The sequence below is a fragment of the Candidatus Paceibacterota bacterium genome (assembly GCA_035546035.1).
Taxonomy (GTDB): domain Bacteria; phylum Patescibacteriota; class Minisyncoccia; order Phycocordibacterales; family UBA6065; genus UBA6065.
Genome location: DASZXC010000003.1, coordinates 1 through 56168 on the forward strand (window position 1 = coordinate 1; position 56168 = coordinate 56168).

57 protein-coding genes, 1 tRNA gene and 1 rRNA gene (1 of these 59 running past the window's edge) are annotated in these 56168 nt (G+C 55.6%); 27 read left to right on the top strand and 32 right to left on the bottom strand.

Annotated elements, in window-relative coordinates:
- The 4 genes from VHE10_00470 to pyk form a co-directional block, all read left to right on the top strand.
- Window positions 1-131, top strand: a 16S ribosomal RNA gene (locus VHE10_00470); the annotation flags it as partial.
- Window positions 132-673: 542 nt separating this feature from the next.
- Window positions 674-928: a hypothetical protein gene (locus tag VHE10_00475; GenBank protein ID HVU06262.1), complete on the top strand. Its 255-nt coding sequence runs from the start codon at window positions 674-676 to the stop codon at window positions 926-928.
- Window positions 929-1094: 166 nt separating this feature from the next.
- A tRNA-Ile gene (locus VHE10_00480) sits at window positions 1095-1167 on the top strand.
- Window positions 1168-1230: 63 nt separating this feature from the next.
- Window positions 1231-2643 (top strand): pyruvate kinase, encoded by a 1413-nt coding sequence (pyk, locus tag VHE10_00485; protein ID HVU06263.1) that lies wholly within the window; start codon window positions 1231-1233, stop codon window positions 2641-2643.
- Window positions 2644-2713: 70 nt separating this feature from the next.
- Here pyk and VHE10_00490 read toward each other — a convergent pair whose 3' ends face one another.
- Window positions 2714-3613 (bottom strand): PLP-dependent lyase/thiolase, encoded by a 900-nt coding sequence (locus VHE10_00490; protein HVU06264.1) that lies wholly within the window; start codon window positions 3611-3613, stop codon window positions 2714-2716.
- A 75-nt stretch (window positions 3614-3688) separates the two neighbouring features.
- Between VHE10_00490 and VHE10_00495 the strand changes: the two genes are divergently transcribed.
- Window positions 3689-3853 carry a hypothetical protein gene (locus VHE10_00495; protein ID HVU06265.1) on the top strand — a complete coding sequence of 55 codons (165 nt, stop codon included), beginning with the start codon at window positions 3689-3691 and terminating at the stop codon, window positions 3851-3853.
- A gap of 68 nt (window positions 3854-3921) precedes the next feature.
- On the opposite strand, the gene VHE10_00500 is transcribed toward VHE10_00495, so the two are convergent.
- The 6 genes from VHE10_00500 to VHE10_00525 are packed head-to-tail and all read right to left on the bottom strand — an operon-like array spanning window position 3922 to window position 9645.
- The gene (locus tag VHE10_00500; GenBank protein ID HVU06266.1) at window positions 3922-5388 is read right to left on the bottom strand and encodes a Mur ligase family protein; all 1467 of its coding nucleotides are present in this window, start codon (window positions 5386-5388) and stop codon (window positions 3922-3924) included.
- Window positions 5366-5788, bottom strand: coding sequence for a 23S rRNA (pseudouridine(1915)-N(3))-methyltransferase RlmH (locus VHE10_00505; protein HVU06267.1), 423 nt, complete (start codon window positions 5786-5788; stop codon window positions 5366-5368). The genes VHE10_00500 and VHE10_00505 overlap by 23 nt, the downstream gene beginning before the upstream one ends.
- Window position 5789: 1 nt before the next feature.
- Window positions 5790-6446, bottom strand: a complete 657-nt coding sequence (locus VHE10_00510; protein HVU06268.1) for a hypothetical protein — start codon at window positions 6444-6446, stop codon at window positions 5790-5792.
- Between the two features lie 28 nt (window positions 6447-6474).
- Window positions 6475-7608, bottom strand: coding sequence for a hypothetical protein (locus VHE10_00515; protein ID HVU06269.1), 1134 nt, complete (start codon window positions 7606-7608; stop codon window positions 6475-6477).
- Between the two features lie 40 nt (window positions 7609-7648).
- Window positions 7649-8464 carry a hypothetical protein gene (locus VHE10_00520; GenBank protein ID HVU06270.1) on the bottom strand — a complete coding sequence of 272 codons (816 nt, stop codon included), beginning with the start codon at window positions 8462-8464 and terminating at the stop codon, window positions 7649-7651.
- Window positions 8446-9645, bottom strand: a complete 1200-nt coding sequence (locus tag VHE10_00525) for a hypothetical protein (protein HVU06271.1) — start codon at window positions 9643-9645, stop codon at window positions 8446-8448. Before VHE10_00525 ends, VHE10_00520 begins: the two co-directional genes overlap by 19 nt.
- Before the next feature lie 28 nt (window positions 9646-9673).
- Here VHE10_00525 and rsmI point away from each other — a divergent pair, with 28 nt between their 5' ends.
- The 4 genes from rsmI to VHE10_00545 all read left to right on the top strand — a co-directional run bounded on the left by rsmI (window position 9674) and on the right by VHE10_00545 (window position 12149).
- The gene (gene rsmI / locus VHE10_00530; protein ID HVU06272.1) at window positions 9674-10339 is read left to right on the top strand and encodes a 16S rRNA (cytidine(1402)-2'-O)-methyltransferase; all 666 of its coding nucleotides are present in this window, start codon (window positions 9674-9676) and stop codon (window positions 10337-10339) included.
- Window positions 10340-10390: 51 nt separating this feature from the next.
- The gene (locus VHE10_00535) at window positions 10391-10534 is read left to right on the top strand and encodes a hypothetical protein (protein ID HVU06273.1); all 144 of its coding nucleotides are present in this window, start codon (window positions 10391-10393) and stop codon (window positions 10532-10534) included.
- Between the two features lie 15 nt (window positions 10535-10549).
- Window positions 10550-11791 (top strand): putative glycoside hydrolase, encoded by a 1242-nt coding sequence (locus tag VHE10_00540; protein ID HVU06274.1) that lies wholly within the window; start codon window positions 10550-10552, stop codon window positions 11789-11791.
- 73 nt (window positions 11792-11864) lie between these two features.
- A complete protein-coding gene (locus VHE10_00545) occupies window positions 11865-12149 on the top strand; it encodes a hypothetical protein (protein ID HVU06275.1) in 285 nt (94 codons plus the stop codon).
- 164 nt (window positions 12150-12313) lie between these two features.
- Here VHE10_00545 and VHE10_00550 read toward each other — a convergent pair whose 3' ends face one another.
- Window positions 12314-12625, bottom strand: a complete 312-nt coding sequence (locus VHE10_00550) for a hypothetical protein (protein HVU06276.1) — start codon at window positions 12623-12625, stop codon at window positions 12314-12316.
- A gap of 1 nt (window position 12626) precedes the next feature.
- Here VHE10_00550 and VHE10_00555 point away from each other — a divergent pair, with 1 nt between their 5' ends.
- From VHE10_00555 to VHE10_00585, 7 genes are all read left to right on the top strand, one after another.
- Complete coding sequence (locus VHE10_00555; protein HVU06277.1) at window positions 12627-14471, top strand: type IV secretion system DNA-binding domain-containing protein; 1845 nt, start codon at window positions 12627-12629, stop codon at window positions 14469-14471.
- 63 nt (window positions 14472-14534) lie between these two features.
- Window positions 14535-15698, top strand: coding sequence for a glycosyltransferase family 4 protein (locus VHE10_00560; GenBank protein HVU06278.1), 1164 nt, complete (start codon window positions 14535-14537; stop codon window positions 15696-15698).
- A 7-nt stretch (window positions 15699-15705) separates the two neighbouring features.
- On the top strand, window positions 15706-16818 hold the full coding sequence (locus VHE10_00565) for a glycosyltransferase family 4 protein (protein ID HVU06279.1): 1113 nt from the start codon (window positions 15706-15708) through the stop codon (window positions 16816-16818).
- Between the two features lie 6 nt (window positions 16819-16824).
- Window positions 16825-17931 carry a glycosyltransferase gene (locus tag VHE10_00570; GenBank protein HVU06280.1) on the top strand — a complete coding sequence of 369 codons (1107 nt, stop codon included), beginning with the start codon at window positions 16825-16827 and terminating at the stop codon, window positions 17929-17931.
- A gap of 17 nt (window positions 17932-17948) precedes the next feature.
- Window positions 17949-18392 carry a GtrA family protein gene (locus tag VHE10_00575; protein ID HVU06281.1) on the top strand — a complete coding sequence of 148 codons (444 nt, stop codon included), beginning with the start codon at window positions 17949-17951 and terminating at the stop codon, window positions 18390-18392.
- Window positions 18389-19441, top strand: a complete 1053-nt coding sequence (locus tag VHE10_00580) for a glycosyltransferase family 4 protein (protein HVU06282.1) — start codon at window positions 18389-18391, stop codon at window positions 19439-19441. The genes VHE10_00575 and VHE10_00580 overlap by 4 nt, the downstream gene beginning before the upstream one ends.
- 4 nt (window positions 19442-19445) lie before the next feature.
- Window positions 19446-20099, top strand: a complete 654-nt coding sequence (locus tag VHE10_00585; protein HVU06283.1) for a methionine biosynthesis protein MetW — start codon at window positions 19446-19448, stop codon at window positions 20097-20099.
- 3 nt (window positions 20100-20102) lie between these two features.
- On the opposite strand, the gene VHE10_00590 is transcribed toward VHE10_00585, so the two are convergent.
- Genes VHE10_00590 through VHE10_00600 form a run of 3 tightly spaced genes read right to left on the bottom strand, consistent with a single transcriptional unit; the run spans window position 20103 to window position 22773 of the window.
- The gene (locus VHE10_00590; protein HVU06284.1) at window positions 20103-20807 is read right to left on the bottom strand and encodes an FkbM family methyltransferase; all 705 of its coding nucleotides are present in this window, start codon (window positions 20805-20807) and stop codon (window positions 20103-20105) included.
- Window positions 20798-21730, bottom strand: coding sequence for a putative nucleotide-diphospho-sugar transferase (locus tag VHE10_00595; GenBank protein HVU06285.1), 933 nt, complete (start codon window positions 21728-21730; stop codon window positions 20798-20800). Before VHE10_00595 ends, VHE10_00590 begins: the two co-directional genes overlap by 10 nt.
- Window positions 21727-22773, bottom strand: coding sequence for a glycosyltransferase (locus tag VHE10_00600; GenBank protein ID HVU06286.1), 1047 nt, complete (start codon window positions 22771-22773; stop codon window positions 21727-21729). Before VHE10_00600 ends, VHE10_00595 begins: the two co-directional genes overlap by 4 nt.
- Window positions 22774-22836: 63 nt before the next feature.
- Here VHE10_00600 and VHE10_00605 point away from each other — a divergent pair, with 63 nt between their 5' ends.
- The 4 genes from VHE10_00605 to VHE10_00620 are packed head-to-tail and all read left to right on the top strand — an operon-like array spanning window position 22837 to window position 27570.
- Window positions 22837-23457 carry a methyltransferase domain-containing protein gene (locus VHE10_00605; GenBank protein HVU06287.1) on the top strand — a complete coding sequence of 207 codons (621 nt, stop codon included), beginning with the start codon at window positions 22837-22839 and terminating at the stop codon, window positions 23455-23457.
- Between the two features lies 1 nt (window position 23458).
- The gene (locus VHE10_00610) at window positions 23459-24601 is read left to right on the top strand and encodes a glycosyltransferase family 4 protein (GenBank protein HVU06288.1); all 1143 of its coding nucleotides are present in this window, start codon (window positions 23459-23461) and stop codon (window positions 24599-24601) included.
- Window positions 24594-25997 carry a glycosyltransferase family 39 protein gene (locus tag VHE10_00615; GenBank protein ID HVU06289.1) on the top strand — a complete coding sequence of 468 codons (1404 nt, stop codon included), beginning with the start codon at window positions 24594-24596 and terminating at the stop codon, window positions 25995-25997. Before VHE10_00610 ends, VHE10_00615 begins: the two co-directional genes overlap by 8 nt.
- 7 nt (window positions 25998-26004) lie before the next feature.
- Window positions 26005-27570, top strand: coding sequence for a glycosyltransferase (locus VHE10_00620; GenBank protein ID HVU06290.1), 1566 nt, complete (start codon window positions 26005-26007; stop codon window positions 27568-27570).
- Between the two features lie 31 nt (window positions 27571-27601).
- On the opposite strand, the gene VHE10_00625 is transcribed toward VHE10_00620, so the two are convergent.
- From VHE10_00625 to VHE10_00710, 18 genes are read right to left on the bottom strand one after another with little or no spacing between them, the layout of a single operon-like run.
- Window positions 27602-28390, bottom strand: coding sequence for a class I SAM-dependent methyltransferase (locus VHE10_00625; GenBank protein HVU06291.1), 789 nt, complete (start codon window positions 28388-28390; stop codon window positions 27602-27604).
- A gap of 37 nt (window positions 28391-28427) precedes the next feature.
- Complete coding sequence (locus tag VHE10_00630) at window positions 28428-29351, bottom strand: hypothetical protein (GenBank protein ID HVU06292.1); 924 nt, start codon at window positions 29349-29351, stop codon at window positions 28428-28430.
- Window positions 29351-30115, bottom strand: a complete 765-nt coding sequence (locus VHE10_00635) for a DUF268 domain-containing protein (protein HVU06293.1) — start codon at window positions 30113-30115, stop codon at window positions 29351-29353. The genes VHE10_00630 and VHE10_00635 overlap by 1 nt, the downstream gene beginning before the upstream one ends.
- A 6-nt stretch (window positions 30116-30121) precedes the next feature.
- Window positions 30122-31093: a hypothetical protein gene (locus tag VHE10_00640; GenBank protein ID HVU06294.1), complete on the bottom strand. Its 972-nt coding sequence runs from the start codon at window positions 31091-31093 to the stop codon at window positions 30122-30124.
- On the bottom strand, window positions 31090-32115 hold the full coding sequence (locus VHE10_00645) for an NAD-dependent epimerase/dehydratase family protein (protein HVU06295.1): 1026 nt from the start codon (window positions 32113-32115) through the stop codon (window positions 31090-31092). Before VHE10_00645 ends, VHE10_00640 begins: the two co-directional genes overlap by 4 nt.
- On the bottom strand, window positions 32116-32997 hold the full coding sequence (locus VHE10_00650; GenBank protein HVU06296.1) for a hypothetical protein: 882 nt from the start codon (window positions 32995-32997) through the stop codon (window positions 32116-32118).
- Between the two features lie 2 nt (window positions 32998-32999).
- Complete coding sequence (locus VHE10_00655) at window positions 33000-33758, bottom strand: transketolase (GenBank protein HVU06297.1); 759 nt, start codon at window positions 33756-33758, stop codon at window positions 33000-33002.
- A 9-nt stretch (window positions 33759-33767) separates the two neighbouring features.
- Window positions 33768-34613: a glycosyltransferase family 2 protein gene (locus VHE10_00660; GenBank protein HVU06298.1), complete on the bottom strand. Its 846-nt coding sequence runs from the start codon at window positions 34611-34613 to the stop codon at window positions 33768-33770.
- A gap of 9 nt (window positions 34614-34622) precedes the next feature.
- The gene (locus tag VHE10_00665; GenBank protein ID HVU06299.1) at window positions 34623-35765 is read right to left on the bottom strand and encodes a hypothetical protein; all 1143 of its coding nucleotides are present in this window, start codon (window positions 35763-35765) and stop codon (window positions 34623-34625) included.
- A gap of 22 nt (window positions 35766-35787) precedes the next feature.
- Window positions 35788-37542, bottom strand: coding sequence for an asparagine synthase (glutamine-hydrolyzing) (gene asnB, locus VHE10_00670; GenBank protein HVU06300.1), 1755 nt, complete (start codon window positions 37540-37542; stop codon window positions 35788-35790).
- A 4-nt stretch (window positions 37543-37546) separates the two neighbouring features.
- Window positions 37547-38452, bottom strand: coding sequence for an alpha-1,2-fucosyltransferase (locus VHE10_00675; protein HVU06301.1), 906 nt, complete (start codon window positions 38450-38452; stop codon window positions 37547-37549).
- Entirely contained in the window at window positions 38449-39348 is a 900-nt protein-coding gene (locus VHE10_00680; protein HVU06302.1) for an FkbM family methyltransferase, read from the bottom strand. The genes VHE10_00675 and VHE10_00680 overlap by 4 nt, the downstream gene beginning before the upstream one ends.
- A complete protein-coding gene (locus tag VHE10_00685) occupies window positions 39349-39990 on the bottom strand; it encodes a hypothetical protein (GenBank protein ID HVU06303.1) in 642 nt (213 codons plus the stop codon).
- Between the two features lies 1 nt (window position 39991).
- Window positions 39992-40939, bottom strand: coding sequence for a glycosyltransferase (locus VHE10_00690; protein HVU06304.1), 948 nt, complete (start codon window positions 40937-40939; stop codon window positions 39992-39994).
- Complete coding sequence (locus tag VHE10_00695; protein ID HVU06305.1) at window positions 40936-42192, bottom strand: ABC transporter ATP-binding protein; 1257 nt, start codon at window positions 42190-42192, stop codon at window positions 40936-40938. The genes VHE10_00690 and VHE10_00695 overlap by 4 nt, the downstream gene beginning before the upstream one ends.
- A gap of 12 nt (window positions 42193-42204) precedes the next feature.
- The gene (locus tag VHE10_00700; GenBank protein ID HVU06306.1) at window positions 42205-43029 is read right to left on the bottom strand and encodes an ABC transporter permease; all 825 of its coding nucleotides are present in this window, start codon (window positions 43027-43029) and stop codon (window positions 42205-42207) included.
- Between the two features lie 3 nt (window positions 43030-43032).
- Window positions 43033-43953, bottom strand: coding sequence for an SDR family oxidoreductase (locus tag VHE10_00705; protein HVU06307.1), 921 nt, complete (start codon window positions 43951-43953; stop codon window positions 43033-43035).
- A gap of 10 nt (window positions 43954-43963) precedes the next feature.
- A complete protein-coding gene (locus VHE10_00710; protein ID HVU06308.1) occupies window positions 43964-44212 on the bottom strand; it encodes a helix-turn-helix domain-containing protein in 249 nt (82 codons plus the stop codon).
- Between the two features lie 83 nt (window positions 44213-44295).
- On the opposite strand from VHE10_00710, the gene VHE10_00715 reads away from it, so the two are divergent.
- Genes VHE10_00715 through VHE10_00730 form a run of 4 tightly spaced genes read left to right on the top strand, consistent with a single transcriptional unit; the run spans window position 44296 to window position 50738 of the window.
- Window positions 44296-46473 carry an O-antigen ligase family protein gene (locus VHE10_00715; protein ID HVU06309.1) on the top strand — a complete coding sequence of 726 codons (2178 nt, stop codon included), beginning with the start codon at window positions 44296-44298 and terminating at the stop codon, window positions 46471-46473.
- 27 nt (window positions 46474-46500) lie between these two features.
- A complete protein-coding gene (gene murB / locus VHE10_00720; GenBank protein HVU06310.1) occupies window positions 46501-47562 on the top strand; it encodes a UDP-N-acetylmuramate dehydrogenase in 1062 nt (353 codons plus the stop codon).
- A gap of 49 nt (window positions 47563-47611) precedes the next feature.
- Window positions 47612-50152, top strand: a complete 2541-nt coding sequence (gene secA, locus VHE10_00725; GenBank protein ID HVU06311.1) for a preprotein translocase subunit SecA — start codon at window positions 47612-47614, stop codon at window positions 50150-50152.
- A 19-nt stretch (window positions 50153-50171) separates the two neighbouring features.
- Complete coding sequence (locus tag VHE10_00730) at window positions 50172-50738, top strand: DedA family protein (protein HVU06312.1); 567 nt, start codon at window positions 50172-50174, stop codon at window positions 50736-50738.
- Here VHE10_00730 and gpmI read toward each other — a convergent pair.
- A complete protein-coding gene (gene gpmI / locus VHE10_00735; protein ID HVU06313.1) occupies window positions 50735-52282 on the bottom strand; it encodes a 2,3-bisphosphoglycerate-independent phosphoglycerate mutase in 1548 nt (515 codons plus the stop codon). The two genes, VHE10_00730 and gpmI, sit on opposite strands and share 4 nt — an antisense overlap.
- 143 nt (window positions 52283-52425) lie before the next feature.
- Here gpmI and VHE10_00740 point away from each other — a divergent pair, with 143 nt between their 5' ends.
- The gene (locus VHE10_00740; protein HVU06314.1) at window positions 52426-52917 is read left to right on the top strand and encodes a hypothetical protein; all 492 of its coding nucleotides are present in this window, start codon (window positions 52426-52428) and stop codon (window positions 52915-52917) included.
- A gap of 70 nt (window positions 52918-52987) precedes the next feature.
- Here VHE10_00740 and eno read toward each other — a convergent pair whose 3' ends face one another.
- The gene (eno, locus tag VHE10_00745; GenBank protein HVU06315.1) at window positions 52988-54286 is read right to left on the bottom strand and encodes a phosphopyruvate hydratase; all 1299 of its coding nucleotides are present in this window, start codon (window positions 54284-54286) and stop codon (window positions 52988-52990) included.
- 54 nt (window positions 54287-54340) lie between these two features.
- Between eno and VHE10_00750 the strand changes: the two genes are divergently transcribed.
- Window positions 54341-54670, top strand: a complete 330-nt coding sequence (locus VHE10_00750; protein ID HVU06316.1) for a phage holin family protein — start codon at window positions 54341-54343, stop codon at window positions 54668-54670.
- Window positions 54671-54686: 16 nt separating this feature from the next.
- A complete protein-coding gene (gene obgE / locus VHE10_00755) occupies window positions 54687-55658 on the top strand; it encodes a GTPase ObgE (protein ID HVU06317.1) in 972 nt (323 codons plus the stop codon).
- A gap of 65 nt (window positions 55659-55723) precedes the next feature.
- Here the strand turns inward: obgE and VHE10_00760 are convergent, their stop codons facing one another.
- Window positions 55724-56168: the 3' portion of an acyltransferase gene (locus VHE10_00760; protein ID HVU06318.1), read on the bottom strand. It continues 158 nt past the right edge of the window; 445 of the gene's 603 nt are visible here — the last part of the coding sequence; the start codon falls outside the window, past its right edge; its stop codon occupies window positions 55724-55726.

Sequence of the window (56168 nt, forward strand, 5' to 3'; positions counted from 1 at the left end):
CCGCCCGTCAACTCAAGGGAGTTGGGAGTGCCCGAAGTCCGCGCTTGTCGCGGCCTAAGGCAAGCTCAATGACAGGGAGTAAGTCGTAACAAGGCACGGGTAGCGGAAGCTGCTCGTGGATTATTTCAAGTGAAAAACTGCATCGTATCTTCGGATACGGGCTTAAAGCGTCGATCGTTCCTCGGAACGGATTTGCGGGAATCTAAAACCCGATGGAAATAGGGGAAGAACCTATAACCAGAACGGGACAAAATAGAACGCAGTATTTGATACGAAAGACCGCCTCCAGATGATGAATCCGGAGGCGGTTTTTCTATGTCCGGAAAGGCCGCCGGAGAGGTATTGACAAATCTGTACCATTTGATATAATTATGAAGAATCAGCAAGGGTGGGCGATTCCAGCTTACTCATCGAAATCTTAAAGGGAAAGTCAATCCCATGACGATGATAGAAGAGACCCGCTATGCCGTCCTCGTCGCACGACGAGTCTGCTGGCGGTTCAAGCTTCGGAGCATCCGCAAGGAGCTCCTCTCGATCAGGTCTAAGCCGGTCCTCTCGGCAGGGGATCGGATTCGTATCGGCGACCTTGGAGACAAGGCCGTCGAAGTCCGGAAACAATCGAGGGCCTCCCGGCCCGAATTTGCCTCGCTTCGCAGGCTCTTTCAGGACACATATGAAGACAAGAGTCAGAACCATCGCCGATCTCGGGGTTGGTCCCCAGGAATCGGTATTCGAGAGGGCGGCGAGATTCGTCTCCCTCCGTCTCACGGCAAAGCATAAGCTCTGCCTGGCTATGGTCGGAGCCTGTATCGGATCGTACGTCACCCTCGGTCTCGTGAGATGCGCTGCCGTAGCGCTCTCCGACGACCCGGGCATCGTTTACATCCCGGCTCTCGACTGGTGGTGGATCCTGCTTTTCGCACGATAAGCCGGTTCCGCCCCAAGGTTTCAAAAGGCGCTCTCCAGATCAGAGGGCGCCTTTTTATCGCTCTTTCGTTGCGATTCGGCCCTCTTTTTGCTATATTTCTGGGGCGTTACAAGGTCCTGGCGAACTCGTATCAACGCCATTCCGGGCCGCCTGTAGCATTGAAAATGCGCGTATAGCTCAGTTGGTAGAGCACATCACTGATACTGATGGGGTCCTAGGTTCAAATCCTAGTACGCGCACAGCGAAAGGAACCGACATGGTCGGTTTTTCCTTTCCGAAATTAGACTTAAATCCACACAACCTTGAACAAGAAGACCAAGATCGTCTGCACTATCGGACCGGCTACCGAATCCCAGCCGCAGCTCGAAAAGCTCCTCCGGGCGGGCATGAACGTCATGCGCCTCAACTTCTCGCACGGCGACTTCAGCGAGCATGGCAACCGCGTGAAGAATCTCAAGAAGGCGATAGAGGAGACCGGCATCCCTGCGGCGATCCTTCAGGACCTCGGCGGCCCGAAGATCCGTATCGGCACGTTCAAGACCGAGTCGGTCATGCTCAAGGAAGGCGCCAAGTTCACGCTCACGACCGACAAGGTCGAAGGCGACGAGGCGCGCGTATCGGTGAACTATCCTAATTTCGCGAAAGAGGTCAAGAAGGGTCATATCGTCTTCCTCCATGACGGCAGGAAGAAGCTCGAAGTCCTCGAGGTGAAGGGCAATAGCGTCGTCTGCAAGATCCTCGTCGGCGGCGAGATCAAGGGCAAGCGCGGCGTGAATCTCCCCGATTCCGACCTCACCATCTCGTCCCTCACTCCGAAGGACCTCGCCGACCTCGAATTCGGCATCAAGAACAAGGTCGATTTCATGGCGCTCTCGTTCGTGCGCCGCGCGTCCGATATCACCGAACTCCGCGACATCCTCAAGGCCAAGAAATCCAAGGCCAAGATCATAGCCAAGATCGAGACTCCGCAGGCCCTCGCGTGCATAGACGAGATCATCGCGCTCGCTGACGGTATCATGGTCGCCCGCGGAGACCTTGCCATCGAGATCCCCGCAGAGAAAGTCCCTGCGGCCCAGAAGATGCTCATCAGGAAGTGCAACGAGGCGGGCAAGCCGGTCATCACCGCGACCCAGATGCTCGAATCGATGATCAAGGCGCCGGTCCCTACGCGCGCAGAGGTCTCCGACGTCGCGAACGCCATTATAGACGGTACCGACGCTATCATGCTCTCCGAAGAGACGACGCTCGGCGACTATCCCGTACAGGCCGTCGAAGTCATGAATAAGGTCGCTCTCCAGGCGGAGGCGGGCATGGTCAAGAAGCAGCTCCTGGAGACCGTTCCCGGCGTCCTCTACGCTTCCGGCGAGTCGATCACGGCTTCGGCGGTGAAGCTCGCCGACAGGGTCGGCGCGAAGTTCCTGGTCTCGTTCACCGAGAGCGGCAAGAGCGCCCGATCCATGTCGCGCCATAAGCCCGACCAGCATATCGTCGTATTCACGCCGAACGAGCTCACGTTCCGCCAGTCCATATTGTCGTGGGCGACGATGCCGGTCCTCGTGAAGCGCACGACCGATTTCAACGAGGTCGCCAAGATGGTTCGCGACCATTTCCTGAAGTCCAAGCTCGCCAAGAAGGGAGACAAGGTCGTCATCGCGTCCGCTCTGCCGTTCGGCGCGGGCACCGAGACGAACATGCTCCTCATAGAGACTTTGTAGTCTGCGATTTACAGGCAAATAAAAAGACTCCGTAACGTCCCGCCAGGCCCTGGGACGTTACGGAGTCTTTTTATTTGCCTGTGACGATACAAACTACAGAACCTCTAAAATGAGCGCCTTTGTTTATGGCACGGATGAGTCCCGCGAGGCCGAGCGCGCCGTTGGCGGTCGCGGCGATGCCCTCTTTTTTCAAAAGCGCTATGGCACGCGCGATATCGGCATTCGATACGATCCAGCCTGTGCCACCAGTTCCTTTAATCGCTTCGACGACCGCTCCTTTGCGGTTAACGGCCTTGTCTACGATCGCGTCGGCGAGAGATATCTCGGGCTCGCTTTCCTCGGCAGAGAATTCGCGGGCGAGAGGGGAGTTGCCGGATGTCTGGACGATATGGACCTGCGGCACCGGCCCGGCGCCGTCCTTATCGTCTTTTTGCCAGCGCTCGATGAAATGCTTTGCCAATGCTTCCGCCGTCGTGCCTGACGACGTTCCTATGAATACGGCCGACAGACCGGGCGTCGCATCCATTTCCATGGCGAGCTCGGTATATCCAACGAGGGCGGCGTCGTCGGTAGACTGGCGAAGGCTTTCCTTGCCCCCGCCCTGGATCAGGCGGAACAGGGCCTGGAGCGGGCGAGGGGTCTCTTCTATGGTGATAGCGGGATCTTTGATCTCGTCCATGAGGGCCTTTCGCTTGGCTGGATTCATCTTTTCCCCGACGAGGATCGAAAGCGTCAGGCCGTCGCCGTTTACATTGCGCTCCTGGATGTGGCGCACCGCGGCGAGCGCGGCATTGCCCGACGACGATATGGCGAAATCTTTTTTGCCTTCGGCGATCTTCAGGTCTATCATCACTGGTATCGAGCGGCCCTTGTGCGAGCCGTACGGATGGAGGTCTTCGCGCTTGAAATAGAGCCTGTCGAGGCCCAGTTCTTTGGCTATCTCCGGAGCTTCTGTCTGTGGAGTCTTCACGTTCCTATACTAGCCTTTTTGCAGTACTATATAAAGCGTTTCGCGATTTAACCCGGCTTAAACAAAACAATCCGTATGAAATGCGTCTGCCCTGAATGCAAGAACGATATCGATATGTCGCGGTATCCGCAGGTAGCCCAAAAGCACGTGATCGAGTGCGACAGATGCGGAATAGTGCTCGAGGTCACGAATATTATGAACGGCGTCGTAGAGACCGAGATAGTAGACGAAGGCAAGTAATAAGCACTAAAAACACCCCATAATGTCCCGCCAGGCCCTGGGACGTCTTAGGGTTTTTTTAGTGCTTATTATTTTCCTGCAAGGGCCTTTACCGTTTCCTCTATCATTCCACGGAATCCGTGCGAGCCGAGGAATGCTATGGCATCGCCTTCGCCCCTCGCGCGCGCGAGGAATTTCACGAGCTCCGCGTCGTCGTCTATATAATGGACGTCTTTGTGCGACTCTTTGACGAGAGCGGCGAGCTCTTCTCCTTCGAATGTCTTTTCAGGATCGGTCGGATCAGCCTTCAATTTAGTGAGGCGCGGGATGACCACGGTATCGGCATCCCTGAACGCATCTTTATATGAGGGCTTGGACTGCTCGGTACGGTTGCCGGTATTCGGCTCGTACACGGCGACGATGAGGCCCGGATATATAGAACGGATGATGGCGAGCGCTGATCTGGCTTTCTCCGGAGAGTGGGCGATGTCGTCTATGACGGCGACCTCGTGCTCGTAGCGCTTTTCGAGGCGGCGCTTCATGCCCCTGAACGTCGCTATGGCGTCGGTGATGTCGCCCGGAGCGATGCCGATCTCTCGCGCCATGGCGAAACAACCGGTGATATTCTCGGCATTGTATCCGCCGAGGAGGGGCGATTTGATACCGTACGCTTTGCCGTGATAGACGATGTCGAATGCAATGCCCTCGTGCGAGCCTTTGACGTTCTCATAGCGATAGTCGGCTTTCTCGTCCTTGCCATAGCTCACGTATTCGCGCTTCAAGCCGGCAAGGAGCTTCGGCACCGCTTCCGTATCGGCGCATGCGACGATCAGCCCGTTCTTTTTGCCGCCTTTGCCGTCGGCTTTCGGCGCGGGAACCGACGCGACGAGCGCTTTGAACGCGTCGAGGTAGCTTTTCTCCGTAGGGTAGACGTCGGCATGATCCCATTTGACGGCGGTGAGCATGAGATGCGTCGGCTTGTAGTGGGCGAACTTCGGGCGCTTGTCCCATTTCGCCGTCGTATATTCGTCGCCTTCGATGACCGACCATTCGCCCGCATCTATCGCTGCCGATGCCGAATTGTCTTGGGTGACGCCGCCGACCATGTATGAAGGCTTCATATCGGCATGTTTCAAGATATGGGAGAGAAGCGCTGACGACGTCGTCTTGCCGTAGGTGCCGGTAACGACGATCGAATGAGGCTTGATAATATGCTCGCCCGCCGCTTCAGGGAAAGACATGAACGGGATACCATGCTCTTTCACGTACAAGAGCTCTGGATTCTTGGTCGAAATGGCGTTGCCCACGATGACGAGATCAGGCGCTCCACCCCCGACCATTTTTTCAGGATGAAAACCAGGATAATAGGGAATGCCGAGATCAGTGAGATTGGTCGAAACGGGCGGGAAGAAGCCGGAATCCGAGCCGGTCACTTTATAGCCCTTCTGCCAGAGAGCCGTCGCGACGGCGCTCATAGCCACGCCGCATATGCCGATGAAATGGACTTTCTGGGTCTTTTGGGCGGCACCTTTCTTATTCGTGATGGTATTTTTCATTCCGGAGTATCGTGAAAGCCCGGTAGAGCTGTTCTAGGAATATAGCACGCACGAGGTCGTGCGGGAACGTCATGGACGAGAGCGCGATCGATCCGTCGGCGAGAGCACGGACTTCGTCCGAGAATCCGAATGGCCCGCCCACGACGAACACGGCGGATCTTATGCCCGCATTCAACTGCTTCTGGATGAAATCGGCGAATTCGACCGATCGATATGCGCGGCCTTTTTCATCGAGCAGGAAAATGCGGTCGTATTTTTCGAGATTTTTCATGAGCTTATCGTCGGTCGTCTCGACGATATCGAATCCGCTGTAACGATCGATGCGCGACGAATAATCGGCGACGAGCGCCGCGACGTTCGGGTCTTGGGTCTTTCCTACGACAACGAGAGAGATCTTCATATCATGGTTTAAGCAGTTCCTTGAGAGGCTCTATGTCCGTGCGCCATCTCTCGCCGTCGAACCATTCGCCGCCCTTGAACTGGAGCTTGTAGGTGTCGGTAGGGCGGGAGAGCGAGCCGAGATATACGTATCTCTTGTTGCATTCTTTGGCCTTCTGAAGGACCATGGTCATCATGCCGAGGCCGCGCGACGGCTCGCGCGCGTCTTCGATGTAGAAAGGGAAGGCGTAGTGGAATATGTTCGCGCTGCGATATCCGATAACGAAGCCGATCTGCGAAGATCGGCGCGCGTCGCCGAATACGAGGAGCAGGTTGAAGTTGCTCTTGTCGGCGTCGGTGATGACCTCGCGCGCCTTGTTGGCGGTAAAGACGCTGTCGCCGAATTTCGCGTAGAAATCCTTGGCGAGCTTGCCGATCTGCCAGGAATAATCCTTGTAGGGCAGGGCCTCGGCCTCGAGGGCGAGATTTTCGGCTTTGCGGAGGATGCGCCGGTTCTCGCTCGAGAGTTCGAATCTGGAGAGATCGACGCGGAACGAGCGCGTCTGGTTCATGACGCCCTTGCCGACGCGCGTGAAGACATAGCCTTTATCGTACATCCGTTCGATGTTTTCGGGAGAAAGATCTGCTATGACCCGGCTGTCCCATGTGAGATATGACATATGCGTGCGCGCGAGGCGCCCTATATTCCTAGTGAAGCCCTATCCAGACGCCGATGAGCACCATGCCGAGGTGCACGATCCACATGCGCATGATGACTTTTTCCTCGCTCCAGCCTTTCAATTCGAGGTGATGATGCAAGGGCGCCATGCGGAATACGCGACGGCCGAATACGTGGCGACCGACGGATTGCACGAGTACGGTCGCAGCTTCGGCATAGAACATGAATGCGATGAAGGGAAGTATGGCCATGCTGTTCACCGCCAATGCGTTGATGGCGAGCAATCCGCCGAGGCCGAGCGATCCGACGTCTCCCATCTGAAAGCGCGCAGGCTTTACGTTGAAATAAGTATAGGTGATGAGCGCTCCCACGGTTACCGCGTTCAGTATGGCGAGAGCGTCATAGCCCGCGATCCACGACAGGAATGCGAGCGCGCCGAATGTCGGGATGAGCATGCCTCCGGCCAAGCCGTCCATGCCGTCGGATACGTTCACGGCATTGGCGGTGAACATGACGACGAAGATGATGAGGGGAATAAGGAAGCCGTCGATCGAGACGAGCCCGTGAAAAGGGACGTATATGTCCCGCCACGCTTCGCCGAGCTTGTAATAGATCCACCAGACGGATACGGCGCCCGCGGCGAACTGGAGCAGGAGCTTTTCATGGACGAGGACGCCCGTACGCTGTTTGGATCCGAATATAGTCGTCGCGCGCTTGAAGACCGTCCAGGGCAGCGTGACGACGAGCCAGAGGCGGTAGAGGATGTTCTTGTGGACGCGTATGAGCGTCATCGTCTGCGACAGGCTCCTCTGGCGGCGGCCAGAGCCGAACGTATTCAAAAGGTCGTCGAATGCGCCGAGAGCGGCGGACAAAAGCATGACGCCGACCGGTACCCACGTGTATCGGCGGTCCCAGTCAAAGAAATAGGCGAGCGCGGCGACCGTTACGATGACGAGGAGACCGCCCATGATCGGCGTATTCGCCTTTTCCGATCGGGATTCGAGGCCGAGCGTCTTGTCGCCTTCCGATTTGCGGACGATCCTCCCCCGGCGGAGGATCTTTATCAGAAACGGCGCCCATGCAAGGCTCGTCAGGCATGCTACGATGCCGAATCCGATGATGGTCGTAAGGCTATGTATCTGAAGGGGGAGAAAGTCCGTCATGAGGCCCAGTATAGGCCAAAAGGCGACTTAAATAAAGGTTTTAAGCCAGGAATACGAGCCGGCGTACCGAGACTTCTTTTGCCCCGCGGGCGCTTTCAAGCGTATAGTTTTCCGGACCCGTCGCTCCTTTCTCTTTCCAGACCCCTTTGCCGCGGGCGATGTCACCCATGGTCTCGCCGGCAGGGACGAATATGTCGCCTTCGCGTACGCCGTGATCGGTCGTGCCGTCGGAAGGCCATGCGTATGAGTGCGCATATGAAAGCCTGATACCGTTCGACGATCGCTCGACTCCCGTGATGACGAGCATGTGGTTATAGAGTCCGTCCTTACCCGTGCCCATGAACGTGATTATATCGCCCGGGCGCGCGTCGCTGGCCGCGATCTCGGCGCTATTCCTTTCGTTTGCGAACGTCGCTACGCCCATGTTCTCGGCAGGACGGAGACGCGCTATGAGCGAGCCTATGAAGCCCGAGCGGTTCGATCGCACGAACGCCGAGATGTTTCTGCCGCGCTTTTCCTGGGCGACGGCATTCAATACATGGTATGCGAAACCGGAGCAGTCGACGCCGAGGTCATGGGCGACGAGGAATTCCTTTAGTTTATCCGTCGAAAGCGTCGCCACGTTCACGCGCGAGTGCTTCGCGTCTATGTCCGCCTCTTCGGCGATCTCTTCAGGCGAGCCTTTGCCTTTGAGGACGCGCAACTGGCTGCGCGTCTTATGGCGCTTATTATTGAAATATGGGCACGAAGGCTTGGTCCCCAAAGGAAGGGCGAGGTATGCGTCGATGACCGCTCGAGCCCTGCCTTCGAGCTTCTCGGTCTCCGGTTTCGTTATCTCTACGGCGTCTTGATGCATGATGCGATGAATCGTCCCAAATCGTTCAGCTGATCGTGGGCCTTCATTATACCCGTCTCTGACTGAATACGGAAAAGCTCTTTATTATGATCCGTGTTCTCGTATGCCATGACGGCGAGGCCCTGTCCGCGAAGCGCGTCGATATCGACCGATGCGGGAATCTCCGTGACGCGCTTAACGATCTGGGCGCCTGATATGAGAGGCAGCCTTTCAGGAAAAGGCATATCGAGAAGCGCTGCGATGTGGGCTTCGAATATCGTCGGGGCGTCTGCCCCGGTTTTTTTCTCGAGCGCGGATTCGAATACGGCCGATGCGGGCTGCCGGGCGTTTATCTCCAAAAGCGATACCTTGCCCGTAGCGGCGTCATATATAACGTCTATGCCGAAGAGGCCTTTCCAACCCTCGGATTCGAGCCGCGCCCCGATCTGTTTTGCCATGCCCGCGGTGCTTTTGAGCAGGCCTCTGAAAGAAGCGTCGGCCGCCAGGCTCCAGTCATTGCCTATGGTCGAGAAGGGAAGGTCGGTGAAAGGCTCGAGGCCCGTGATCTGGTAGCTCGGATTTCCCATGAGCGTGCCTTTTCCGACGACGACGTTCATCGTAAACACGGGTCCGTCCACGAAATCGGCGACGCGGCATTCGCGCCGGGGAAAATCGGCGCGGATCTTCTCCAGGTCTTTGTCCGACTCGATCACGTATGTGCCTTGGCCCGTATGCGAGTGATTGAACTGGAGGACGGATTTTTTGCCCGCGTACGCAACGTCCTTACAGAGCATGATCCGATGCGGAGGCAGGAGACCGGCGATGTCATCGAGCCATCGGACCTGCGACACCTTTTCCTCGACTTCTTTTGCGAGCTCCGCGCTCGGGTTCAAAAGATTCCAGCCTTTCTCTTTCGCCAACCGCTCTATGCGCGCCGTGTTCTGGAATACCAGAACGTCCGCCCCGCGTTCGGCGATCGTTTTCTGTGTTTCAGGAAGAGAAAGGAGGTCGAACGTATCCAGAAGCTCGCCGGCATCCGCGCCTTTTGCTAGCCGCACGTTCTCGGAGAATCTCTTCCGGACCTCGCGGCCGTACGGCGTATCGTTCGAAACGATGAAATAATTTCCGGCAGGCTCCATACCGAGCGCGCGCTCTATGTCGCGGGTCACGTAGACAAGCGGCTTTTTAAGGCTAATATGCATTAATGATAGTATACTTATCGCCGAAACTATGGCCACTCTCTATATAGTCGCGACGCCGATAGGGAATCTCGAGGACATCACGCTCCGCGCTTTGCGCGTGCTCAAGGAAGTCTCCGTCATATTCTGCGAAGACACCCGCACTTCGCGCGTGCTCCTCTCCAAATACGGCATCAAGGTTCCGACCGAAAGCTTCCACGCCCAGAGCTCGCCCGTAAAGACCGATCGCGTCATCGAGCTCCTCGAAGCGGGGAACGATATCGCTCTCGTCACCGACGCGGGTACGCCGGGCATATCCGATCCCGGCATGCTTTTGGTCTCTGAGGTCCGCGCCCGCCTGCCGGCGGCGAATATCGTCGCCATTCCTGGCCCGTCAGCCCTTGCCGCCGCGGTTTCCATCGCCGGAAAGCCTCTCCATGAGTTCGTCTTCCTCGGATTCTTGCCTCATAAGAAGGGCAGGCAGACCCTGTTCGAAGAGATCAAGGCCGGAGAGCGCCCATACGTGTTCTACGAATCTCCGCACCGCATAGAGAAGACGCTCGAAGCGCTGAAGGGAATGGAAAAGACCGTCACTATACTTCGCGAGATCACCAAGATGCACGAATCATACGTGTCCGGAACCGCCGAAGAGGTCTTGAAGGCGTTCAGAGACAATCCGGGAACGCTCCGCGGAGAATTCGTCGTCATCGTCAGCTAATCAACAGCCGCGCGCTCTTCGTGCGCCTCTCTCGCGTGCTATAATGCGCGCATGAGATTCAGGAACGTCATCATCGCCTTGGGTGTTCTGATAGTCATCGAGCCTTTACTCCGTTTCCCTTCATCGTGGGACGACGTCGTATACGGCATACTTGGCTTTTTCGTCATCGCGCTGGCGTACATGAGCCGCGGATAATCTTTCACATACCGAGTGTCAGGGAAGAACACCAAACAGAGCGTTCGAGCGTACAGGATAGGCGTCGGCCTATTCCTGCTTTTTATGTTCCTCGCCATTTTCCTCTATGCGGCCGGGCCGCTCTTCGAGCAGACGACCTATGAGAATAAGCCTGTCGAGGTCGCGACGACCACCGTACCCGTTCCGGTCGGCCGCCAGGCTACCCATGTGCCGACTCCGGAGCCGGTCAAAGGCATATATATGACGTCGTGCGTCGCCGCGACGCCTTCGCTCCGCGTGAAGCTCGCCGACCTCATAGACGAGACCGAGCTCAACTCCGTCGTTATAGACATCAAGTCGTTCGACGGGCATATCTCGTTCATGCCGGAGAATCCCGCGCTCAAAGACGCCGTCGGCGGATGCTATGTCAAAGACATGCAGGATTTCATCGACACGCTCCATGCGAAGGATATATATGTGATCGGCCGCGTCGCATCGTTCCAAGACCAGTACATGGTGGCGAAGCGTCCCGACCTCGCTGTCAAAAAAGAGAGCGCGACGTCTACTGTCTGGCGCGACTATAAAGGCATCGCGTGGATAGACGCGTCGTCGGTCGAGCACTGGAAGTATCTCGTAGACATAGCGAAAGACGCCCATGCGATCGGTTTCGACGAGATAAACTTCGACTACATACGATTCCCGGCCGACGGCAATATGAAAGACATCTGGTATCCGCTGTCGGGGAAGAAAGACAAGAGCCAGGTCGTCAGGGGATTCTACGAATACCTCCATCACGAGCTCTCGCCGCTCGGCATCACCATATCGGGCGACCTCTTCGGCATGACGACGACCAATACCGACGACCTGAACATCGGGCAAATACTCGAATACGGATTGGCGAACTTCGATTACGTGATGCCGATGGTCTATCCGTCGCATTACCCGGACGGATTCTACGGGATCCCTGACCCGAACAAGGACGTCTACAAGGTCGTGAAGATCTCCATGGACAAGGCCGTCGCTCGCGCCGCCGCGACGACGACCCCGATCCTCACGGATACCCGTATCGGTACCTCTACGCCCGCGGTCTATGCGAAGCCCGTATGGGACAGCAAGAAGCTCCGCCCGTGGCTTCAGGATAATAACTATCCGGTCACGTACACAGCTGAGATGGTGAGGGCGCAGATACAGGCCGACTACGATTCGAGCGCGACGAGCTGGTCGCTCTGGAATGCGGGGAACAAATATACGAGGGCGGCGCTCGAGCCGAAGCCGTGATATTGACTTTAGATTAAAATCATTATAGGATAGCAAGGAACTTTCCCAAGCGTTTCCTCGTTCCTTATATCTGATGAATATTAAAACCATAGCTCTATCCGTACTGGTGATCCCTGCCGCTGTCCTTGCCGGGCTTTGCATAAAATTCGGCGTGCTGCTCGTGCTGGGCAGTTTCCTCGGAATCCTCATTGCTCTGTCTATCGTCGTGGTCCTCTTCGCTCTCTATCAGATGAGGCCTCGATGCGAGAACGACAGCTGCAAGTCGAGGCTCATCTTCAGCGGCACCTGCTCCCGATGCGGCAAGCCGCAGACGAGCTATCAGGCGGTCTCGAAGGTCCGCCGGTGCCGCGCGATCTGATCGCCGGCGTTCGCCGTCAGACGAGCCGCTCTCATACCGAGAGCGGCTTTTCCTTTTCGCCTTCCCGCGCTTTCGCGGTCTGGACAAAATCCGGCGATTCGATATAGTTTCGAAGGTCTTGTTCGCCGGCAACAAGCCCCTCGCTGAGGGGTTACGGTTTCCTCTCAGGAGCTTCGCCGGTATTTTACAAAATACATAACGATGCACCCACACGCCAGACGTACCATTGTCCTCGGTCCCAGCCTTCCCAAAGTCGATCCGGAAAAACCGGTTCCCGAACGCTCCTCGCGGAGCGTGCCGGAACCCGTGATTCCCGTCGGCTGCGGATTGGCGAGAGCCCGGGCCATCAAGGAAGATGCGGCCCGTCGCGGCCAGTCCGCGCCGGTAGGCCTCTCCGCGATGCCTGCTTGAACGTCGTGAAGTGCAAAAGCCTGCGCGGCCGCCGATGCATATCGGCGGCCGCTTTTTTGTGACATAATGATGGAAATGACCAGCGACGACAAAGTCACATACTTCGCCGAGACCGATGCCCGGAACAAGCGCGTCAAATTCGGGATCAAGGCAAAAGACCGCACCCGCCACGTCTATATCATCGGCAAGACGGGCATGGGCAAATCCACTCTCCTCGAGAATATGGCGGTGCAAGACATTCAGGGCGGGGAAGGCTGCTGCTTCATAGACCCTCACGGCAAGACCGCCGAGCTTCTCCTCAATTACGTTCCCGAAAATCGCCTCAAGGACGTGCTCTATTTCGCGCCGTTCGACGTCGAGCACCCGATCGCGTTCAACGTCATGGAGGACGTCGGCTACGACAAGCGCCATCTCGTCGTATCCGGCCTCATGTCCACATTCAAAAAAATATGGGCCGATGCGTGGAGCGCCCGCATGGAATATATCCTCTCGAACACGCTTCTCGCGCTCCTCGAATATCCAGGAGCGACGCTCTTGGGAGTGAACAAGATGCTCTCTGACAAGGACTATCGCAAAAAGGTCGTCGACAACATCAAAGATCCGGCGGTGAAGTCGTTCTGGGTGGACGAGTTCGCCAAATATACCGACAGGTTCGCCGCCGAAGCGACTCCGGCCATTCAGAACAAGATCGGCCAGTTCACGAATAACCCTCTCATCAGGAATATCATCGGCCAGCCGAAATCGTCGTTCGACCTTCGCAAGATGATGGACGACAGGAAGATTCTCATCGTGAACCTCTCGAAAGGCCGCGTGGGCGAATCGAACGCCAATCTCCTCGGCGCTATGCTCATCACCAAGATATATCTCGCCGCGATGTCGCGCGCCGACGTCTCTGACAAGATAATGAAGACCCTGCCGAACTTCTACCTCTATGTGGACGAATTCCAGTCCTTCGCGAACGAGTCTTTCGCCGATATCCTCTCCGAGGCGCGAAAATACAAGCTGAACCTGACCATGGCGCATCAGTACATCGAGCAGATGTCCGAAGAAGTGCGCGCGGCGGTGTTCGGCAACGTCGGTACCATGATCGTGTTCCGGGTGGGCTCGTACGACGCAGAGGTCTTGGAGAAGGAATTCGCCCCGCAATTCACGGCTGAAGACATCGTGAACCTCGGCTTCGCGCAGATATATCTGCGGCTTATGATCGACGGGATAGGTTCGCAGCCGTTTTCGGCGACCACGCTGCCGCCGATACCCGAACCCGCCGTCACGTTCAAGGAGCAAGTCGTCCAGGGCTCGCGCGCCCAATTCACCCAAGTTCGTCCGGTCGTCGAAGAGCTCGTCCGCATGCAGACCTTGGGCGCGACGCCCGACAGGCCTCTCGCGACCATGAAGGCAGAGCCGCGCGACAGGACCAGCACGGCGGAAAGGGCTGACAGGCCGATGCCGCCGGCGCCTTCACCTATGCCGCCGCGCGAGCCGCGCAGGGAAGAGAGGCGTGACGATCGCCGCGAAGATCGCAGAGACGACAGGCGCCTGCCGCAGGAGAATAATCGTCGCCACGAGACGCCGCCGATGGACGCGAGCGACGGATTTCATGGTTTCGACGCTATCAAGGCCATGGTCACGCCGCGTCCGCTTCAGAATAGCCAGAGCCAAGATCAGAAGCGCCCGAACGATCAGAGACCCGAAAAAAAGGGCGTGACCGAAGAGTCGCGAAACGACCTGCGTCAGGCACTCGCTTCTATAGCGAAGCCTCCGGCTGCTCCCAAAGAAGCGCCGAAGCAGGAGGCGAAGAAGGAAGCGGCTCCTCCGGCGCCTCCTGTCGCGCCGCGACCGCCTGAACTCAAGCATTCCGGACCGGCGAACGAGGTTCCGGAAGACGTCCTTAACAAACTCCTTGATATGTAACGCCTTCGCCTCCAAGAGGATTATAATGAGGCGCTACAATTCATATATCCCGTAAAAACCGCCATGTCAGCAAAGAAAGCCCTTATATTCTCCCTCGCATACTATCCTCGCCTCGTCGGCGGGGCTGAAGTCGCCGTGAGGGAGATGACCGACCGTATCGATCCGGCGGACATCGAATTCCACATGGTCACCATGAAGGCCGGATCTCTGCCCGTGCAGGAGAAGATCGGCAACGTGACCGTCTACCGCGTCGGCCTTCCGGTGTCGTCGGGGCCGCTCTTCGCGCTCAATAAATACCTCTATCTCTTTCTTGCGCCGCTCAAGGCGTCGTGTCTCCATCGCTCGATGAAATTCGATTTCACCTGGAGCATCATGGCCTATGTCGCCGGCTTTCCCGGCCTTTTCTTCAAGCTCTTCCATATGGACGTGCCGTTCGTGCTCACGCTCCAGGAAGGCGATCCGATCGATTATATGCTCCGCAAGACGCGGTTCGTGCGGGGGACGTTCCGCAAGATATTCGCGCATGCCGACCGCATCCAGGCCATCTCGAAATACCTGGCCGATTTCGCGCGCGATATGGGTGCGACCGCAAAGCCCGTCGTCGTCCCGAACGGCGTAGATGTGGAGAAGTTCTCGAAATTCATCGTGGGCGAAGAGCTCCAGGCGATAAAGCGCGAGATCGGCAAAATGCCGGACGACGTATTCATCGTCACAGCCGGACGCCTTGTGGAAAAGAATGCGGTCGGCGATATTATCGGCTCTCTCGTATACCTTCCGGCGAACGTGAAATTCCTCAATATCGGTTCGGGTCATCTGGAGCAAGGACTCAGACAACAGGCGAAACGGCTTGGCGTGGATAACCGCGTCATATTCAAAGGCTTCGTTCCGCATGAATCATTGCCCGGATACCTTCAGGCTTCCGACATATTCATCCGCCCGTCTCTCTCCGAAGGATTCGGCAATTCATTCGTCGAAGCGATGGTCGCAGGCATACCCGTCATCGCTACGAGGACGGGCGGCATCGTCGACTTCCTCCGCGACAAAGAAACGGGGCTTTTCTGCGAAACGAATTCGCCGCAGGACATCGCCCGCAAGGTCCAGATATATATGCAGGACAAGAGCCTCCGCACCGAGATCGTGGATAATGCCATGCACATGGTCGTAGACCGCTATGACTGGAGGACGGTCGCGAACGACATGAAGGAGAAGGTTTTCGACCTGGTATGATGAAGCCATGAAGATTCTCGTAGCAACCGGCATATTCCCGCCGCAGATCGGCGGCCCTGCGACCTATTCCAAGCTCATATATGACGAGCTTCCGAAGCGCGGCATCGAAGTCGAGATCGCGAGCTTCGGCGACTACATCCACAAGCCGAGGTTCGTCAGGCATTTTATGTATTTCATGGAATTGCTCCGCAAGGCGCCGGAAGCCGACATCATATATGCCATGGATCCCGTCTCCGTGGGGCTTCCGGCGCTCTTCGCTTCCCAGATACGCGGCAAGGAGCTCGTTCTCAAGGTCGTCGGGGACTATGCCTGGGAGCAGGGGACGCAGAGGTTCGGCGTGACCGATACGCTCGACCATTTCGCGCGGAACCATGGCGCGCATGCCTGGCAGGTCAGGCTTCTCAAATGGATAGAAGCCTATGTCGCCGAAGGCGCGAAGCGCGTCATCACGCCTTCGAAATATCTGAAGTCGATACTCGTGGATTGGGGCGTGGACTCGCGCAATGTATCTGTCATATATAACGGCTTTCATATAGAGCCGGTCAAGGAGACTCCAAGCGTTCTGAAGAAGCGCATGAAATGGACGGGCAAGACGATCGTCACCGTCGGGCGCCTCGTCCCATGGAAGGGGATCAAGGAAGTGATCGAGGCCATGCCCGACGTCATCGCCGCGCATCCCGATGCCAAGCTCCTGGTTATCGGCGACGGGCCGGACGGGGAGAGCCTGAAGAAGCGCGCGACGGAGCTCGCCGTCGCCGACAGGGTCGCATTTACAGGCCGCTTGGATCAGAGAACGATGTTCGAATACGTGAAAGCATCCGACCTGTTCGTCCTGAATACGGCGTATGAAGGATTCTCGCACCAGATACTCGAAACCATGGCTTTAGGTACCCCGGTTATAACCACGGCTGTGGGCGGAAACGTCGAGATAATAAGGAATGCCGAGAACGGTATTTTGATCGCTCCTGGGGCCTTGCAGAGCCTTAAAGAGGCCATCATAGGTCTTTTGGGCAATATAAAGGGCGCTGACGGCCTTGCCCGAAAGGCTAAGAAAGACGTCTCCGGGTTCACCGACGAGATCATGCTCGACAGGCTTGCGGACGAGCTAAAGAAGATATAGCGAAGTATGACGAAAGTGCTCATGATATCAGCTGACGAAAAGGTGCTTCAGGTAGAAAGCCCTGTTCAGGCGCGCATGAAAGATTACGGATCGTGCTTCGACGAGCTTCACATCGTCGTGCGCTCTCTTAAAAATCCCGCTATCACGGCGGCGAAGATTTCTATAGCTCCAAATACGTTCGCGTATCCGACCCAGTCGGCCGGCAAGGCTTCATATATGAAAGACATCGTGCGCGTAGGCGGGGAAGTCATCGCGCAGGCCGGACTATCGCCGAAAGATTCCGTCATCACGGTCCAGGATCCTTTCGTCACAGGCTCCGCTGCCCTCGCATTGGCAAAACGGTCGGGCTTGCCGCTCCATGTTCAGATTCATACCGATATGTACAGCCCCTATTTCAAAGATGGATTCCTCAACAGATTCCGCATACTCATGTCGGGTCGAGTGCTTCGCGCCGCCAAGGCGATCCGCACGGTATCAGAACGCACCCGCGCCGGTCTGCCGACGGCATTGCGCGCCAAGTCGTCCGTCGTGCCGGTCTACATAGACCTTCATGAGATAAGGAGAGCGCCGATCTCTGTCGATCTCCATCAAAAATATCCTCAATTCGAAAAGATCGCGCTCATGGCATCGCGCATCACCGCTGAAAAAGATATGCCGACGGCGTTGCGCGCATTCGCAAAAGCTCTCGCCGATCGCTCGGAGGCAGGTCTCGTCATCGCCGGCGCCGGTCCGGAGCTCGAGAATATCAAATCGCTCGTAAGCAGGCTCGGTCTCGACGAAAGCGTCGTCTTCGAGCCGTGGACAGACCATGATACTCTTGTCTCATATATGAAGACATGCGACGTTTTTATGCTCTCGTCTTTGTATGAAGGCTATGGCATGGCGCTCCTCGAAGCGCACGCGGCGGGCGCGACGATCGTTTCGACCGATGTCGGCATAGCGCCTCTTTTGGCAGGGGAAGTCTGCGAGCCGAAAGATGCCGATGCGTTCGCCCGATCGATCGTGCGCGCATTTTCAGGCGAGCTTCGCAATAAGAATTATGTGTATCCGTATCCGTCGCGCGCAGCATATCTGGCAGAGCATGCGAAAGATATAGAGCGCGCTTTGCCGTAATCCCGTATAATCTCGCCATGGATACCGCTCTGAATGTCATCCTCTTTCCGTACCGGCGGGCGATGCGCATATTCCGCCGATCGCAGTTTATCCGCTATATCTTTTCGGGCGGCACGGCCTCGGTTCTCGACGTCGCCCTCGTGTATGTCCTCGTGACGTATCTCAACGTCTATTATCTGGCCGCGGCGACGTTCGCTATGACGGTTTCATTCATCGCGCGATTCCTCCTCCAGAAATTCGTGGCTTTCCAGAACGATAACAAAGAAGAGGAGAAGAAGCAGTTCTTCGCGTACAGCATCCTCTATTTCGCGAGCCTTTGGGCGACGAATGCCATGCTCTACGTATTCGTCGAGAAGCTCCATATGGATGTCACGGTCTCGCAGGTTCTCGCCATACTCATATTCGCCGTCATCAGTTATTTCACCTATAAGTTGCTTATATTCAGGAAGAAGATCTCATGAGGCTTCTTTTTATAACTCAAGCCCTCGACCTCGACGATCCGGTGCTTTCGGCGTATCACCGGCTCGTCAACGAAACGGCCAAGAATTTCGATTCCGTAGTCGCCGTCTGCCTGAAAAAAGGGCGATGCGAATTGCCGGCGAATGTTACGATCCGCTCTTTGGGCAAAGAAAGGGGCGGCAGCCGATTGGCCGCCAAGCTCCGCTACGTCTCTCGTTTCTACAAATATGTATTCGCGGAACGATATGACGCGGTCTTCGTCCACATGAATCAGGAATATATCCTGCTCGGCGGACCGTTCTGGAAGATGATGGGGAAGCGCATATACATGTGGAGGAACCACCATGCGGGATCGCTCCTCACCGACATCGCTGCTGCTTTCTGCGCGAAAGTATTCTGTACGTCTCGATTCTCGTACACGGCGAAATATAAAAAGACGGTTCTCATGCCCGTCGGCATAGACACGCAGACGTTCAAACCGGTACCGGATACAAGGCGCATTCCCGGCTCGATCCTATTCCTGGCTCGCATGGCGCCGGTAAAGAAGCCTGATCTTTTTATCGAAATCCTTTTGCGCCTTGAAAAGAGCAACGTGCCGTTCACGGCGTCTCTCTACGGCGACCCTTTGCCGAAGGACGAGATATTCTACAAATTGCTCCAGGAAAAAGTCGCGGCGCTCGGCTTGGGCGACAAGACGGTGTTCTACCACGGCGTTCCGAACGGCGCGACGCCCGGTATATACAGCGCTCATGATGTTTCGGTGAATCTGTCTTCGTCCGGCATGTATGACAAGACGATATTCGAGGCGATGGCGTGCGAGACTCTCGTGGTCGCTACGAATAAGAACCTCGACGGCCTTGTCCCGGCTGAATTCGTCGCGAAAGAGGGCGATGCGGAAGAAATCGCAGGAAAGATATCGCATCTGCTCGGGCTTTCGGCTCTGGAAAAAGATTCGTACCGCAAAAAGCTGCGCGCGACCGCCGAGGCGAAGCATTCTTTGGCTATGCTCGGCAAAAGGCTTGCGGAAGAAGTGGTCGAGCGGATAATCTAACCATATGGACGTAAAAGCATTCGAGAACAGGCGCTGGAGCGGGGAAGACCAGGCGATCCAATTCAGGCACAGGGCGGCGCTCGACCTGGTCCCGCGCGGAACCGTGCTCGACCTCGGCTCGGGCGACGGCCTTTTGCTGTCGCTTCTGTGGAAAAAGAAGGCGATCACGGGCAAAGGGCTCGATCTTTCGGAAGAAGGCGTCAAAAAGGCGAATGCCAAAGGCCTCGACACCCGCGTATACGATTTCGGGCTCAATAAATTGCCGTTCGCAGAGGGGAGCTTTGATACCGTCACGCTCCTCGATATCCTCGAGCATCTCTATGATCCAGGTTCGGTATTGAAAGAGGCAGCGCGCGTCGCAAAGAAGAACGTCGTCGTCGGCGTGCCTAATTTCAGCTCGCTTCCGGCGCGACTGCAGGTTCTGCTCGGCCGCATTCCGGAGAATAACCAGCCGAAGAAGGGCCATGTCTACTGGTTCAACAAAAAAGCGCTCGAAAAGATCGCTGCGGATGCGGGATTGCGATTGGTCGAGCTTCACACCAACACTCTTTTTGAAAGGGTTCCCGTCGTAGGGACGATAACGAGGCTCAAGGCGCGCTTCTGGCCGTCGCTCTTCGCGCTGTCGTTCGTGGCGAAGTTCGAGAAGCGCGGGAACTAAATCCTAGCGCACGAAGAGAGAGTCTTCGCGGAGGATGCCTCCGTCCTTGCCGTCGTGCCTCTGGTCTATGCCGCCTTTGTAGGTGAAGCCGAGGGAAGTCAGGAGCTTATATATATCGGCGAAAAGAGCCTGGCCTTCGTAGAACGGGACGAATGACGTCTCTACGATGAGCGCATTCGCGCTCTTAAGGAACTCCGCGCCGCCGAGGATGACTTTGTCTTCGTAGCCCTGCGTATCCATTTTGACGAGGATGTTCTTCTCGGTGCGGGCTGATCTCATTTCAGGGATATCGTCGAGGCGGCGCACGGATATGGCCTCTGTGCTCTCGCCTTTGGTATGAGGATAGAGGTCTTTGTGGAGCTGGGCCATCTTGAGGAGCGACGAGCTCGCCGAATACGAGCTGCGGTTGATATCGGTCGCGGCGTTCCGGTCGCCGAGCGCGCAGTTGAAGGCTTGGAATCGAGGATCGCCCGCCCGCGAGGCGACGAGCTCGTCATAACAGTCTTTCAGAGGCTCGAACGAATATATGAACGCATCAGGAAGGACAGAGCGGATCTCTTCCGCGAATTGACCGGTGTTGGCGCCTATGTCGAGGACCGTCTTGATGCCGCGCTCCTTGAGCCAGATGAGCTGGTTCGGCTTGGGCCTGTATTTATGGAAATCGAGGCCGGCTTTCCAAAGTATCTTTCGGAGAGGGTTTACTGACATATGCTTCGAACTATACGCGTTGTTTCCTGTTTAATCCAGCGGAGAGGGGAGATCTCCGCTGCGAACCCATATTTCCATGAAGGTTCGACTGATGCGATCTCGTCCTGCGCCTTTTGGAGCGCGGCGATATAGGCATCGTAGATCTTCCCGTGATGGACGGTGATCGGATACGGACGTACCGTATTTCCGTCGAGATATGCGATAAAGCCGTGGAAGTGATAGCAGACGAGGGCCTCTCCGTCTATGGAGAATCCTTCGCCCCGCTGCCTGATGGTATAGCGGTCAATGTTCCACGTGCCGAGATTCACGCCCTTTTCCGGTATCTCTTCTATATTCGAAAATTCCTGCGGCCAGGTCTTCAGGTATGACTGGTCTCCGTGGCGGCCTTTGTCGTGATAGTTGAAGCACCATTCGATGCACTGACCTTTCCATTTTCGGAGCGCTGCCTTGCTTGTCTCGTCGTCCTTGAAGACGATGAAACCCGAATTGAAATAACCGACGAGATCCGCGAGCGGCGCTTTCTTCGGCGTGAATTTATGGGACGTGAGCATGATAGACGCGTTCGGATGCGCATCGAAGAGGGGAGCGACGGAAGAATAGAAGAGCAGGTCTGAATCGGCGAATATGAGCGATCCCCTCACTTTTCTTTCGAGGAGATAGCTCATGATCGCCGGCTTGCACGTCCATGCGAATTCCTGCTTTGTCCGGGCGCGCGTCGCTTCCAAGTCTTTGTTCCCGATATCTACGAGCGCCACTGTCTTTATGCCCGGCTTCCCGAGCTTTTTAAAAAGCCTTTCGGATTCGTCGTCGAGGCACAGGACCCAGAGCCTCGAGCCGGGCATATGCCTTTCTATTGAATCAAAAAGAGCCAGGCATTTATAGACAAAGTTCTTGTCGGTAAGGGTGCAAAAATCGTAGGTCATGCAGTTTTCGTTATCGCGGTGAATACGCCCTCGGCGAGCTTCTTTGAGGTCAGGCGCGATTTGTAGAGATCATATCCTGCCGCCGCGAGCCTTTCACACGTATCAGGATTCTCTTTAAGGGCGATGATCTTCGCGACGAGCTCGTCTGCCGATGCAGGCTCGACGGCGGCGCAGGTCACGTTTTCTTCGAGGACTTCGAATATCGCCTTATTCCTGCCGGTAAGGTAGGGAAGCTTTAAGGCGATGCTTTCGAAGAGCTTGCACGGCAGGGTGCGATCGAGCCTCGGATGCCGCGCGAGCTGGCCGAGCGATATATGGCATTCGAGCATCCGCCGCCGCAATTCATGCGCGGGAAGCCTGTCATGGATATGCTCGAGATTTCTCGGAGCGAGCTCTACGAGGAGCGCATTTACTTTCCGATACATAAAGCCGTGCCCTATGACGAGGAATCTGATTTCCGAATCCTCGAGCCTTTTCGCCGCCTCTATGACGGTGAGGATGCCTGATTCCGGCAGGAATCGGCCACGGAAGAGCACGGTGAAATCAGGCCGCTTCTGCACCGATGCATCATAGAAGAAATCCCTTTCGTCTATGCCCGAATACGAGAGGACGCATTTGCTCTTCGGGACCAAGAACAATCGGCTCGCATATTCGATCTGCGCATTGCTTTCGAGGAGTATCCGCGAGGAAAGATGGAATGAAATGAAGTCTATCGCATACGATTTGAGCGCTTTCCAGCCCAAGAACCCGATCTCGCCGCGCGAGACGACGTTCGCTTCCCACTGCGACGACACGGCGTTGAATATGATCGGCAAACGGGTCGAAAGTTTCGCACGGATCGCGAGGAGAGGAGAGGGGTATCCGACGATGACGACGTCTCCCTGGCGCCATTCGCTTCGGAGGCGCGATATGAGGCGGCTATAGGAAAAGCTCTCCTTCTTTTCGGCTATCTCGATGACCTCATGCCCGAGCTCGCGAAAGCCCTGAATGAGGTGAGTATCCTGGGTATAGAGGTTTTCGCTGTTGAGGTAGAGGAGTCTCATCCGTGCCTTTAAATCGCCTTTAAATATAGCATTAAATCTGCTATATTTCCCTTATATTTCAACATGAAATCCTACTCCATCATTCGCGACGGAGAGTACCGTAACCTGCGCGGCATCTCTCTCGACGGGGCGATCCTCGACCTCGGCGGCAATATCGGGTCCGAATATCACAGCCTCATCGGAGGCTCGCACGCGTTTACGACCGTGAACATAGATCGGTCGCATCCGTGCGACATGATATTCGACATTCAGGAGAAATTCCCGCTCGAGACCGGTTCGTTCGATGCGGTCATTTCTATGAACGTATTCGAGCATATCTATGGATTCCATAACGCATTTTCGGAGTCGGCGCGCGTGCTGAAGGCGGGCGGCACGTTCGTATTCGCCGTGCCGTTCATGCACCACATCCACGGCTGTCCTGACGATTACATGCGATACACCAAGTCCACGCTCGAAAAGCTCCTTCTCGAAAACGGATTCAAGCGTATGGACATACGCGAGATCGGCTACGGCATATGTTCGCTGGTCTACCAATCCGCGTCGGGAGCGTTGCCGCGGATCATAAAACCGGCCTTCAAGGCGGTCGCCGTCGGCATAGACAAGGCCTTGCTCAAGATCATTCCTCGCTATCGCGCCATGGCGGAAAGGATACCGCTCGGCTATTTCGTGGTGGCCCATAAATAACATGAAGCGCCGACTTTTTCTCGTATTCCATGGCAGGTTCCCGGGCGAGAAAGCAGCCTCTCTTTTCGCGGCGAAAAGCGCCGAGGCTTTTGCGGATGTCGGTCTCGAGGTGACGGTTCTTGTTCCAAAAAGGAAGGGTGTCGATAGCCAGACTGCATATGACTATTTCGGCGTGAGGAATGTTTTTTCGATCGTCGAGATACCTGCCACCGAATTGTCGCCGGTCTTCCGGAAGATATCGTTCTGGATGAGCTACCGCTCGTTCTCAAAGGGTATTGTTGCCTATATAAAAGCTCATGCAGTCTCTGACGACATCGTCTATTCGAACGAAACCTTGCCTCTGCTCGCCGCGTCGCGCGTCGCGGGAAATACTTTCTATGAAATGCACGATTTTCCGGAGAGCAAGCTCGCGCTCTTCGGCCGATTTTTGAAAAAGATGAAATGGGTGCTCGTCCATAACAAATGGAAGATGGAAAAGGTCGAGAGGGCATTCGGCATCTCTGCCGAGCGCATGCTCTATGAGCCGAATGCGGTAGATATAGGAGCTTTCGATATCTCCGTGTCTAAAGAAGAAGCTCGAAAGAAGCTTGGTTTGCCTCCGGATAAAAAGATCGCCGTGTATACAGGGCATCTCTATGGCTGGAAGGGCGTGGATGCGCTCGCGCAGGCAGCAGGCATGCTCGCCGATGATTTTCTTGCCGTATTCGTGGGCGGTACCGATGCCGACGTCGCAGCGTTCAAATCGAAATACGGCGACTCGCCGCGGATTCTGATCGCAGGCCACAAAAAGTACGCTGAAATCCCTGTCTGGCAAAAGGCCGCTGACGTTCTGGCGCTTCCTAATTCGGGTAAAGAAGCGATATCTCTCTACTACACGTCGCCGATGAAGCTGTTCGAATACATGGCGAGCCGGAGGCCGATCGTCGCATCCGACATCCCATCCATCCGCGAGATCGTGGACGGATCGTCGGCGTCTCTGGTCCCGCCTGATGATGCAAAAGCCCTCGCGGATGCGATCCGGACGCTCGCTTCTGATTCTCAAGGGGGAGAGGCTCTCGCCCAGAGCGCTTTCGCGCGGGTTTCCAGTCATACATGGGAGAAGCGCGCCCGTCGCATCCTTTCTTTCATAGAAAAAAATGGTTAAGGATTTTGTTGCGCGCTATAAAGTCGAGGTCATCATATTCTGCATCGCCCTCGCCGCGAGGCTCGTACTTTTTTCCATCGTTTTTGCCCACAATGACGGCAATCTCCTGAATTCGATCCACGGCGACGACGGATATTATGAATTGTCGCAGGGAATCCTGAATGGCCACGGCATGACGTGGGATACGCAGCCGCCGTTCGCACCGAATCCTTTGCGCCCGCCGGTCTGGCCGTATCTCATTGCGTTTTTTGCGGGCGTGTTCAAAACATACTGGGCCGTATTCGCTTTCGAGCTTGTCCTCGGAAGCCTTATCCCAGTCCTCGCATACAGGGTCGCACGTATGCTCTTCGGGCATCGCATAGGGAAGTGGACAGCGATCATCATGTGCGTCGAGCCGTACCTCATGTTGTTTTCGATCATCCTCTATACCGAGACGTGCTTCATGTTCTTTTTCCTCCTTTTTCTGATATTCCTCATCAGATATATAGAACGGCCGACGATCCGGTCGGCGCTCTACGCGGGTCTGACGCTCGGCCTCGCCACGATGGTGAAGCCGACGGTTCAATATCTGCCGATATTGATACCGATCGCGCTCGCGATCATGTGGCGCGAACGTTTGCGCGGTCCACAACAAGGCGGCGAAGGTACGGCTTTAGCGAAGCAATGCGCGATATTCCTTCTGATGTTCTTGGTCGTCATCGCTCCGTGGCTCGTGCGAAATCACCAAGCGTTCGGCGTCTGGGGCATGAGCGCCCAACCGGAATTCAATCTGTACGTGTATCTCGCGCCGACGCTGCTCGCCATAGACAACGGCACCGACTTCAAAACGGAATACGCCGCATTTGTTGAAAGAGGCGGCTTCGATCCGAATTCCATAACGCTCGCCAATGCGGATATCTATAAATCGAAGGGGCTCGATGTTATCAGAGACCACAAGCTCGCGCTCATGAAATCAGGGCTCATAACGCTCGTCACGTTCTTTACCCATGACGGCATGCTCACGGTGCTCGGATATTCAGGCATTACGATACCGAACGTCGTTTCGAAGCCGGTCATACAATTAGCTTCTCATCCGATCGAGCTTGCATCGGTCATGGCGCGCTATGCGGCAAGCCCTGCTGTGCTCATCATCCTCTTGCGCTTGTTCTGGATCGCCGTGACGATATCGTTCGTATACGGCGCATGCAGATATCTCCGCAGGGGAGACAAAGCCGCTGCCGCGATCATGATTCTCATAGTCCTCTATTTCGCCGGTACGACGGCGATCAACGGATTCGGCGTGAATGCGCGATTCAGGATGCCGGTGGACGCTATCATCCTCGGATTCGCTCTATTTGGACTTTTTTCCATAAAAAGGGATAATACGCGCACTGAAATCCCTGCAGCTGCTCGATGATCCTGCGATGAAGCTTTCTATCGTAATCCCCGCATATAACGAGGAAAAGACCCTGGAGGAGATCCTTTCCCGGGTCTTTGCCGTCTCTATTCCCGGATGGACGACCGAGATCGTTGTCGTTGACGACGCTTCGACCGACGGGACGCCGGATATACTCAAAAAGCACGGAAAGAAGCTAAAATCGGTCAGACTCGATAAGAATTCAGGCAAGGGCACGGCCGTCCTCCGCGGCCTCTCTGAAGCGACAGGCGACTATATCGTCATACAGGACGCCGACCTTGAATATCACCCGAAAGATATCCTGTCGCTTGTCGTTGCATTAGATGTAGGTGGCGCGGCCGGCAAGCAGGCCGTATATGGATCGCGTAACCTGTATCATGAGAAGCGCGAGGGATTCATATTCCAGCGCCTTGGCGTTTGGAGCATCACTAAAATGATCAATGTGCTCTATGACGCGGACCTCACTGACGTCTGGACGTGCTACAAGCTTTTTCCGGCAGACGCCAAAAAATATTTCGTGCCGGGCCGATTCGAATCCGAGCTCATATTTACCGCCGCGCTCCTCCGTAACGGCTACGATATCCGCGAAGTCCCGATATCCCATGCTCCCCGCACGGCTGCGGAAGGCAAAAAGATCCGCTATCGCGACGGATTCCGCGCCATACAGCTTCTCTTCGCCGACAGGCTCGGCAATATCCGGAAACCGCAGATCCGCGTGACGGGGGACCACTCCCACATCATCTGCTGTCCGTTCTGCAAGGCGGATCTCCTTAAAACCGAAAACGGCCTCGTCTGCAAAACCCACGGGCATTTCGTTGTGGATGAATCGCGCCGACCGATCCTTATCGAGAAAGGCGTATATGAGCATAACAGCGACCAGCACGAATCGGGCGTGAACTGGCTCAAATCGTTCTTCAAGCAATTCCCGAAGGTCTATTATTCGATCTGGCACATGTTCTGCCCGGTCATGATGCTCGTGAATGGCCCGCGCATGGTGCTCGACAGGGTAGAAGAGGGCTCAACGGTCATAGACGTAGGCTCCGGTCCCGAGCGCCTCGGCAAGGAATTCATAAACGTGGATATATTCCCGTTCCCCGAAGTTGACATCGTGTCTGATGCGACGCAATTGCCGTTCAAAAACGATACGATCGATGCCGCCGTGTCCGAATCGCTGTTCGAGCACGTGCCGGATGCGCATAAGGTCGCGCGCGAAATGGTCCGCGTCGTGAAGCCTGGGGGCTATGTATACGTTTCCGCTCCGTTCATGCATCCGTACCATGCGTCGCCCGACGATTTCAATCGCTGGACGATATCGGGCCTGAAGCATATGTTCTCTGACCTCGATATCGTCGAATCGGGCGTGAGGTCGGGGCCGTGGTCAACGTTCCTCATGTTCCTCGCGTACTGGCTCGGCGTCATATTCTCGTTCGGCTCGCGCAAAGCCGCGCCGTTCATGGCGCACGTATTCATGCTCGTACTCGGCCCGCTCAAATATCTCGATTACATATTCATATATATTCCAGGGTCTGATGCGGTAGCGACGCATCTGTATATATTGGGAAGGAAGAAATAAAAAAACCGCCGCGCGGCGGTTTTTTGCATGTTTATCTGAATTTTATCGCTGCGGCGTCTTTTGGTGTCGTCCACTCGCCCGATTCAGGGACGAATTTGACCGGAGCGGCCTTGCAGACGAATACGCATCTAAAATTGAATATATATTTTTCAACGACATCGAATCCGGCGCAGTTGAGGAGGGATTCAAGGCATGAGGGCGTCATGCCCCAGAACCAATTGGCATAGCCTTCCTGAGGCTCGTAAGGGCCTGTAATAGCCCTCTGCATGCCGATACCGCGCTGCCATACCTTTCGCTGGTTTTCGTTGAGGAATGGGTAGAATACGGCCGCATTGCTGAGACCCTTCATCTCAGGGATGGAGGCAGTGTTCAGGATAAACGTCTCTTTGGTGATCGCGCGGAGCCTCATGAGCATATGGGACGGATCAGGAGTGTGATAGAGCACGCCTGCGCAGAGGACGACGTCGCATGCACCGATCTTTTTTATCGTCTCGGCGGAATTGATGTCGCCTTGGATGAATTCGACCTTCGAGCCGCGCTTTTTCTTCGCTTCTATGAATTCCTTGCTTTCAGGGTAAACGTCGACGGCGACTGACCGGATCGCGCCTGCTTCTTCTGCTGCGAACGTATTCGCTCCGTGGACGCCCCAGAGCGCGCCGATGTCTGCGAACGACTTGCCGGAGGCGTATTTTCTGACGAGAGACGCATTGTCGAATGCGTCGTTGGTCATGTCTTTGCCGAGGACGATCTTGGACGATTTTCGGATGACTCTTTTCAGGAATCGGTTATTAAGGGCCAGGACGCGGAGTTTGTAGAGCATTGGGGTTATCGCACGTGCTACTCATTATACATAGTCCCTAATATCGCGCGAGTTCGGAGTATTTATTGGTGAAGAACGAAGTTTTGTTTTTATAGTAAGCCCAATCCATGGCTTCATTCTTGAATATGATATGAGGTACGTTCGCATACCATGCGGCGAAAGCGCCGAAGCTCGAGTCGGATCCGATGACCGCGTCAGCCCGAGAGAGGAGGAAGAGGTCCGTGACCGAATTCTCCTTTGAGATATGTATGTTGAGACCATCGAATTTCCTCGCGTCTATAGGCCCATCAGAAGTTATGAGGAAAAGCGCGGCGGCGGCATCCATCGAATTTTCGCGGATGTATTCGTCCAAGGTCTCGCGGACCCGTTTCTGGCCCACGATAAATCTGCCGCCCTTAAAGCCGGCATAGTCGCTTTGGCGGATGTGGACGCCGACGATCTTCGAGTGCTTCTCCCGGAGCGGCGCGATTATGGAATCGACGCGTTTAGCGACGAAATCCGCCGGCTTGAATGCTTCGCGGAGCGCAGAGCCGAATTTTTCAAGCCCTTTCGGATTCCTGAAAAGCCAGCCGGTGAAATAGAGCGCGTCGTATCTCTGAAGGCGGTCGGGGAGAGGCGCGGACGGCGGAAGATACGTCGCCTGATTCAGGCTGTTTTCAGACGAGTATACGCGAGAGGGTTCGAACCATGCCGTTATGCGCGATCGCAGGGCGTATTTACGCCGTTCGATCCTATTGATGAAGCTCGACCGCCTGCGCGGCTTTCGGAATAGAAGCCTCGCCTTTAGATTCGTTACGAAGCTTTCGTCTTTGAGGAAGCGGAAGAAATGGTGGTACTCGTAGAACGAAGGATTGCGGACGGTCGCGCCGATCTCGAGGCCGTATGCGCATATGCTCACGTAATTCCAGAGCTGGTTCGCCAGCTCGCCGCCACCGTGCTTGAGAATGACGAGCTTCTTCATTATTTTTGGAAATGATAGAGGCCGGTGCCGAACCCTTTTTTCGCGTCGCAGAATCTTTCGACGTCTCTTCCGTAAACGTAGCTTTCTTCCTGCAGCTTCAATCCAGGGAAGAGGGATATGACTTGCTCGCGCGTGAATGCGCGGTGCGCGTTGAAGTATGTTTTGCTCTCACGGTCTATGGGCACGGATATATAGAGCGATCCGCCGGGGGCGAGCACGCGGGAGAGTTCCTTCGCCGATTTTTCGGTGCCGAATTGGTCGAGCGGGTCGCCGTAGCGGCCGAGACCGATATGCTCGATGACGCAGATCGAAGAAAGCGACTCGAGCTCGCCGTCTTTGAAGGGAAGCGCGGTTATATCGCCTTTAACGAATGAGAGGCCGGGAATAGAGACGGAGAGAGGGCGGATGTCTACCATCGCCGTCGGCACGAATTGGGAGATTATGCCTACCATCAATGCTTGCGAACCGACATCGCAGTGCTTTCGAGGCTTCGCTTCGAAGACTTTCTTTGCGCACCAGCATCCCTGGATAAAATAGACCGGATCGATATCGGTGAGGGCAGTCTTGTCGTATATGCGGGGGAAGAGGTCTGCCGTAGAGACCTTGAACGAAGGGTTCTTTTCGAGCCTTCGATATTTTCTATAGTCGGAAAAATACGCCGAAAGGTTTTTGATGCGCGATCCAAACCCCGGCTTCACGCGAAAGATTCGCGCCATGACGATCGCGTATTTGAAAGGGGGAAAGCGCTTCAGGGATTCTCTCATGCGATTTTATAGTACGACTTCCGCGAAGTTTTCGCGAGGGAAGCCCCAGTCTTCAGGGTTGGTCTTGTAAGGGATTTTCGTCTCGAGCATCTTTTTGGTGTCTTCTTGGAATTTCGTGAATGAAGCGAGGTACCTGACGCCTTTGTGGTGATGGTAGATGTGATATACGGAGTGGGGCAGGATTTTCTGTTTTAATCCGAAACAATAGAGCACGTAGAGGATATAGCCGTCGAGCGTGCCGCTGCCCACGGTCATCTGGTCGTATCCGCGGACTTTCTCTACGGCGCCCCTATGCATCATGAGGAAGTCTCCGGCAGCGTTCGTGTGCATGATCGATTCATCAGATTCTTTGTCCCTAAAAGGGTTGAGGAACGGGCATTGGAGGAGTATCTTCCTTGTCCTGCCGTGGATAAGGGCAGAGAGCCATTCTTTGAATGAAAGATATACGGTCCTGTCGTTGTACATGATCTTGATCGCGTCTTTCTCCGCGCGAGCGAGCACTTCTGCAGCCGAAAGCCGCGGGTCTATCCAGTTCATAGCCATATCCTTGCGATTGATGCGGTAGAAGGAATTCGCATCGAGTTCCTTTGCCGCGAAGAAGTCAAAGAGCTTGTCGCTGTAGAGCACGTCCGGATTCGTCGCCACGATCCATTCGCCTTTGGAGCGCCTCATGCCTATGTTCTTTCCGATGAATTCGCAGACGGTTACCTTTTCATTGTCGGGAAGCGTCTTGTGAAAGCTCGCCGGCACGGTGACGAAACGGACTGCCAGATAGCGGTTATCCTCGATGACGAGCTCTTCATATATATGCTTCTTATGGGCCGGGGGATTGTATTCGACGAAGACGAGCTCGCACCAGAGCTTGGTGCGGTTGGTCTGGTATATAAGGACTTTTATGAACGCATTGATGCGGTTCGTCCAATTGCCGCCGTAATCGTCGTTGCGGGCGGTCACTACGAATGAGATGAACGGGCTCATTTGGTTTTTCCGTAAAGGATCCTCTGCCATTCGATCGTGCGCGCGAGACCGGCATCGAGGCCGACGAAATCCGTTTTTGAGAACTCTTTTTTAGCTTTCGAAAGGTCGAGCCAGACGTCTTCCGGCGCGCCGCCGAGGGCCTGTGCCGAAGCGCCGGCCTTTACCGGCGCGCCGGCTATGCCGCCGATCTTCGCGGCCAGCTCCGCGATCGTGGTCTTGCTCTCTCCGCCCACGTTATAGACGAATTCCTTGCCCGAAAGCAGTATCTTCCACATCATCTCTACCGCATCGGTGACATAGCAATACGTCCTCTTCGCCGCGCCGCTATCCATCATGGCTATCTCGCCGTTCAGGGCTTTTTCGATGAATGAATTGAGCACGCGCTGGTCGCCTTTCTTGGTTCCCGGTCCGTAGGCGAGGGAGAGGCGGGCCGCTTTGGCGTCCAATCCTTTCGCCCGATACGCATCGGCGATCGCTTCGCCCGAACGCTTGCCTTCGATATAGCACGCGCGTGGATGTTCGGGACCCGTCGTCCCTATGTCCGTTTCCTTGTAGGGAACGTTCTTCGAGCCGCTGTATATCTCGCTCGTCGATACGAAGAGGAATTTGCCGCCGGTCTTAACCTTTTCCGCGAGCATGGACGTCGCGAGCGTATTGAGCGCCAGCGTCTTTACCGGATCCGAGAGGAACTTTCCCGGTTGGCCGTATCCCGCGGCGTGTATGACGATATCGGCGGACGGGAGGCTTTGAAGGAATGCGGGATCGGTGAGGTCTCCGGCAATGATCTCCGAGCCTTTCGGCAGGAGCTCTTTGAAATAGGCGTCCGGAGCATTGTGGACCACTGCGATGACCTTGACCGCGATACCGTTCGCTTCAGCCTGTTTCAAGGAAGCGGCGAAATATGTGCCGACGAGGCCGGTTATGCCCGTGATGAGCACGCTTTTACCTTGAAGCGACGAAAGGTCTGTAGCCTCGGCGATACTTTCCGCGTCTTTATATATGAGGTCTGCGAGAGTATTCATTTATATGATCTTTTCTATCCTCTCCCTGATATCGGCTGCCGTGAGCTTCAGATATGCGTCTATATCGCCGACATTGCCGTATTTATGGATGAATTCGCGCGGTACGCCGATGTGGTGTACGCTCGGCGATTTCTTCGCCATCTCTGCCGATTTCGCTATGTCCCAATCGAGAGAGCCTTCATAGAAAGGCTCGCAGACGATCACCTTGTCTCCCGCGATATTCGTCGCCAGCGCATCTCGGTCGAAAGGCGCGACGGTCGTGTAATAGAGGATCGTCACGTCCAGTCCTTTGCAGGCTTCGCGCACGCTTTCGAGCATCGGCCCTACGGTCACGACCGTAGCTTTCAAGCCTTTTTGTACGATCATGGCTTTGCCGAACTCTACGGGGAAGCTCTCTTTATTGCTTCGCTCGCTCAAGCGGAAGTATGTAGGCTTGCCGTCCGCATAGGTCGCCCTGAACAGCGAGTCGAATTCCGCAGGCGTTCCCGGTACGACGATCTCCATGTTCGGGACGTTCTTCAGTATGCCGACGTCGCCAGGGCAGTGATGGGTGCCTCCCATGACCGCATAATCGTACGATCCGCCGATGCCTATGAAGTTGCCGCCGATATTCTGGTATCCGAAATCGTCTTTGATCTGTTCAAGCGAACGTTCGACTATGAACGGGGCGATGGTGTGCACGACAGGGATCATGTCGTGGAGCGAGAGACCTGCGGCCAGGCTCACCGTCGATTGCTCGAGGATGCCGATATTGTAGACGCGGTCAGGATGCTCTTTGAAAGCGTTCCTGAACCCGAATACGCTTATGTCGCCCAAAAGCAGGACGAGGCGCGGGTCGGTCTTCAGTATATCTTCGACGGTCTTTACGAATTGTTTTCTCATGGCTATATCAGTTCTTTAAGGAATGCTTCGAGCTCCTCGGGTTTCGGCGATTTGTGGTGCCATTCCGGATTGTGTTCCATGGACTTCACGCCCTTGCCTTTTATCGTGGCGGCGATGACGGCGATGGGCCTCTCGCTCTTTGCGGTCAACGCCTTATATATCGCCTCTTCATCGTGCCCGTCTATCGCTATGGTGTGCCAGCCGAATGATTTGAACTTCGCTTCTACGTCTCCGAGCACGAGCGAGCGGTCATTCGAGTGGTTGTAGTCGACGATGCAGCAGAGGTTGTCGAGCTTTTGGTGGGGCGCAAGGAGCGCGGATTCCCATACCGTACCCTCATTGCACTCGCCGTCGCCTATGATGGTATAGACCCGGCCCTTCTGCTTCCGTATCTTCATCGCCAGAGCGAGGCCGACTGCCATAGGGAAGCCATGGCCGAGCGAGCCCGTAGAGGTCTCTACTCCCGGAACTTTTGTCCGGTCCGGATGACCGCCGAGGATGCTGTCGAATCTTCCGAACGAATGGAGCGTCTCCTCGGTGATGAATCCTTTTTCCGCGAGGACGGCATAGAGGCCGATGGAAGCGTGGCCCTTCGAAAGCACGAATCGGTCGCGGTCAGGGTGCGATACGGTCTCGGGACTTATGTTAAGGACGCGGTCATAGAGGACCCAGAGTATCTCCAGGATCGAAAACGCCGTAGATATGTGGCCTTCTCCGGATTTGGTCGCTATTTCCAGTATCTTTCGTTTCAGATGCTTCATAGGCCGATGCTACATTATAATCTCTTTAATACCTCCGAGGTAACGAGGATTCTGGTCCTTTACCCTCCACATATAGAGGGGGCTCAAAACGACGTGGCTGTTGCGGAACGTCTCTGCCACATGGAAATTGAAATCCTTGTCGGCGCCGCGGCCCATGAATGAGGGCCATACCCGGTCGCGGAGCTTTCTGAACACGACTTTCTCGATGACCGTTCGTTCAAAAAGCGGAGAATTGCCCGCCGCCGGATAATTTTCCAGCGAACCGAAGAAAAGCTTGTTTACGATCCTCTTTCGTTTCCAGTGGAAGGGGATAATGCGATTAAGGCGCGTCGAGATTTTGGCGACAAAGCCTTTCGATCTCTGCGACATCGCATACAGCGCATCCGGTCCGATGACCTCGGGATTTTCAAGAAGACCGGCTTTTTTACCGACGAGATCCTGGTCAAATTGGATCCAGTCGATCGTGAGGTGCGTCGATCCGTGCTTTTTAAGCAAGCTGTATTGGAGCTCGATGCGATTGAGGAACGACGCATCGTCAGCGTCTTGGAACGTTATATATGCGCCGCGGGCCTCTCGGAGTCCCGTATTGCGCGCGGACCAGCCAGCATTCACGTTGCGGTTCAGCGCGGCATCGAACCTTTCAGGGTCATTGTCGGCGGAAAGGAGTTTCGCCCGACTATCCTGCGCTGCGATCGCTTCTACGGCCTTTTTCGTGCCGTCGGTAGACGCATCGTCCACGACGATGACTTCGAGGTTATCGTAGGTCTGACGGAGGATCGAATCCAAGGCTGCCGCGATCGTTTTCTCGCAATTGTAAACCGGTATGATGACGCTTATGAGAGGCTTGTCGCTCATGGCTTAGTTTTACAGCTTCAGTATATCGTCTATGAATCGTCCGTATGCTTCGCTGAAGGCCTTTTTGGTGTGATGCGAACGGACGTAATTCCAGACCTGGCGAGCTTTTTCTTTGATCTCGCCCTCTGGCATCATCGAGAAGCCGCGCGCCGCTTGCCGTACCGATTCGACGGTCGGATTCTCCATGACGATAGCGCCGAGGTTTTCGTTAAGACCGGTTTGCGGCGTGACGATCGGGACGAGACCGCCATGGCACGACTGGATCACGGCGCCTGACGTGCCTTCAGCCGATGACGGATATATGATGGCCCCGCACGCGTTGAACACCTCGCTGATATCCCTTCCTCCGACCGTGATGCGGCCCTCTTGGTCTATTTTAGGCCTGGTATAACGGATGATGTTCGGGAGCGCGAGCTCTTTTTCGTATTCCTCGGCGAAATCGGGTTCGTGCGCGGCCGGTCCGAGGATATGGAGCGTGAGATCCGGCATGCCCGCGAACGCTTCGATCGCGAGGTCCAGGCCCTTCAATATCGCGCCGCCCCCGCCGAAATAGAGGAAATGCTTTCGGGCTGCGGCGAAATCCTTATTCTCCGGGAAAGGGAATTCTTGGACGACCGAGATCGGTACAGGAAACATAGGTTTGCCGAAGCGCTCGAACGTTTTGAGCACATTCTCATTGCCGAAGCCTTCGAGAAAATCGGCGATCGCCACGCTCTGGGTGGGCGCTACCTGTCTCTTCGGAGTAATGGACGTGCCGCGGCGCTTATTTATCGCTGTGAGGCGCGCTTTCTCGCGCTCGTTGTATTCCGCATAGTACGGATTGTCTATGTGGACGGCTTTCTTGCAGGAAGCGGGGAGGTATTTCGAAAGACGCTCGAGGTCTTGCTGAATATCTATGCATGCGACGTAGGGCTTTTTGGGGATGAATACGTGCTCGCGAGCGTTGATGATGTCTACGTCATACCCGCGCACCGAGAACAGGCGCGCCATCTCCGCGGATTCCCAGTAATTGCTGTGAGGATCAGTCTTGTATTCCCAGGGGAAGAGAGTGAACGTATCGGTGATATAGGAAATGAGGACCGAACCCTTACGCTTTCCTCGCGCGGGTACATGCACGACGCGCTGAAGCTTGTTCGTGACTTTATTGATCATCGTCTGGAATATATTCGCAGGATTATGCATGGTCTTTATGGTGAAGCTCGAACCAGAGAGCGAGGCAGAGGAATGTCCAGAGCCTATAGTTGCCCGTAATACCCCGGGCTTTTGCCTGGTCTATGTAGGCAAAGATCGGGTGCGACGGGTCGTCCATTATCGACGATATTTTCTTTTGAACGGTCTCGGCCTTGAGCCATATATCTACGGGTGCGCCGAAGCCCTGCTTGCGGCGATAGACGAATTCTTTCGGGAAAACTTCAGCGAGGATGTCTTTGAGGATGATTTTGTTCTCGGTCTTATTTATCTTGAATTCGATTGGCAGGCTATATATGTATTCTGCAAACTCGGTGTCGAGGAAAGGCGAGCGGATCTCGAGCGAATGCATCATGCTCGTGCGGTCTACCTTGGTCAAAAGCTGACCCGGCAGATATATATTGAGGTCGAAGGCGTTTATCTTTCCCGTGCCTCTCGGAGCGTCTACGAGAATTTTCTTCTCATATGAGTGGTCTGAAGAGTCTTTTTTCTTTATAAGGCTCTGTACCTGTCCGTCCGAGAATACTCCGGTCATTTTCTTGTACGAGCTGAAATGGGTATGGAAAAGCCTCTGGTGGAGAGGGGTATGCCAATATTTCTGATACCAGCCGTATCCCATGAAAAGCTCGTCCGCGCCGTCGCCCGTGAGAGCGACTTTGACCTTCGATGCGGCGAGCTTAGAAACAAGATGTTGCGGAAAATCTGAAGAATCGGCGTGAGGCTCGTCGAAATATCCGATGACTTCTTTGAGAGCTTCGAGATCGGGTTTTTCCGCGGCGAGCGTATAGTGGTCGGTGCCGATTTTCTCTGACGCGGCCTTTGCATAGGACAGCTCGTCTTTGGCCTCGCCATATCCTACTGAAAATGTTTTAATCGGTCGGTCCATGTGTTTGTGGGCTTCCAGCGTAACGATCGTGGAGTCGACGCCGCCGGAGAGGAGGGAGCCTATCTCTACGTCTGCGACCATCCTCTTTTCGACCGCCTTAGCAAAGAGCCTCTTGATCTCTGCTTTCGCTTCGCCATACGAAGCCGCGGTCTTTTTCTTCTCTATCTGCCAGTATCGCCGCGATTCCAATGAGCCGTCCTTTACGATCCCCGCATGCGCAGGCGGGAGAGTATGGACATTGGAATAGATCGTCTTGTACGGAGGTATGTAGCCGAGCCGTAGATAGTCGGCGATAGACCCGGGATCGACGATGCCTTTGAAGAGGCCTGCGGCAAAGATCGTTTTTATTTCAGAGCCGGCGATGAACATGCCGTCATGGAACGCATAGTAGAAAGGCTTTTTTCCGAACCTGTCGCGCGCGATGAAAAGCTCTTTTTTCGCATCGTCCCAGAGGGCGAACGCGAACATACCGTCTATGTGGTCTACGCACGAGGCTCCGTATTCGGCGTATGATTTCAAGATGACCTCGGTATCTGAATGAGACCGGAAGACATGGCCTTTCCTTTCGAGCTCTGCGCGCAGATCCTTGTATCCGTATATCTCGCCGTTAAATACGATGGTGTAGGGACCTTCGTTGTCTTTCATCGGCTGATGGCCTGCAGGAGAGAGATCGACGATGGCGAGGCGCGTCATGCCGAGGATCGAGCCGCTGGTCGAGTCGCTGGTCGAGTCGCCGGCGCGTTCGAAGCCTTTATCGTCAGGCCCGCGCTTGTGGATGCAAGTGAGCATCGCCTCGACGGAGGAGTCTTTGATGGAGTCCGTGTTTTTCCCGGCTATGGCTATGATGCCGCACATGTGATTACAATCTTATCCAATTCTCCGCATAGACGTCTTTCGTATCCGCTTTCGGAGCATTCCTAAACCAGACCTTCGGCGCGACGACGACCTTGTCCGTGCGCGGATTGAGCCATGCGCCCCACCAGCCGAACGACGAATTGGCGATGATATGGTGCTTGCACGCGCTCATGAGGGCCAGGTCTTCATAGTCGCTCGCCTCGGTGCCTTTTATGCACGTGACGGGATGTTTCAGGCCCTTGAAGTTCTCGACTGACCACGCATAGTCGTCGGAGAATATGAAGAAATGAGGATTCGCGACGTTCTTTTCGATATGGGCGATGGCCGCGGCGTAATAGCTCATGGAACAGACGCCGTGCATCTCTGCGGCAAGGGGGTCGGTGACATAGTCGCCGCGCCGGACATGGAGGGAGACCGCATTTGCTTTCTTTATCTCTTCGAGCGCCTTGAGGCTCGCTTCCGAAAGCGCTTTTACGGGCGTTATCTCGGCTCGGAGTTCATCAGCGATGTGTCTGAAATACTTCTCGCCCTGCCAGTCGCCGTCGAAATAGGTCGAGCTTTTCCGGGCAAAGACTTCAACGTCATATGCGAACGTCTTTTCAGGATAATAGAAAGGGAGGAAGAATCGCTTTCCGCGGAGATATTTATAGAATGCGTCGAATGCCTTGTAATGCTTACGGATGCCGACGAAGCCGAACATGTCGCCGTCTTCGGCAAAAGGCGTTTTCGTGTTGAAGAGGTTGAGGGAGTATTTTCTGTGTATCTTATGCGGGTCCCAGCGGGCGTCGTCGCACACTTTTTTGTCGATCAGATAGGGCATTCCGAGGCGCGCCGAGACTCCGCGCGCGAATGCGTACTGAAAGAGCTGATTGCCTGTGCCGCCTTGGATGCGTACGATGATCTTTTTCATTCTTTTATCGTTGCCGGATCGACCGTCTTCCACATGTCTTTGAAACCGGCGTTTCCATAGACCTTGTTCTTGTCGTCGCCTTCGACGACCTCGAAGCCGTTCGATTCCATAAAAGCGTCGAGCTCCGCTTCCGTATACGCTCCTTCGTATTCCGCCTCGAGGGGGATCTCGGCGATGACGAAGACGATCCTCTTCAGATATTCTCCGGCGCTTCGTATAACGGCGATATCGTTTCCTTGGGTATCTACCTTAAGCGCGTCTATGCGCTTGAATCGATCCCAAGGGATATGCGAGAGAAAGTCGGAAAGCCGTACCGTCGGGACGGATATCTGTTTCGCCGTGCGGTAGCGGAGAGGCCTTAGAAAGCTCGATGTGCCGACGCCGTCCGTCACGTTGAATCGTTTCATGTCCGGCTTCGCATCGTCTACGGCAAGGCCGAATACGAGCATGTTCTTTCCGAGGCTCTGTGCCCAGTCGACGCCGCCAACCTTTCGAAGCGAAGGCGCGACGAGCGTTCGGAGCTTATTTCGATCGGCCTTGCCCGTGAATATAAAATCGAGCGCTTCAGGGTTCGGTTCGAAGCCGAATACGAACGTTCGCGGGTCGTTCTTGATCCACAGAGCGGAATTCGGGGCGGTGTAGGAAAGCCCCACGTCTAGGCGGAGCGATGTGATATCGCGGGGTATGTCGAGGCCGAACGCGCTCTCCGTCGAGCGAGCCGATGCATAGAGCTTGTCCGTCAGCGCGCGCATGTCGTGCGCGGTATCGCGACACGCCGACGCATCTCGAGCGATCGATCTTTCCTTTGAGCGCTCGCCAAGGCTTTGCCACTTCTTTTGAAGCGGCGCATATATGCTCGAAGGCACGATATTCTTGGCTAAGCGTTTGATCGACATCTATCGTTTTGGGTAGATACGGATGTTGTCGTTCTTGACCTCGAATCCGTAGCCGGCCGCCGTCGCCATCTTTTCCACTCTTTCGAGGGTCGGATAGTTATTCTTGCCGACGAATTCGCGGGCGTCGTCTATGAGGATCACGTGGTTCTTGACCGGATGGGCGAATATGACCTTGAGCTCTTCTTCGACGGGCGTATCGACGTCGGTGCGCGTCGTCTCGCCGCCGGAGAAATGCGCGTCGAGCCAGAAGAGCGCGGGCTCTTGTATCTCCGCGAGCATCTTGGGAAGCATGACTCCGCTATCGCCGTGGAAAAGCTTCACGTGCCTTTCGTTCGCGTATTTTTTGACGGCGTCGGCATAGAGCGCATCGGAGAGCTCGACGGAATATATCGCGTCGAAGCGGCGGATCATGGTGTCGATCATCTCGCCCTTGTACGTGCCGGTCTCGACGAATACGCGCGGCTTGAACTTGGAATAGTAGCCGATGATCGAGTTCACGCGCTCTGCGTGGAGCTTTGCGTGCTTTCGGCGCTCTCGGACTTTGATGTAGATCCCATAGAGGCCGAATACCTTCAATACTCCTTTCGCCACGCGGCGGGCCGGGGTAGAAGGGATATGTGGTTTGCTGTAGACGATGCTCATATTATTGTATGTTCTTAAGGAATCTATCGAAGAAGACCTGGGTCGTATATTCTTTCACCGCTCTCCGGTACGCGTTCTCGATTATCGGCTTGTATGAATCATAGTTGGCGAGGATCTCCCGGACCGTTTCTTCGAGCTTGTCCGGTTCGTAATACACGAATTCTTTTCCGGGGGTGAAAAACTTCTCTATGATATTGAATTCGTCTTTGCGGCAGAGGATGAGGGATTTGCCGAACGCCGCGTCGAATGTCCTGGATTTGATCTGGGGCACCATCGCCGTCTGCTTCTTGAACATGCCCCTGATGCTCCAGCGCGGTATGCCCGCATAGGCTTTGTTTTCCTTCCAGCCGCGCGTCCCGCGGACGCATCTTATCTCTTGGTCGCGGAGGAAGAGCAGGTTGTGGACGAGCGTGATCTTGGATTCGGATACAAGCTTGATCTTCTGGTCATAATCCGCGTTCGGATCGGTGGTAAGAGGGTAGTCTGCAGGGGCAACGAGGCGGTAATTGAATCTCGCTATCTCTTTCACGCTCTTCTCGATCTCGGGCGTATATTCGGTGAAGATGTGCCCGGCGTATATGATGTCGTATTTCTTGTCGAACGTCTTCGGTATCTTGTTCTCGTTAAAAGGTATGAAAGAGAAGGCGCGCTTGTCGTTCTCGTATCTTTTATTGAGCCATTCGACGGTGTACGGGCATATGCTGAAGACTTTGTAGAGGAGGTCTTCGTATATCTCGTGCCTGAAGTCGCGGTTGTCGGTGAAGAACCTATTCGGCTCTTCGAATTCGAGATGCACGATCTTGTCGCCTTTGATGTCGAGAAGGCCGCGAAAATCCAAGAATCCTTCGATGAGCCAGAAATCTCCCGCCCTGCCGGCGAAGCGCGCGAAATCGAATGTCCTCGTGGCGTCGAATTTATACGTCTTTACGCGCTTGTTGAAGATTTTCATGAGAGTTTCTCGGTATGGTGATCGAGGATGTTCGATATCTTGCCAGGGTTGTAGCCGCGATAGACCTTTGATCGGGGATTGTCCACGTCGAGTATCTCGAAATTGACGTCTTTCTTGGTATCAAACGATCGGATGCCCGGGTCATGGAGATGGACATCGAACGTGTGTATGCCGACATTGAAAAGGAATTTCGGTATCTTGACCGTCGTCGAATAGGTGCCCGGTTCGCGATCGAACGCCTCGCCCTTCTTATCCGAATCCGACGTGACGAGGAGGAGTTCGCCGTCGGCATGGATATAGAGCGATAGTATCGAGCGCTCGATCTCGCGCTTGATCGTGTAATCTACCTGGACGGTGAAATCCTTGCTCACCGGTATGCGCGGCGTAAGCTCGCCGTCTTCGTCCTTGATGGTCACTTTAGTGACGAATGCGTCCTGGTCCTTCGGCTCGAATTCAGTGACACTCAAAAGGGAGGCTTCCTGGAGGTATCGGTCGATGACCTTTTCGGTCTCGCCGATCATCTTTATCTTTCCTTTTTCGAGCAAGATGCAGGTCTTACAGAGCGATCGTACTGCGGACAGGTTATGGCTGACGAACAATATCGTGCGGCCCTGGGCTTGGGTCACTTCTTCCATCTTGCCGAGGCATTTCTTTTGGAATTCTGCGTCGCCGACGGCGAGGACCTCGTCCACGAGCAGTATGTCCGGCTCCATATGCGCCGCGACCGAGAATGCGAGGCGCACGTACATGCCGCTCGAATAGTATTTGACCGGCGTATCTATGAATTTCTCTATGCCCGCGAATTCGACGATGGATTCGAAGTTCTTCGCGATCTCCTTCTTCTTCATGCCCAAGATGGCGCCGTTGAGGAATATGTTCTCGCGTCCGGTGAGCTCGGGATGGAAGCCGGTGCCGACTTCGAGGAGCGACGCCACGCGGCCGCGCATGACGATCTCGCCTTCGGAAGGCGGCGTGATGCCCGTGAGGATCTTGAGGAGCGTCGATTTTCCCGCTCCGTTTCTGCCGATGATGCCGATGACCTCTCCGGGCATCACCTGGAAATCGATGCCTTTGAGCGCCCAGAACTCTTCTTTCGTGCCGATGCCGGCCACGTTCTTGGCTTTCTGCTTGAAGAATTTGAACGGGCTCTTTACGATGTTCATGAGCACGTCGCGCAGGGCAACATACTTGCCCCGATAGTGGCTGATGCTATATCGCTTGCCGACGCCTTTTACTTCGATGATGGGTTTCATAGTCGATTGCGATTAGAGTATATCGGCGAAATACCTCTCGACTTTTTTAAAATACGCCGAGCCGACAAGGAGTATGACGAGGCAGGCCAGCGACGATATGCCGAGGAGCGTCCAGTTGACGGCGGTCGTGCCCAAAAGCGCCGCGCGCGCCGACTGGATGACGCCCGTCATCGGGTTAAGGGCGAGGAGCCACGAATATTTGCCCGCGATAGATGCCGGATATATGACCGGCGTGAGGAACAAGAGTATCTGGATGAAGAACGGCAGCGCGTATCGCACGTCGCGATATTTTACATTGACGGCCGCGAGGAAGAGGCCGGCGCCCACCGATGCCATGAACGTGATGAGCAGAAGCAGAGGGATGAGCCAGATGCCCATAAGATGCGGCACGAATCCGTAATAGATCATGAGCCCGGCGAGCACGATCGCGGCGAACAGGAAGTCCACGAATTTGGATATGACGCCGGAGATAGGGAGGAGGAGGCGGGGGAAGTAGACCTTGGTTATGATCGCCTGGTTCCCGATGAGGACGTTCGACGTATCAGAGAGCGCGCCCGAAAAGAATTGCCAGAAAAGGAGGCCCGTATAGACGAAGATCGGATATGGCACGCCGTCCGATGGCACCTGGGCCAGATTGCCGAAGAATACCGAGAACACGATCATCGTCACGAACGGCTGGAGTATCGCCCAAAGCGCGCCGATGAACGTCTGCTTATAGCGCACCTTGAAATCGCGCCAGGTGAAGAAATAGAGCAGCTCGCGGTAATTCCAAAGCTCCCTGACGTCGTTCCAGGAAAAGCTTTTCTTCGGGCGTATAACGGTGAGGGTCTCGTGCATGCTCTATATATTGTTGAAGTCCTGGAACGGGTCGTAGAACTTGTAGACTTTCACCATCTCCGCGATACCGTCGTCGAGAGTCTTCTTCGGCTTGAAGCCGAGGGCCGCGAGCTTTGCATAGCTTATGTTGAAATCGCGCGTGTCGGCGTCTTTGATCTCCGAATTGACGATCTTGCAGCCGGTAGCCTTCGCGATCTTTTCAGCGATCTCGAGCTTTGTGAAATTGAGCGAATCAGAGCCGACGTTGTAGACGTTGCCTTTCATCCGGTCTGTCTTGTCGAGGGCAAGGAGGTATGCGTCTATCGCATCGTCTATGTGGAGGCAGGTGCGCTTGGAATGCGCCTGGAAGAGCACGAGGACGCGATCGTAAATAGCGCGATAGCAGAAATCGTTGACGATGAGGTCGGTGCGCATGCGCGGGCTCGCCCCGAAAATAGTGGCGAAGCGGAAGCCGATGCTGTTCTTACGCTTCATGACGGCCTCTTCGCCGGCGAATTTCGTCTTGCTGTACACGCTCTTCAGCTTTACCGGCGTGGTCTCGTCGCAGTTCGCGCCTTTCTGATCGCCGTATACCGTCGTGGTGCCGGCATAGACGATAAGGGTCTCTGGATCGGCGAGTTCGGCGATCTTTATCGTCGCTTCCGCGTTTATGGACCATGCCGACGAAGGGTTCGCCTCGCACGCAGGAAGGCCGCCGAGGCCGCCGAGATGGAATATGACGTCGAAGCCCGCGAGAGTCTCTTTCGTCACGTTGCGTATGTCGTCTTTCGCTACCGAAAGCCGCGCATTCTTCACCAGGTGCATGACAGGATCATATCCGTAGAGGAAATTGTCGTGGATCGTGACGTCATGCGCGCGGTCGAGGAGCTTTTCCGCGAGGAGGATGCCTTTGTAGCCCGCACCGCCGGTGATGAGGATCTTCATATAAATGATTTTACCACCTGTTAATCTTGTTCACGACCTTCTTCTTGAGCTTGAGGTACTCTTTCACGGCGCCTTTCTCGAGGTCAGGGGAGACGAGGCGGAGGATCTCCTTGCCGAGGATGCGGTATTGGCCGCCGACCTTGTTCGCGCGGATGAGCCCGCGCTTCAGCATGCGCTTTATGGTACTTTCGCTTATGCGGAGCACCTGGCGGGTCTCTTCCGTCGTATAGACTGCGTTGGGCTTGATCTCTTCTGCCATAGCCTCATTTTAGTGTAAGTGTCAAAAGGTGTCAAAAGGTTTCATGCTCAAATCACGATATTTTATATGCTATATTTGAAGCCATGACGCTCAACACCATATTGAAAAAGACCGCGATCGCGACGATTTTTTCCGTATTTATCATTCCGTTCATCGTGCCCGGCGACATGTTCTTCCCGTTCATCACGGGGAAGGGCTTCCTCTTCAGGGTCTTGGTCGAGATCGGCTTCGCGGCGTGGCTTCTCCTCTCGCTCCGCGACGCGTCGGTCAGGCCGCGCAAGTCATGGGTGCTCTGGGCTTTCGGCGCATTCGTGGCGGTCATAGGCATTGCCGACATATTCGGCGTCAATCCGTGGAAGAGCTTCTGGTCCAATTTCGAGCGCATGGAAGGATATATCACCATCCTTCATATCTTCCTCTATTTCATCGTCGCGTCTTCGGTCCTCGCGACGGAAAAGCTCTGGAAGCGATTCCTTGAATGGTCGGTGTGGTCGAGCCTTGCCATGTCTCTCTACGGCTTCCTCCAGCTTTCGGGCGTATTCCAGATCAATCAGGGCGGCGTGCGCGTCGACGGAACGTTCGGTAATGCGACGTACCTCGCCATATACGCCGTCTTCAATATATTCTTTGCCCTCATACTCATAAATAGGGACAAGGAGCTTTGGAAAAAGATATCCTACGGCGTCATCGCATTCCTCGATTTCATCATCCTCTATCACACGGCGACTCGCGGCTCGATCTTGGGCCTTCTCGGCGGCCTGCTCCTTTCGGGGCTCCTCATAGCTATATTCGACAAGGGCGAAAGGAAGATCCGCATAGCGGCGGCTTCAATCGTGGGCGCGGTGATACTCCTCGTCATCGGATTCATCGGCGTCCGGCATGCGTCGTTCGTGGCGAACAGTCCGGTATTGTCGCGATTCGCCTCTATCTCGTGGGCGGATACCCAGACCCAGGCCCGCGCATATATATGGCCGATGGCGATCAAAGGCTGGGAAGAGAAGCCTGTGCTCGGCTGGGGCCAGGAGAATTTCAACTATATATTCAACGCCAACTATGATCCGCGCATGTATTCGCAGGAGCAGTGGTTCGACCATGCGCATAATACGGTCCTCGATTGGCTCGTCGCGGGTGGCTTGCTCGGCCTCCTCGCGTATCTGTCGCTTTTTGTGACGGCGGTCTGGCTCCTCTGGAAGAAGTCGCCAGACGTGTCCTTCACGGAGAAAGCGCTCTTTACCGGCCTCGGCGCGGCGTATTTCTTCCATAATCTCTTCGTATTCGATAATCTCGTAAGCTACATATTATTCGTCGCGGTCCTCGCCTTCATCCATTTCAAGGCGACGAGGCTCGAAAAACCCGTCGCTTCGGAGAAGGGCGAGATCGACGGAGACGACATACGCATGGCCGGTCCGATCATCCTCGTCGCCCTCGCATTCGCCGTCTGGTTCTTCAATTGGCGCGGATACGAGACGAACCTCGCCATGATAGACGGCCTTCGCGCGACGAGCGTGTCGCCGGTCCAGGCCCAGGCCGCATTGGACGGATTCGCTAGGGCCGCGTCTTATGATACGCTCGGCAGGCCTGAATTGGTCGAGCGCGTCATCGGCGCCGTTCCCGCGATGAACAGCGACGCGGTGCCTCTCGATATCCGCCAGAAATTCGCCGAGCTCGCGAAGGGTCTCGTAGACGCCCAGATCGCGCGATTCCCGGGCGACGCCCGTTACGAGACGTTCGCCGGCACGTTCTATTCGTCATACGGACAGGCCGCCGACGCCGAGAAGCACTATCTCGAAGCGGTTAAATTGTCGCCGAAGAAGCAGACGATACTTTTCCAGGTCGGCAGCTTCTATATAACGTCGAAGCAGTATGACAAGGCGATCGCGACGTTCAAGGAAGCCTATGACCTCGACCATTCATTCGCTACCGCGGCGCAATATTATGCGATGTCTCTCGCATATGCGGGCAGGGAGACGGAGGCAAAGGCCGTTCTCGCCCAAGCGGGCCTGGATACGTCTATGACGGACGACAATTTCCTCCGCGCATATATAGATGCCGACAATTGGACGAAAGTGCTCTCGATATTGAAGGCGCGCATCGCGGCGAATCCAAAAGATGTCGGAAGCATGCAGAATCTCGCGGCTGCATATTATCAGATGGGTAATAAGGCGATGGCCGTAGCGACCTTCAGGCAGATAGAAACCGTCGATCCGTCCCTCAAGGCGCAGGTCGAGCAGTACATACAGGCTATTCAGAACGGGCAGTAATAGTCGCGGCGCGAAATTCGCATACCTGTGAAGATATCAGAAAACATACCGCTTGCTCCCTATACGACGTTCAAGATCGGCGGAGCCGCGCGCTATTTTTGCGTCGCGAAGAGCGAAGCGGAGATCGGAGAGGCCGTGGCGTTCGCGCGCAACAAGAAGGTTCTGCTTGTTATTCTGGGCGGCGGGTCGAACGTGGTTGTCTCTGATGCAGGAGTCCCGGGCCTCGTCATGAAGATGGAGATGAAGGGCGCGACATACGAAGAGAAGGACGGGGCTATCATGGTCACGGCATGGGCGGGGGAGAATTGGGACGAGCTCGTCGGGAAGACCGTCGAATGGGGAGCATGGGGTCTGGAGAATCTCTCTGCCATACCGGGGACTGTCGGTGCCGCACCGGTCCAGAACATCGGGGCGTATGGCACCGAAGCGATGGACGTCATCGAATCCGTGCGCGCCATAGATCGCGCGACCGGTGCGGCGCGCCTCTTCACCAACAAAGAATGCGGCTTCTCATACCGCGATAGCATATTCAAAACCGAAGAGGGCAAAAAATGGGCCATCGTTTCCGTTACCTTCAGGCTCTCGAGAGCGCCGAAGCCGAACCTTTCATACAAAGACCTTAAAGAGCGCTTTGCCTCCCGGATCGCCGCGAATGAAACGCCGTCGCAGTCAGAGATCCGCGATGCCGTCGCCGAGATCCGTCGCGGAAAATTCCCCGACATAGCGAAGACCGGCACGGCGGGTTCTTTCTGGAAGAACCCGATCATATGCCGCGAACATTTCGAGGGCATCAAGAAGCGTTTTCCCGATCTGCCGTCGTTTCCAGCGGATGCTCCCGCGGGAAGCCGTGAAGTCGGTCCCGCGGAAGAAGCCGTCAAAGTGCCTCTGGCCTGGATCCTCGATAAGATCTGCGGCCTCAAGGGATATTCGAAAGGAAAGATATCTCTCCATCAGAATCAGCCACTTGTCGTCGTCGCTGAAAAGGGCGCGACCGCCGCAGAGGTCTGCTCCTTCGAGAACGGTATCCGCGCTATCGTAAAAGAGAAGACGGGCATAGACATACAGCCCGAAGTCGGCTTCTTGGAATAATGGCCTTAAAAGGGGCTAAATGCGCGTCAGTATGGTAGAATAGCGCCCTATGGCATCTTTCTTAACGAAGCTGTTCGGCGACCAGAATACGTCAGATCTGAAGCCGTTTTTGGCCTTAGTGCCGAAGATAAACGCTCTCGAGGAAGGCTTTAAGGCGCTTTCCGACGCCGATCTCAAAGGCAAGACCGCGGAATTCAAAGAGCGCCTCGTTAAAGGCGAGACTGAAGACGATCTATTGCCGGAGGCCTTCGCGGCGGTCCGCGAAGCGGCCCGCCGCACCCTCGGCCAGCGTCACTTCGACGTCCAGCTCGTCGGCGGCGCCATTTTGCATAAAAGCGGCATAGCCGAAATGCGCACGGGCGAAGGCAAGACGCTCGTCGCCACGCTCCCGACATACCTCAACGCGCTCTCCGGTCACGGCGTCCACGTCGTCACGGTGAACGACTATCTGTCCCGCCGCGACGCGGCATGGATGGGACAGGTGTACGATTTCCTCGGCCTCACCTCTGCCGTCATCAATCACGAATCCTCGTATCTTTACGATCCGGCGCATCGCAGCGCTCCGAATGACGCGAATGCCGACGAAAATCGCGACGAGACCGGCGCGTTCAAGGTCGCGCATGAGTTCCTCCGTCCCTGCTCTCGCAAGGAAGCCTATGCCGCCGACGTCACGTACGGCACCAACCAGGAATTCGGCTTCGACTACCTACGCGACAACCTCGAATACTCGCCGGAAAACCTCCGCCAGCGCGAATGGAACTACGCCGTCGTGGACGAAGTGGACTCGATCCTCATAGACGAGGCGCGAACGCCGCTCATCATCTCGTCCGCTACGTCCGAATCCGAAGATTTGTATAAGATGTTCGCCAAGATCTCGACGAACCTCGTCAAAGACGAAGACTTCAAGCTCGACGAGAAGCGCAAGGCGATCCAGCTTACCGACGCGGGCATAACCAAGGCCGAAAAGCTCCTCGGCATCGACAACATATATACCGACCGCGGCGTTAAATACGTGCATCACCTCGAAACGGCAGTCCGTGCCAAGGCTCTTTTCCATGTAGACAAGGAATACGTCGTCAGGAACGGCGAAGTGATCATCGTGGACGAATTCACCGGTCGCCTCCAGCCCGGTCGCCGCTGGTCCGAAGGCCTTCATCAGGCAATCGAGGCAAAAGAAGGCGTCACTATACAAAAGGAGACCCGCACGTTCGCTTCGATCACGTATCAGAACTTCTTCAGGCTCTATAAGAAGCTCTCCGGCATGACGGGTACCGCCCTTACGTCCCGCGAAGAGTTCCATAAAGTATACGGCCTCAACACTATCGCCGTCCCTACCAACAGGCAGGTCGCGAGGATAGACAGGAACGACCAGATATTCCAGACCGAGCAGGGAAAATTAAAGGCTATCGCCCGCAAGGTCAAAGAAGTGAACCAAAAAGGCCAGCCGGTGCTTATTGGCACGGTTTCGATCGAAAAGAACGAGACGCTTTCAGACTATCTGAAGCGCGAAGGCATCAAGCACGAGATCCTCAACGCCAAGAACCATGAAAGGGAAGGCGAGATCATCGCCCAGGCCGGAAGTTTCAGCGCCGTCACTATCGCGACGAACATGGCGGGCCGCGGCGTGGACATCAAGCTGGGCGGCGCGCTCGCGTCCAAAGAAGACGGCGACAAAGTGCGCGCGGTGGGCGGCTTGTTCGTCCTCGGCACGGAAAGGCACGAAGCCCGGCGCATAGACAACCAGCTCCGCGGACGTTCCGGCCGCCAGGGCGACCAGGGCGAGACGCAATTCTTCGTATCGCTCGAAGACACGCTCATGCGCGTCTTCGCGACCGACATGGTCAAGCGCATGATGGGCCGATTCGGCATTCCCGAAGACGAGCCTGTCGAGAACCGCATGATAACGAGGTCGCTCGAAACGGCGCAGACCCGCATCGAAGGTTTCAACTTCGACGCCCGAAAGCACGTCCTCGAATATGACGACGTCATGAACCTCCATCGAAAGACCATATACGACCGCAGGAGGAAGATGCTGATTGGCACAGATGGCGAAGCCATCGCCGAATTCACCGCTCTCATAGACGAGAACGATGAAGAGGGCAAAAAACTTGCCGATTTCGTCAAAGCCAAGCGATCGGAGATGAGCGATGCAGGATTCGCCGCCGCTCTTCGCAGGCTTTTCCTCCAGTGCATAGACATGTTCTGGGTCGAGCATCTCGAGGCCATGGAATATCTCCGCTCGTCGGTCAATCTCCGCGCCTATGGCCAACGCGATCCGTTGGTCGAGTACAAGAGGGAAGGCCTCGCGCTCTTTAAATCCATGCAGATGTCCATAAACGCCCAGGTCATGAATCTGGCAAAGAATATCGGACAGATAACTGGCGCGGTTACGGTAGATATGAAGCCTCTCAACGCCGTCGAAGCCGACGCAAAGGGCATTCTGGGCGCCGACGGCGCGAAGTCGGCAGCTTCCGCCGACAGAATGGGCCGAAACGACAAAATAGTTATCACCAGGGGCGGGGAGGAAAAAGAGGTAAAATGGAAGAAGCTCGATTCATACCTGAAAGACGGCTGGGTAGCGAAGAGATAACCGAAACGATCGAGCCCTTATGCTTGAAGTAATCCTTGCTCAATACGGTCTTGTCGCCGTCTTTCTCGGTACCTTCTTTGAAGGCGAGATCGTCGTCATCGCCGCCGGGATCCTGGCGAGCCTCGAGTTCTTGCCTCTTCCCGCGGTTTTGGCCGTGGCGTTCGCGGCGACGTTCCTCGGCGACCAGTTCTTTTTCTTCGTAGGAAGGCAGAAAGGCACCGCATTCCTCGAGAAGCGCCACCGAAGGCACTGGAGGAAGCGCGCGGAGAAGGTCCACGACCTCATCCACAACCATCAGAACAAGATCCTATTCGGCTACCGCTTCCTCTACGGCCTCCGCATCCCGACGCTCTTCGCACTCGGAACGAGCGAGCTTCCGACCAAGAAATTCGTCCTCCTCAATATCGTCAATTCCGCCGTCTGGACGTCGCTCTTCGTCCTCGGCGGCTATTTCTTCGGCGACGTCTTTATTTCATATTTCGATACGGCGAAAATCTATACCCGCGAGATACTCATCGGCGCCGGCATATTCGCTCTTCTGGTCTGGGTCGGTTCCTGGCTCAAGAATAGGGAAGAATATAACTAGGATACAAGGTTCGCGCCTGTCATGACGGCAGGTTTTTTGATGCCTAAAAGCGCGAGCATGGTCGGCGCTATGTCGGCAAGGCCGCCCGTGACGCCCTGCGGCGCATGTGCGAGCTGTCTTTTGGTGAATTTTACCGCAGCGCTCGTGATGATGGCAGGTACGGGATTGATCGTATGTGCGGTATGCTTTTCTCCGGTCGCCGGGTCGATGTTGAGCTCCGCATTACCATGGTCCGCAGTGACGAATGCGACGCCGCCTCGTTTTACCAGAGCTTCCACGACGCGTTTCAATTGAGCGTCTACGGTTTCCACAGCTTTTACGATGGCCGCGACGTTCGCGGTATGGCCGACCATGTCGGGATTGGCGAAATTGATGAATATGAAATTCGCTCCCGCTTCGATCTCTTCGATCGCCTTGTCTGCGATCGCTTCGGCGCGCATTTCGGGCGCTTGATCGTGGGTCTTCACGTCCTTGCGGCTTTCCAGGAGGAGATGTCTTTCGCCCGGATACGGCTTTTCGACGCCGCCGTTCATGAAATAGGTCGCGTGAGGGAACTTTTCCGTCTCTGCTATGTGCGCTTGGGTCATGCCCGCCGCCGAAATCTCTTTCGCGAGCGTCGTCTCTATGATTCGGGGAGGGAAAGCGACTTCGCACCCGAACGTCTTGTCATATTCCGTCAGCGTCGCGAAGGCGATATTTTCTTTTGCGGCGCGCTCGATCGTCTTTTTCGATATCTGGCGGGCGCGATCGGCGCGGAAATTGAAAAAGAATGCCGCATCGCCGGACCGTATCGGATAGCTCTTGCCGCTTTTGTCCAAAAACACGACGGGTTCGAGGTGCTCGTCGAGTGCCCCTTTCGCATGGAGGCGCGATATGACTTCCGACGGGATCTCGCCTGGCTCGCAGACGTTTCCCTTGCATTCGAAGAGTGCTTCCTCGGCTTTTTTCACGCGGTCCCAATTATTGTCGCGGTCCATAGCATAGAAGCGGCCCGTCGCCGTGGCGATGAATCCGATACCGATCTTCTCTAGATCGGATTCGAGTTCGCGGAGGAATTGCGCCGAGCTCTGCGGCGGAGTGTCGCGGCCGTCGGTGTATGCGTGGATGGCGACTTGGCGGATGCCGGCGTCTTTTGCCGCCTGGACGAATGCGACAAGGTGGTCCTGATGGGCATGCACGCCGCCGTTACCGATGAGGCCCTTAGCATGGAGCGTCGAACCATTCTTTTTGACGTGGTCGAAGAGCTTTTTGAATGCCGGGATGCGCGCGAATTCGCCGCTCTCGATGGATTTCTTTATGCGCACGAGGTCGGTGTCTATGACCGTGCCTGCGCCGATCGTGGTGTGGCCGATCTCGCTGTTTCCCATCTGTCCGCGCGGCAGGCCTACGTGAAGGCCGGACGCTTCGAGCAGGGTATGAGGATATTCGCGCCAGATCTTATCGAAAAAAGGCTTTTTTGCCGCCGACACGGCGTTGTCTTCCGGATCTTCCCGATGGCCCCAGCCGTCGAGGACGATGAGCGCGGTTTGAGCGAAGGTTTTCATAGGGTTTTTCATGCGTTTAAGAGAGCCTCTATTGTACAAAAAGTTGTGCACCGCGAGTCCTTGACCGAGTCCCTCGGCAGTTGTAGGGTATTTGAGGTAACGAGCACACTCAGAAACATAAACCTTTAACAAAAGGATTTGGTATGTCAGTAAAAAAGAATACGTCAGGAACAGGTAGCGTACTCAGCGGCTACGTCGATGTGGATGACCGGAAACAGCCCGAACACGCGGAACACGACTGGCGGTTCCTCGGCAGGGGCATGGATGCCGACGACGCGCACGAGCTCCAGGAGTCGGAGCGTCGCGGCATCGAGCTGATCGAGGTCATTCCGGAACGCGGCGGTAAGCGTCTCCGTCACACGGGTTTCGTCTTCGAAGGCCAGCTTCCCGTTCTCCAGGCGGATCTCCGCAACGGGCTCGACGCGTGCGATTGCGACTGCGCCGCCAAGGGCAAGGTCTGCATTCGCTGTTGCACGCACCAAGATCTGCTCGGCGTTCCGGCCGCCGTAACGGAGCTCATCGAGGTCACCAACCGCCGGACAAAAATCGTCGGCGGGCGGAAGCTCGCGGAGGTCTTCGACCTTGTTATGCCGTATGGAGTCGCGTCCATGCTCGGTCTCGCTCGCGCGGAATAAGTCCGCTCCGCGCATAAAGCCGCCCCGGTTTTCCAGGGCGGCTTTTTCATCGGAGAGATCGCGGCAGGATCTACGCCTTGAACGCAGCTTTGCCTGGATACGTCGCCTTATCGCCCAGAGCTTCCTCGATGCGGAGGAGCTGGTTGTATTTCGCGATGCGATCGGTGCGCGATGCCGAGCCGGTCTTGATCTGCCCGGTCGCGAGGCCGACGACGAAGTCCGCGATAGTCGTGTCCTCGGTCTCGCCTGAGCGATGCGATATGATCGACGTGTAGCCTGCCTTGCGCGCCATCTTGATGGCTTCGATGGTTTCGGTCACGGTGCCGATCTGGTTGAGCTTGATCAAAATAGAGTTGCCCGTCTTCTTCTTGATGCCCATGGCGAGGCGCTCGACGTTGGTGACGAAAAGATCGTCACCTACGATCTGGACCTTGGCGCCCAGTTTCTTGGTCATCAATTCATAGCCGGCCCAGTCGTCCTCGGCGAGGCCGTCCTCGATCGAAACGATAGGGTATTTCTTGCACCAGCTCGCATAGTGTTCGACCATCTCTTTCGACGAGAGCTTCTTGTTCTCGGTCTTCAGGTTATAGATTCCTGGCTTGCCGCCTGCGCCCGGCTCGTATATTTCAGTCGCTGCCGCATCGATGGCGATAGCGATGTCGATGCCTGGGGTATAGCCGGCCTTCTTGATCGCCTCGATGATGGTTTCGATCGCCGCTTCGTTATTCGGGAGCGAAGGAGCATAGCCGCCTTCGTCACCGACAGATGTATTGAGCTTCTTCGCAGAGAGGATCTTCTTGAGAGCATGGAAAACCTCGGCGCCATAGCGCAGGGCTTCCTTGAACGAAGGGGCGCTGAGAGGCACGATCATGAATTCCTGGAGGTCAGTTGAATTTTCAGCATGCTTGCCGCCGTTGAGCACGTTCATCAAAGGAACAGGGAGGCGCATCTTGTCCTTGGTGCCGCTGATGTCCTTGAAATACTGATAGAGAGGGATTTTCTGCGACTTGGCCATGGCATGAGAGAAAGCCATCGATACGCCGAGGATGGCATTTGCGCCGAGCTTGCCTTTATTTGGCGTGCCGTCGAGGGCGATGAGCGCCTTGTCGAGCGATGCCTGGTCGAATTTCTTGCTGGTGATCGCCTTTGCGATAGGACCGTTCACGTTCGCGACTGCATTGGCCGTGCCTTTGCCGCCATAGCGCTCTTTGTCGCCGTCGCGGAGCTCGACCGCTTCGTGCGAACCAGTGGATGCGCCCGATGGCACTGCGGCCCGTCCGAATGAGCCGTCTTTCAATGTGATATCGACCTCTACCGTCGGATTGCCCCGCGAATCCAGTATCTCCCGCGCCCTGACTTCTTTGATCATGATGCTCTGTGCCTAAAGGTAATAGGGCACCATTATACATGCTATACTTTTTTCATGAAAATCATCCTCAGATTTTTGCTCGTTGCCGGTGCGATCATGGCTTTGCCGCATCTTGTCCCCGGCATCGCCGTCGCGGGCATATACCCGGCGCTTATCGCGGCCGCCATATTCGGTCTCTTGAATCTCGTCGTCAAACCGATCGTCGGCATCGTGACGCTGCCTATAAATATCGTCACCCTCGGCCTCTTCGGGCTCGTCGTGAACAGCCTCTTGCTCTGGTTCGTCGGCTCGTTCGTCGCCGGATTCTCAGTCGCCACGTTCACGGCCGCATTCGTCGGCGCCCTTATCCTGGCCGTCGTTAACTGGATTGCGCACCTCTTTTAAGGTAAGGTGACACCCTATGGCATTCGTAGACGAAGTAGAATTTCACGTAAAGGCGGGCAAAGGCGGAAGCGGCGTCGAGCGCTGGCTCCATGAGAAAGGCAAGGAGTTCATGGGTCCCGCAGGCGGCAACGGCGGCAAGGGAGGCGACGTGTACGTCGAGGCTGTCCGCGATATCGGCATTTTGAACTCGTACCGAAACGTGAAGCTTTTTGAAGCCGAAGACGGCAAAGACGGCGACAAGAAGGGAATGGAAGGCCGCGCGGGCGAGGATCTGATCCTCAAGCTGCCCGTCGGTTCCGTCGTCTATAACAAGGACACCGAGCAATCGTTCGAGCTTTTGAAGGAAGGCGAGCGCGCGCTCGTCTTGAAAGGCGGCCGCTACGGCCTGGGCAACGAGCACTTCAAGGCTTCGACCAATCAGAGGCCGACCCAGACGACCGAAGGCCGAACGGGCGAGGAAGCTGATTTCCATGTCGTCCTGAAGCTCATCGTGGACGCCGGCTTCGTCGGGTTCCCGAATGCGGGCAAGTCGTCGCTCTTGAACGCGCTCACGAACGCGAAATCGAAAGTGGCTTCGTATCAATTCACCACGCTCGAGCCGGCCCTCGGCGACATGTACGGATTCATCCTCGCCGACATCCCCGGCCTCATCGAAGGCGCGTCGGAAGGAAAGGGTCTCGGCGACAAATTCCTGCGCCACATATCGCGCACGAAGATGGTCCTGCACTGCATATCGCTCGAAAACGAAGACATCGCGGCGGCATACAAGACCATTCGCGCCGAGCTCGAGAACTATTCAGACGAATTGGCGAAGAAGCGCGAGATCATCCTCCTCACTAAGACCGATCTCGTAGACGAAGCCGCCCTCTCGAAGAAAGTGAAGGAAGCGAAGAAGCTTAATCCCGAAGTCCTGTACGTTTCGGTCATAAACGACGAGCAGGTGAAAGCTCTGAAAGACGGATTGGTGAAGACTTTGCGGCAGGAATAGCGCGCTCGCGCATATAAAAAAACCGATAGGAGCAATCCTATCGGTTCGTTCGCGCTTGGCGGCGCTTAGGGTCTGATCCATCCCGGCGCCGGGGCAGGGATTATCTCGCTGACGACCTTGGCGGGGTTTCCGCCCGCTATCGCGTTGTCGGGCACGTCCTTCACCGCCAGAGCCATCGCTCCGACGATGGAGTTCTCCCCGACGGTGACGCCGTGGCGGACGAAAGCCCGGAACCCGATCCAGCAGTTCCTCTTCAGGCGGATGTTCCCTTTCTTCACCGGCGCGCCCGGGAACACGGGATGATAATCCGACGTGAAGAGCACCGATTCGTTGCCGAGCTTTGCATGAGACTCGATCACGACTTCGCAGCCGGTCTCGACGTGGATCAGAGCGCCTTGGTTGATATAGACGCCCTCGCCTATGATCAGCCTGCCGCCTTCGTTCACGTAGAGGACGGTCCGGTCTCTCGACGAGGACCAGATGGCGCAGTTCTTCCCGAAGGAGATCGTG

What these genes read in the sequence shown, in the direction of transcription:
- VHE10_00620 (HVU06290.1), top strand. Translation starts at nt 26,005, where the DNA reads ATGAAGCTTTCTATCGTAATCCCCGCATATAACGAGGAAAAGACCCTG.
- VHE10_00730 (HVU06312.1), top strand. Translation starts at nt 50,172, where the DNA reads ATGCTTGAAGTAATCCTTGCTCAATACGGTCTTGTCGCCGTCTTTCTC.
- VHE10_00615 (HVU06289.1), top strand. Translation starts at nt 24,594, where the DNA reads ATGGTTAAGGATTTTGTTGCGCGCTATAAAGTCGAGGTCATCATATTC.
- VHE10_00535 (HVU06273.1), top strand. Translation starts at nt 10,391, where the DNA reads ATGAGATTCAGGAACGTCATCATCGCCTTGGGTGTTCTGATAGTCATC.
- VHE10_00605 (HVU06287.1), top strand. Translation starts at nt 22,837, where the DNA reads ATGAAATCCTACTCCATCATTCGCGACGGAGAGTACCGTAACCTGCGC.
- VHE10_00655 (HVU06297.1), bottom strand. Translation starts at nt 33,758, where the DNA reads ATGAAGCATCTGAAACGAAAGATACTGGAAATAGCGACCAAATCCGGA.
- VHE10_00575 (HVU06281.1), top strand. Translation starts at nt 17,949, where the DNA reads ATGGATACCGCTCTGAATGTCATCCTCTTTCCGTACCGGCGGGCGATG.
- VHE10_00580 (HVU06282.1), top strand. Translation starts at nt 18,389, where the DNA reads ATGAGGCTTCTTTTTATAACTCAAGCCCTCGACCTCGACGATCCGGTG.
- VHE10_00640 (HVU06294.1), bottom strand. Translation starts at nt 31,093, where the DNA reads ATGAGCCCGTTCATCTCATTCGTAGTGACCGCCCGCAACGACGATTAC.
- VHE10_00595 (HVU06285.1), bottom strand. Translation starts at nt 21,730, where the DNA reads ATGACCTACGATTTTTGCACCCTTACCGACAAGAACTTTGTCTATAAA.
- gpmI (HVU06313.1), bottom strand. Translation starts at nt 52,282, where the DNA reads ATGAAAACCTTCGCTCAAACCGCGCTCATCGTCCTCGACGGCTGGGGC.
- rsmI (HVU06272.1), top strand. Translation starts at nt 9,674, where the DNA reads ATGGCCACTCTCTATATAGTCGCGACGCCGATAGGGAATCTCGAGGAC.
- VHE10_00585 (HVU06283.1), top strand. Translation starts at nt 19,446, where the DNA reads ATGGACGTAAAAGCATTCGAGAACAGGCGCTGGAGCGGGGAAGACCAG.
- VHE10_00750 (HVU06316.1), top strand. Translation starts at nt 54,341, where the DNA reads ATGAAAATCATCCTCAGATTTTTGCTCGTTGCCGGTGCGATCATGGCT.
- VHE10_00705 (HVU06307.1), bottom strand. Translation starts at nt 43,953, where the DNA reads ATGAAGATCCTCATCACCGGCGGTGCGGGCTACAAAGGCATCCTCCTC.
- VHE10_00635 (HVU06293.1), bottom strand. Translation starts at nt 30,115, where the DNA reads ATGAGAGAATCCCTGAAGCGCTTTCCCCCTTTCAAATACGCGATCGTC.
- VHE10_00690 (HVU06304.1), bottom strand. Translation starts at nt 40,939, where the DNA reads ATGAAAATCTTCAACAAGCGCGTAAAGACGTATAAATTCGACGCCACG.
- VHE10_00610 (HVU06288.1), top strand. Translation starts at nt 23,459, where the DNA reads ATGAAGCGCCGACTTTTTCTCGTATTCCATGGCAGGTTCCCGGGCGAG.
- VHE10_00685 (HVU06303.1), bottom strand. Translation starts at nt 39,990, where the DNA reads ATGAGCATCGTCTACAGCAAACCACATATCCCTTCTACCCCGGCCCGC.
- obgE (HVU06317.1), top strand. Translation starts at nt 54,687, where the DNA reads ATGGCATTCGTAGACGAAGTAGAATTTCACGTAAAGGCGGGCAAAGGC.
- VHE10_00700 (HVU06306.1), bottom strand. Translation starts at nt 43,029, where the DNA reads ATGCACGAGACCCTCACCGTTATACGCCCGAAGAAAAGCTTTTCCTGG.
- VHE10_00560 (HVU06278.1), top strand. Translation starts at nt 14,535, where the DNA reads ATGTCAGCAAAGAAAGCCCTTATATTCTCCCTCGCATACTATCCTCGC.
- VHE10_00600 (HVU06286.1), bottom strand. Translation starts at nt 22,773, where the DNA reads ATGAGACTCCTCTACCTCAACAGCGAAAACCTCTATACCCAGGATACT.
- VHE10_00675 (HVU06301.1), bottom strand. Translation starts at nt 38,452, where the DNA reads ATGAAAAAGATCATCGTACGCATCCAAGGCGGCACAGGCAATCAGCTC.
- VHE10_00520 (HVU06270.1), bottom strand. Translation starts at nt 8,464, where the DNA reads ATGCATCAAGACGCCGTAGAGATAACGAAACCGGAGACCGAGAAGCTC.
- VHE10_00680 (HVU06302.1), bottom strand. Translation starts at nt 39,348, where the DNA reads ATGTCGATCAAACGCTTAGCCAAGAATATCGTGCCTTCGAGCATATAT.
- VHE10_00665 (HVU06299.1), bottom strand. Translation starts at nt 35,765, where the DNA reads ATGATCAATAAAGTCACGAACAAGCTTCAGCGCGTCGTGCATGTACCC.
- VHE10_00500 (HVU06266.1), bottom strand. Translation starts at nt 5,388, where the DNA reads ATGAAAAATACCATCACGAATAAGAAAGGTGCCGCCCAAAAGACCCAG.
- VHE10_00565 (HVU06279.1), top strand. Translation starts at nt 15,706, where the DNA reads ATGAAGATTCTCGTAGCAACCGGCATATTCCCGCCGCAGATCGGCGGC.
- VHE10_00570 (HVU06280.1), top strand. Translation starts at nt 16,825, where the DNA reads ATGACGAAAGTGCTCATGATATCAGCTGACGAAAAGGTGCTTCAGGTA.
- VHE10_00695 (HVU06305.1), bottom strand. Translation starts at nt 42,192, where the DNA reads ATGAAACCCATCATCGAAGTAAAAGGCGTCGGCAAGCGATATAGCATC.
- VHE10_00630 (HVU06292.1), bottom strand. Translation starts at nt 29,351, where the DNA reads ATGAAGAAGCTCGTCATTCTCAAGCACGGTGGCGGCGAGCTGGCGAAC.
- asnB (HVU06300.1), bottom strand. Translation starts at nt 37,542, where the DNA reads ATGTGCGGCATCATAGCCATAGCCGGGAAAAACACGGACTCCATCAAA.
- VHE10_00645 (HVU06295.1), bottom strand. Translation starts at nt 32,115, where the DNA reads ATGAATACTCTCGCAGACCTCATATATAAAGACGCGGAAAGTATCGCC.
- eno (HVU06315.1), bottom strand. Translation starts at nt 54,286, where the DNA reads ATGATCAAAGAAGTCAGGGCGCGGGAGATACTGGATTCGCGGGGCAAT.
- VHE10_00650 (HVU06296.1), bottom strand. Translation starts at nt 32,997, where the DNA reads ATGAGAAAACAATTCGTAAAGACCGTCGAAGATATACTGAAGACCGAC.
- VHE10_00625 (HVU06291.1), bottom strand. Translation starts at nt 28,390, where the DNA reads ATGCTCTACAAACTCCGCGTCCTGGCCCTTAATAACCGATTCCTGAAA.
- VHE10_00715 (HVU06309.1), top strand. Translation starts at nt 44,296, where the DNA reads ATGACGCTCAACACCATATTGAAAAAGACCGCGATCGCGACGATTTTT.
- VHE10_00475 (HVU06262.1), top strand. Translation starts at nt 674, where the DNA reads ATGAAGACAAGAGTCAGAACCATCGCCGATCTCGGGGTTGGTCCCCAG.
- VHE10_00510 (HVU06268.1), bottom strand. Translation starts at nt 6,446, where the DNA reads ATGTCATATCTCACATGGGACAGCCGGGTCATAGCAGATCTTTCTCCC.
- VHE10_00660 (HVU06298.1), bottom strand. Translation starts at nt 34,613, where the DNA reads ATGAGCGACAAGCCTCTCATAAGCGTCATCATACCGGTTTACAATTGC.
- secA (HVU06311.1), top strand. Translation starts at nt 47,612, where the DNA reads ATGGCATCTTTCTTAACGAAGCTGTTCGGCGACCAGAATACGTCAGAT.
- VHE10_00525 (HVU06271.1), bottom strand. Translation starts at nt 9,645, where the DNA reads ATGCATATTAGCCTTAAAAAGCCGCTTGTCTACGTGACCCGCGACATA.
- VHE10_00710 (HVU06308.1), bottom strand. Translation starts at nt 44,212, where the DNA reads ATGGCAGAAGAGATCAAGCCCAACGCAGTCTATACGACGGAAGAGACC.
- VHE10_00555 (HVU06277.1), top strand. Translation starts at nt 12,627, where the DNA reads ATGATGGAAATGACCAGCGACGACAAAGTCACATACTTCGCCGAGACC.
- VHE10_00495 (HVU06265.1), top strand. Translation starts at nt 3,689, where the DNA reads ATGAAATGCGTCTGCCCTGAATGCAAGAACGATATCGATATGTCGCGG.
- VHE10_00590 (HVU06284.1), bottom strand. Translation starts at nt 20,807, where the DNA reads ATGTCAGTAAACCCTCTCCGAAAGATACTTTGGAAAGCCGGCCTCGAT.
- VHE10_00545 (HVU06275.1), top strand. Translation starts at nt 11,865, where the DNA reads ATGAATATTAAAACCATAGCTCTATCCGTACTGGTGATCCCTGCCGCT.
- VHE10_00505 (HVU06267.1), bottom strand. Translation starts at nt 5,788, where the DNA reads ATGAAGATCTCTCTCGTTGTCGTAGGAAAGACCCAAGACCCGAACGTC.
- VHE10_00740 (HVU06314.1), top strand. Translation starts at nt 52,426, where the DNA reads ATGTCAGTAAAAAAGAATACGTCAGGAACAGGTAGCGTACTCAGCGGC.
- VHE10_00515 (HVU06269.1), bottom strand. Translation starts at nt 7,608, where the DNA reads ATGACGGACTTTCTCCCCCTTCAGATACATAGCCTTACGACCATCATC.
- VHE10_00550 (HVU06276.1), bottom strand. Translation starts at nt 12,625, where the DNA reads ATGTCACAAAAAAGCGGCCGCCGATATGCATCGGCGGCCGCGCAGGCT.